The organism is Myceligenerans pegani (assembly GCF_014892515.1).
GTDB lineage: Bacteria > Actinomycetota > Actinomycetes > Actinomycetales > Cellulomonadaceae > Myceligenerans > Myceligenerans pegani.
In genome coordinates this window covers 1-41,384 of the sequence record NZ_JADBGR010000059.1, presented here as the reverse complement: position 1 = coordinate 41,384, position 41,384 = coordinate 1, and the positions used below count along the sequence as shown (strand labels likewise).

Below are 41,384 nucleotides of genomic sequence, written 5' to 3'. Positions count from 1 at the left end.
GTGTGCGTCGGTTGTTTGAGAACTCAACAGTGTGCTTGATAGTCAATGCCAATGTTTAAGGCTCTTCCCTTTTGTGGGAGGGGTTGTTTTGGATCGGATCGGGCAGTTTGTCTGTCTGGTCTGAGCTGGTATCAGTTAAGCTCTGTGAAGAGTGTTTTCTTTTGCGGAGAGTTTGATCCTGGCTCAGGACGAACGCTGGCGGCGTGCTTAACACATGCAAGTCGAACGATGAAGCCCAGCTTGCTGGGTGGATTAGTGGCGAACGGGTGAGTAACACGTGAGTAACCTGCCCCTCTACTTCGGGATAAGCCTTGGAAACGGGGTCTAATACCGGATATTCAGTCTCTGCCGCATGGTGGGGGTTGGAAAGATTTTTTGGTGGGGGATGGGCTCGCGGCCTATCAGCTTGTTGGTGGGGTGATGGCCTACCAAGGCGTCGACGGGTAGCCGGCCTGAGAGGGCGACCGGCCACACTGGGACTGAGACACGGCCCAGACTCCTACGGGAGGCAGCAGTGGGGAATATTGCACAATGGGCGCAAGCCTGATGCAGCGACGCCGCGTGAGGGATGACGGCCTTCGGGTTGTAAACCTCTTTCGACACGGAACAAGGCTTCTCGTTTTCGGGGGGTTGAGGGTACGTGTAGAAGAAGCGCCGGCTAACTACGTGCCAGCAGCCGCGGTAATACGTAGGGCGCAAGCGTTGTCCGGAATTATTGGGCGTAAAGAGCTCGTAGGCGGTCTGTCGCGTCTGGTGTGAAAACCCGAGGCTCAACCTCGGGCTGGCATCGGGTACGGGCAGGCTGGAGTGCGGTAGGGGAGACTGGAATTCCTGGTGTAGCGGTGGAATGCGCAGATATCAGGAGGAACACCGATGGCGAAGGCAGGTCTCTGGGCCGTTACTGACGCTGAGGAGCGAAAGCATGGGGAGCGAACAGGATTAGATACCCTGGTAGTCCATGCCGTAAACGTTGGGCACTAGGTGTGGGGCAGGTTCCACCTGTTCTGTGCCGTAGCTAACGCATTAAGTGCCCCGCCTGGGGAGTACGGCCGCAAGGCTAAAACTCAAAGGAATTGACGGGGGCCCGCACAAGCGGCGGAGCATGCGGATTAATTCGATGCAACGCGAAGAACCTTACCAAGGCTTGACATGCACCGGATCGCTGCAGAGATGTGGTTTCCGTAAGGTCGGTGTACAGGTGGTGCATGGTTGTCGTCAGCTCGTGTCGTGAGATGTTGGGTTAAGTCCCGCAACGAGCGCAACCCTTGTCTCATGTTGCCAGCGGGTGATGCCGGGGACTCATGGGAGACTGCCGGGGTCAACTCGGAGGAAGGTGGGGATGACGTCAAATCATCATGCCCCTTATGTCTTGGGCTTCACGCATGCTACAATGGCCGGTACAGAGGGTTGCGATATCGTGAGGTGGAGCGAATCCCTAAAAGCCGGTCTCAGTTCGGATCGGGGTCTGCAACTCGACCCCGTGAAGTCGGAGTCGCTAGTAATCGCAGATCAGCAACGCTGCGGTGAATACGTTCCCGGGCCTTGTACACACCGCCCGTCAAGTCACGAAAGTTGGTAACACCCGAAGCCCACGGCCCAACCGTAAGGGGGGAGTGGTCGAAGGTGGGACTGGCGATTGGGACTAAGTCGTAACAAGGTAGCCGTACCGGAAGGTGCGGCTGGATCACCTCCTTTCTAAGGAGCACTTCGGCTCGTCGCCCCTGGGGTGGCGGGTCCAGAAGCCGCGCCATGACCGAACGTGTCGTGGGTGGTTGCTCGTGGGTGGAACATTGACGAAGGGCTCTGCCTCTTGTGTGGGGTTGCCTCTAGTACGCCGGGTGCCGGCCTCTCTCTTGCGGGGGGTGGTGGTGGCCGGGCTGGAACGGGTGACGCCTGGGGGTGGGGTCTGCCGAGCACACTGTTGGGTCCTGAGGCAACCGGCTCTCGGGATCGTCACGACCGGGTCGCGGGTTTTTTTGCTCGTGGTCGGGGTGGGGGTTCCTGGGTGGGGTGTTTCGTGGAGGGTTCGGGTCATCGCTGGAGCGATACCGCCAGGCCGGGATGGTGTGGTTGGTCGTTCGTGGGTGGTGGGTTCGTTCGTTGCTTGAGAACTGTATAGTGGACGCGAGCATCTCTGGACATGCCAGTGGCTCTGTTCTCATCCTTGGGGTTTTCATCCTTGGGGTGGGAGGGGGTGTGCTGGTGTGTTCTGTGTAGTGTTGTTGAAGTTTTTTAGGGCACAGGGTGGATGCCTTGGCATCAGGAGCCGACGAAGGACGTTGTAGCCTGCGATAAGCCTCGGGGAGCTGGCAGACGAGCTGTGATCCGAGGGTTTCCGAATGGGGGAACCTACCCGAAGTCATGTTCGGGTACCCGCACTTGAATTCATAGGGTGTGGGGGGGAACGCCGGGAAGTGAAACATCTCAGTACCGGCAGGAAGAGATATTCTGTGAGTAGTGGTGAGCGAAAGCGGATGAGGTTAAACCGTGCGCGTGTCAAGTTGTCAGGCGTTGCGTGTGCGGGGTAGTGGGAGCTTCTTCAGATCTCTGACAGGGTCTGGGCCAGTGAGAAAGTCGTGTGATAGCCGAACCGGGTTGAATACCGGACCGTAGAGGGTGGGAGTCCCGTAGGTGAAATCGTGCGGCCTGGTGGAGGTTGTCCCGAGTAGCACGGGGCCCGTGAAATCTCGTGTGAATCTGCCAAGACCACTTGGTAAGCCTAAATACTCCCTGATGACCGATAGCGGACCAGTACCGTGAGGGAAAGGTGAAAAGTACCCCGGGAGGGGAGTGAAATAGTACCTGAAACCGTGTGCCTACAATCCGTCAGAGCCTCGGCGTCTCCTTGTGGGGCGTGTGGGGGTGATGGCGTGCCTTTTGAAGAATGAGCCTGCGAGTTAGTGCTCGGTGGCGAGGTTAACCCGGGTGGGGTAGCCGTAGCGAAAGCGAGTCCGAACAGGGCGGTCCAGTCGCCGGGTCTAGACCCGAAGCGGGGTGATCTAGCCATGGGCAGGGTGAAGCGTCGGTAAGACGGTGTGGAGGCCCGAACCCACCAGGGTTGAAAACCTGGGGGATGACCTGTGGTTAGGGGTGAAAGGCCAATCAAACTCCGTGATAGCTGGTTCTCCCCGAAATGCATTTAGGTGCAGCGTCGCGTGTTGCTTGCTGGAGGTAGAGCTACTGGATGGCCGATGGGCCCGACAAGGTTACTGACGTCAGCCAAACTCCGAATGCCGGTAAGTTGAGCGTGGCAGTGAGACTGCGGGGGATAAGCTCCGTGGGTCGAGAGGGAAACAGCCCAGATCGCCGGCTAAGGCCCCTAAGCGTGTGCTCAGTGGGAAAGGATGTGGAGTTGCTCAGACAACCAGGAGGTTGGCTTAGAAGCAGCCATCCTTGAAAGAGTGCGTAATAGCTCACTGGTCAAGTGATTCCGCGCCGACAATGTAGCGGGGCTCAAGCACACCGCCGAAGCCGTGGCAACCACACGCATACATTACGGTCAACTTGTTGATTGTCAGTGGTGTGGTTGGGTAGGGGAGCGTCCTGCAGCCGTGGAAGTCCCGGAGTGATCCAGGGGTGGAGGCTGCGGGAGTGAGAATGCAGGCATGAGTAGCGAATGACGGGTGTGAATCCCGTCCACCGAATGACCAAGGGTTCCAGGGCCAGGTTTATCCGCCCTGGGTAAGTCGGGACCTAAGGCGAGGCCGACAGGCGTAGTCGATGGACAAGGAGTTGATATTCTCCTACCGGCGAAGAACCGCCCATACCGAGTCCGGTGAGACTAACCATCCCGAACCTTCCACCACAGTCTTCGGACTGTACCGGGGGGTGAGGCGTGGGACCTGATCCGGTAGTAGGTAAGCGTGTTAACAGGGGTGACGCAGGAAGGTAGCCGCACGTGGCGATGGTTGTCCACGTCCAAGGTCGTAGCCCGTTCCGTAGGCAAATCCGCGGGACATGAAGGGTGAGGGCTGATGGTGACCACTTATGTGGGAACGTGGTGATCCTCTGCTGCCAAGAAAAGCCTCGACGTGAGGTTCTAGCCGCCCGTACCCGAAACCGACTCAGGTGGTCAGGTAGAGAATACCAAGGTGATCGAGCGAATCGTGGTCAAGGAACTCGGCAAAATGCCCCCGTAACTTCGGGAGAAGGGGGGCCCAACCCGTGAACCCTACTTGCTGGGGGGAGCGGGGGTGGGCCGCAGAGACCAGGGAGAAGCGACTGTTTACTAAAAACACAGGTCCGTGCGAAGTCGCAAGACGATGTATACGGACTGACGCCTGCCCGGTGCTGGAAGGTTAAGAGGACGAGTCAAACCCTTGCGGGTTGAAGCTCAGAATTTAAGCCCCAGTAAACGGCGGTGGTAACTATAACCATCCTAAGGTAGCGAAATTCCTTGTCGGGTAAGTTCCGACCTGCACGAATGGCGTAACGACTTCTCCGCTGTCTCGACCGCGAACTCGGCGAAATTGCACTACGAGTAAAGATGCTCGTTACGCGCAGCAGGACGGAAAGACCCCGGGACCTTTACTACAGCTTGGTATTGGTGTTCGGTGCGGTTTGTGTAGGATAGGTGGGAGACTGTGAAGCCCGGCCGCCAGGTCGGGTGGAGTCATCGTTGAAATACCACTCTGATCGCTTCGGGCATCTAACCTCGGTCCGTGATCCGGATCAGGGACAGTGCCTGGTGGGTAGTTTAACTGGGGCGGTTGCCTCCTAAAATGTAACGGAGGCGCTCAAAGGTTCCCTCAGCCTGGTTGGCAATCAGGTGTCGAGTGCAAGTGCACAAGGGAGCTTGACTGTGAGACTGACAGGTCGAGCAGGGACGAAAGTCGGAACTAGTGATCCGGCCATGGCTTGTGGAAGCGTGGTCGCTCAACGGATAAAAGGTACCCCGGGGATAACAGGCTGATCTTGCCCAAGAGTCCATATCGACGGCATGGTTTGGCACCTCGATGTCGGCTCGTCGCATCCTGGGGCTGGAGTTGGTCCCAAGGGTTGGGCTGTTCGCCCATTAAAGCGGTACGCGAGCTGGGTTTAGAACGTCGTGAGACAGTTCGGTCCCTATCCGCTGCGCGCGTAGGAGTCTTGAGAAGGGCTGTCCCTAGTACGAGAGGACCGGGACGGACGAACCTCTGGTGTGCCAGTTGTTCCGCCAGGAGCACGGCTGGTTGGCTACGTTCGGAAGGGATAACCGCTGAAAGCATCTAAGCGGGAAGCCTGCTTCAAGATGAAGACTCCACCACCCTCGGGTGGGAAGGCGCCCGGAAGACTACCGGGTTGATAGGCCGGAGATGGAAGCCCAGTAATGGGTGGAGTTGACCGGTACTAATCCGCCAACAACCTCAACAACACACCCCACACCCACACACTGTGTGTGTGCCGGCTGTTCGCGTCCACTGTACGGTTCCCGAGAAACGACCAAACCACCCCCCACGGGTGCCGGCAGGCACAACGAAGAGGGGGGGCCTGTAGCCCTGGGTTGGTTGGTGAACTCGATAGTGTTACGGCGGTCATAGCGTAGGGGAAACGCCCGGCTCCATTCCGAACCCGGAAGCTCAGCCCTACAGCGCCGATGGTACTGCCCCCGCCAGGGGGTGGGAGAGTAGGACGCCGCCGGACCCCCTTTCACAGAAGCCCCCGAACCTGATGGTTCGGGGGCTTCTGCCATACCCCCGCACCCTGCCCAACAACTCCACCCCCCCACGCCCCCACCACAGCACCGGCCCGGACAGCATCACCCTCGCCGCGAGCAACCCCGCGCCCCATCGCCACTAGACTGACGCCATGTCCACCATCTCCCGAGACGAGGTCGCGCGCGTCGCGGGCCTGGCCCGGATCGACCTGCGTTCCGACGAGGTCGACCGTCTCGCGGGTGAGCTCGACGTCATCGTCGAGTCCATCGCCCGCGTGAGCCAGGTAGCCACCGCCGACGTCCCCGCGACGAGCCACCCCATCCCGCTCACGAACGTGTTCCGCGACGACGTCCCGCAGCAGCCGCTTCCGCAGCAGGACGTCCTGGCAGCGGCCCCGGAGCAGGAGGACGGCCGGTTCCTCGTCCCGCAGATCCTCGGCGAGGAGTGAGAGATGACCAGTGACATCACGCGCCTGAGCGCGTCCGAGCTCGCCGCGGCGATCGCCGACGGCACGGTTTCCAGCGTCGAGGCCACGCAGGCCCACCTGGACCGCATCGCCGCCGTCGACGGCGATTTGAACGCGTTCCTGCACGTCAGTGCCGATGAGGCGCTGGCGACCGCGGCCGAGGTCGACTCCCGCCGCGCTGCCGGCGACGAACTCGGGCCGCTCGCCGGCGTGCCGATCGCGGTGAAGGACGTCGTCGTCACCAAGGGCCTGCCGACCACCGCCGGCTCGAAGATCCTCGAGGGCTGGATCCCGCCCTACGACGCCACGCTCGTCGAGCGGATCAAGACCGCCGGCCTGCCGATCCTCGGCAAGACCAACATGGACGAGTTCGCGATGGGCTCCTCCACCGAGCACTCGGCCTACGGCAACACGAAGAACCCCTGGGACCTCGAGCGCATCCCCGGCGGCTCCGGAGGGGGGTCGGCCGCCGCGGTCGCCGCCTTCGAGGCGCCCCTGGCGATCGGGACGGACACGGGCGGCTCGATCCGCCAGCCCGGCGCGGTCACCGGAACGGTGGGCGCCAAGCCGACGTACGGCGGCGTCTCGCGTTACGGCCTCATCGCGATGGCGAGCAGCCTCGACCAGGCGGGCCCCGTGACCCGCACGGTCCTCGACGCGGCACTGCTCCACGAGCTCATCGGCGGGCACGACCCGCGGGACTCGACCTCGATCGCCGAGCCGCTGCCCGGCCTGGTCGAGGCCGCCCGTCGCGGCGCCACCGGGGACCTGAAGGGTCTGCGCGTCGGCGTCGTCAAGGAGCTCTCCGGTGAGGGCTACCAGGAGGGCGTCAGTGCCCGGTTCACGGAGTCGCTCGACACGCTGCGCTCGCTCGGCGCCGAGGCGGTCGAGGTCTCCTGCCCCCACTTCACCTATGCGCTCGACGCGTACTACCTGATCATGCCGGCGGAGGCGTCCAGCAACCTCGCCAAGTTCGACGGCATGCGCTTCGGTCTCCGGGTCCAGCCCGCCGAGGGCCCCGTCACCGCCGAGCGCGTCATGTCCGCCACGCGCGGTGCCGGCTTCGGCGACGAGGTCAAGCGCCGCGTCATCCTGGGCACCTACGCCCTGAGCGCCGGCTACTACGACGCTTACTACGGCAGCGCGCAGAAGGTCCGCACGCTCGTGCAGCGCGACTTCGCGGCCGCGTTCGAGCAGGCGGACGTCCTCGTGTCGCCGACCGCGCCGACCACGGCGTTCACGTTCGGCGAAAAGCTCGACGACCCGCTGGCCATGTACCTCAACGACGTCGCGACGATCCCGGCCAACCTTGCCGGCGTCCCCGGCGTGTCCGTGCCGAACGGCCTGTCCGACGACGGCCTTCCGGTCGGCTTCCAGATCCTCGCCCCGGCGAAGGCCGACGACCGCATGTACCGCGTGGGTGCCGCCCTCGAGGCAGCCCTCGAGAAGACCTGGGGCGGGCCGCTGCTGGCCCGGGCCCCCGAGCTGAAGACCACGGAGCTGACCCGATGACCGCCGCACCGACCACCGAACTCGTGGCCTACGACGACGCCGTGCGCCGGTACGACCCGGTGCTCGGCATCGAGGTGCACGTCGAGCTCGGCACACGGACCAAGATGTTCTGCGCGGCCGAGGTCGAGTTCGGCGGCGAACCCAACACGCAGACCACGCCCGTGTCGCTCGGGCTGCCGGGCGCGCTGCCCGTGGTCAACGGCACCGCCGTCGAGTACGCGATCCGCATCGGCCTCGCGCTGAACTGCCAGATCGCGGAGTCCTGCCGGTTCGCGCGGAAGAACTACTTCTACCCGGACGTCCCGAAGAACTTCCAGACCTCGCAGTACGACGAGCCCATCGCCTACGACGGCTGGATCGACATCGAGCTCAAGGACGGCGAGATCTTCCGCGTCGAGATCGAGCGCGCCCACATGGAGGAGGACGCGGGCAAGAACACGCACGTCGGCGGCGCGACGGGCCGGATCCACGGCGCGGAGTACAGCCTCGTCGACTACAACCGCGCGGGCATCCCGCTGGTGGAGATCGTCACCAAGCCCATCGAGGGCGCCGGTGAGCGGGCGCCGGAGGTGGCGCGGGCCTACGTGCAGACACTGCGCGACATCTTCCGTGCCCTCGGCGTGTCCGAGGCGCGCATGGAGCGCGGCAACGTGCGCGCGGACGTGAACGTCTCCCTGCGCACCAGCCCCGACGCCCCGCTGGGGACCCGCACGGAGACGAAGAACGTGAACTCCTTCCGCTCGGTGGAGCGGACGGTGCGGCACGAGATCTCACGCCAGGCCGCCGTGCTCGACGCGGGGCAGGCCGTCGTCCAGGAGACCCGGCACTGGCACGAGGACACCGGCATCACCACGTCGGGCCGCGTGAAGTCGGACGCGGAGGACTACCGCTACTTCCCCGAGCCGGACCTGGTCCCCGTCGCGCCGAGCCGCGAGTGGGTCGAGGAGATCCGGGCGAGCCTGCCGGAGATGCCGGCGGCGCGCCGCCGTCGCCTCCAGAAGGAGTGGGGGTACGCCGACGCCGAGATGCGCGACGTCGTCAACGCCGGTGCGGTCGACCTCATCGAGGCGACCGTCGCCGGGGGCACCTCGCCCGCCGGGGCCCGCAAGTGGTGGATGGGCGAGCTCGCGCGGCGGGCCAAGCAGGCCGACGTCGCGCTCGCGAGCATGGCGGTCACTCCCGCCCAGATCGCCGAGCTCGAGCAGCTCGTCGCGGCCGGCACGATCAACGACAAGCTGGCCCGCCAGGTGCTCGACGGCGTGCTCGCGGGCGAGGGCGACCCGGCCGCGGTCGTGCGGTCGCGCGGTCTCGAGGTCGTGTCCGACGACGGCGCGCTGCTGGCGGCCATCGACGAGGCGCTCGCCGCGCAGCCCGACGTCGTGGAGAAGGTCCGGGGCGGCAACCAGGGGCCCGTCGGCGCGATCATCGGCGCGGTGATGAAGGCGACCAAGGGCCAGGCGGACGCGAAGCGCGTGCGTGAACTGGTGCTGGAGCGGATCGGGCAGTGACCAGAGGGCCGGTGCTGCACGGCGAGCTGGTGCGCCTGCGGCCGATCGAACCGCGTGACGCGGATCGTCTCTGGGAGGCGGTCCAGGACCCGGAGGGCATGCGCCTGACCGGGACGACGGAGACGTTCACGCGGGAGCAGATCGACAAGTGGGCGGCGGTCGTCTCGGACCGTCCCGGCCGGTTCGACTGGGCGATCGTGCCCGCGGCCGTGCGTGACGGCGTCCCCGTCAGCGACGAGTTGATCGGCGAGATCGTGCTGAACGACATCGACCCGGAGCGGCGGTCCGCCAACCTCCGCCTGCAGATGCTGCCGAACTACCGCGGCCGCGGATACGGGCGCGAGGCGATCGAGGAGGTGCTCCGGTTCGCCTTCGTCGGCGGTCCGGAGCACCCCGGCCCCCGGCTGCACCGGGTCGGGCTCGACGTCCTGAGCATCAACCCGCGGGCGAAGGCCCTGTACGAATCGCTGGGCTTCCGCGAGGAGGGGCGGCTGCGCGACGTCTACCCGGACGGCGACGGCTGGTCGGACGCGTACGTGATGAGTGTCCTCGAGGACGAGTACGTGAGCGCGAACGACTGACCGCGATGTCGGTCGTCCGGTGCGGTCAGCGGAGCCAGGTCCGGCTTCCGGGGATCCCCGAGGCGGCCCAGGCGCGGCCGAGGCCCCACACGTCGCCGGCCCGCGCGACGGCGAGGGTGACGACGAGCGCCGCGTAGATCACGTGGGTGTCGACGATCGGATTGGTCGAGCCGGGCGCGAAGGTCCAGGCCGAGAGCCACAGCAGGGTCATGATGAGCGCGCCCGACGCCGCCGCGACGCGCAGCCCGATGCCGAGCAGCAGCGCGATGCCGGTGCCCGCCATCCCGGCGACGAACAGGACGTCGGAGACGGGGCTCGCGAGCCCGGCGAAGAAACCGCCGAGCGGGCCCTCGACGTGGCCCAGGTAGCCGGCGGTGGGCGAGTTGCCGGTGGTGAGCCACGCGGCATCGGCCGGGGTGGCGTAGCCGAGCCCGAACGACTTGTCGAGCGCGGGCCAGAGGAACACGAACCCGAGCAGGACGCGGCACACGGCGAGCATCCGGGCGGCGGGTGAGTCGGAGGTGGTCAGGGTGGTCGCGGGCGCTGCCTTCGTGGACGTCATGCGCTGCATCGTGGAGGGGCGCACAGTCGTTGCGGCAGCATGCAAATCGTTTATCTTACGAAGATCTTACGGGCGAGCTGTCCGTACTGTGACCCGGGTGTGTCAGCTGCCGGACAGCGGGACTATCGTGCCCGCATGAGTCGTCCGCTGCGATCCCGCACCTCCACGCACGGCCGGAACATGGCGGGAGCGCGCGCCCTGTGGCGCGCCACCGGCATGGGGTCGGAGGACTTCGGCAAGCCGATCATCGCGATCGCGAACTCGTACACCCAGTTCGTCCCGGGCCACGTGCATCTCAAGGACATGGGCGACCTCGTCGCGAGCGCCGTCCGTGAGGCCGGCGGCGTCGCCAAGGAGTTCAACACGATCGCCGTCGACGACGGCATCGCGATGGGGCACGGCGGGATGCTCTACTCGCTCCCGAGCCGCGACCTCATCGCCGACTCGGTGGAGTACATGGTCAACGCCCACACCGCCGACGCGCTGGTGTGCATCTCCAACTGCGACAAGATCACGCCGGGCATGCTCAACGCGGCGCTGCGGCTGAACATCCCGGCGATCTTCGTCTCGGGCGGGCCGATGGAGGCCGGCAAGGCGGTCGTGGCCGACGGCGTCGCCAGGACCCCCCTCAACCTCATCAACGCGATCAACTACTCCGCCGACGAGAACGTCGACGACAAGGCGCTCGGCATGGTCGAGGAGAACGCCTGTCCCACCTGCGGGTCGTGCTCGGGCATGTTCACCGCGAACTCGATGAACTGCCTCACCGAGGCGCTCGGCCTGTCGCTGCCGGGCAACGGCTCCACGCTCGCCACGCACGCCGCGCGCAAGGAGCTCTTCCTGAACGCGGGCCGCACCGTCGTGGATCTGGCGCGCCGCTTCTACGAGGACGAGGACGACACCGCCGCGCCGCGCGGGATCGCGACCAAGGACGCCTTCATGAACGCGATGGCACTCGACGTCGCGATGGGCGGCTCCACGAACACGGTGCTGCACATCCTCGCCGCGGCCCAGGAGGCCGAGGTCGACTTCACGCTCGCCGACATCGAGGAGCTCAGCCGCCGGGTGCCGTGCCTGAGCAAGGTGGCGCCGAACCACCCGGACTTCCACATGGAGGACGTGCACCGGGCGGGCGGCATCCCCGCACTGCTCGGCGAACTGGACCGCGCCGGGCTGCTGTCCCACGAGGTCACCACCGTGCACACCCCCACTATGCGCGAGTGGCTCGACGACTGGGACATCCGCGGCGGCAAGGCCACCGACGAGGCGCTCGAACTGTTCCACGCCGCCCCCGGCGGCGTGCGGACCACGCAGGCGTTCTCGACGTCGAACCGCTGGGAGTCGCTCGACACGGACGCCGCCGAGGGCTGCATCCGCGACATCGAGCACGCGTACACGGTCGAGGGCGGCCTCGCCGTGCTGCGTGGCAACCTCGCCGAGGACGGCGCCGTGTTCAAGACGGCGGGCGTCGACCCGGACGTGTTCCGGTTCCGCGGGCGGGCGCTCGTGTGCGAGTCGCAGGACGAGGCCGTCGAGAAGATCCTGTCCAAGCAGGTCGAGCCGGGGCACGTCGTCGTCGTGCGGTACGAGGGTCCGGCCGGCGGGCCGGGCATGCAGGAGATGCTGTACCCGACGTCCTTCATCAAGGGTCGCGGCCTGGGCAAGCAGGTCGCGCTCATCACCGACGGGCGCTTCTCGGGCGGGTCCAGCGGGATCTCCGTGGGGCACGTCTCCCCGGAGGCCGCCGCCGGCGGCACGATCGGGCTGGTCGAGGACGGGGACGAGATCTCGATCGACGTCGAGGCGCGGTCCATCGTGCTGCACGTGCCCGACGACGTCCTGGCGGAGCGGCGCCTGAAGATGGAGTCGTCCGAGCGGCCGTGGCAGCCCGCCTCGCGCGACCGGTACGTCTCGCCCGCACTGCGCGCGTATGCGGCGCTCGCCACGAGCGCGGACAAGGGCGCGGTGCGGGACCTGTCGAGGCTTCCCGCGCGCTGAGGGGTCCCGCGGCGAGCAGGGAGCGGCGTCGCGGGAGGCTCCCGCGACTTCCGAGGACCGTGGACGGTCCGACCGCGGATACCGCGAAATTGCGTTGCCCCTGAGTTGACGGGCGAGTAGGGTCTCGCGCTTGTGCGCGTCTACGCCCGGATCCTCGCCGCCGGCTTCCGCACCCAGAGCCGCTACCTCCCCGCCGCCTTCGCCGGACTGCTCGCCAACGCCACGTTCGGGCTGCTCAAGTCCGGGATCCTGCTGACCCTCGTCGACGACGGCGGGGGCGAGATCGCCGGCTACACCGCCGGGACGATGGCGGCCTACGTCTGGCTGAGCCAGGGCCTGCTCGGCTCGGTGAACATCTGGTCCCTGCCCGGCTCGGCGGAGCGCATCAAGTCCGGTGCCATCGCCGTGGACTTCCTGCGACCCGTGGACGTGCAGCTCGCCGGCATCGCCGACGACGTCGGCCGTGGCGTGTTCGCGCTGATCCCGCGCGGTCTCCCGAGCGTGGGCGTGGGCGTGCTCGTGGTGGGCATGGCCATGCCGGCCCAGGTGCTGCCGTACGTGCTCGGCGCGGTGAGCCTGCTGCTGGGGATCGCGCTCTCGCACTCCCTGGCCTACCTCCTGGGCACCGCCGGGTTCTGGCTCGTCGAGATCCGCGGGCTGCAGGTGCTCTACATGGGCGTGTCCGGCCTGCTGACCGGCCTCATGACCCCCGTCTGGCTGTTCCCGGACTGGCTGAAGGTGATCGCTCTCGCCACGCCGTTCCCCGCCGTGATGATGTACCCGATCGACGTGCTCAGCGGCCGGACCACCGGCGCCGACGCGCTGTGGCTGATCGCCGCGCAGGCGGGGTGGCTGGCTCTCGCCCTCGCGGCGGGCCAGGTGGCGACCCGGCTCGGGCGGCGGAAGCTGGAGGTGCAGGGTGGGTGACCTCCTGCGGCCCTATCGCGCCGTGCTCGCGTCGCGGATCCGCGCGCAACGCGCCTACCGCACGAGCTTCCGGGCCGACCTGTTCGGCACCGCGCTCGTCGGGCTGACGGAGATGGCCGAGGTGATCGTGCTCTTCTCGGCCGCGAACGGCACCCTGGGCGGCCTCGACCTGATGCAGGCGCTCCTCGTGTTCGGCCTCGCCGAACTCGCGTTCTCGAACGCCGACATGATGTTCGGGCACGTCGACAGCCTCGCGCAGCAGGTCCGGGCCGGGACCGTCGACGTCCTGTACCTGCGGCCGCAGCCGCTGCTCGCGCAGCTCGTGACCAGCGACATCAGCCTGCGGCGTCTGGGACGCACGGCGCTCGCCGTCGTCGTGCTGATCTGGGCGCTCGCCGCGAACGACATCGACTGGGGCCCGCGCGCCGTGGCGTTGCTGGCCCTGGCGCTCGTGTGCGGGTTCGCGATCTTCTGCGCCAACTTCGTCGCGGCGGGCGGACTGCAGTTCTTCCTGCTCAACGCGGAACAAGTGACCAACGCGTTCGTGTACGGCGGGCGGCACGCGTCCACGCAGCCCGCCACCGTGTGGGTGCGCGGCATCACGGTGATCTTCGGGTTCGTGTTCCCCATGGCGTTCTGCGCCTACCTGCCCGCGATGCTGCTGCTCGGCGAGCCCGGCGCGGACTGGCTGCCCGCGTGGCTCGGGTGGTTCGCACCCGTGGCGGCGCTGTGGGCGTGGATCCTCGCACTGCTCGCGTGGCGGGCGGGTGTACGGCACTACCAGGGAGGTGGAGGGTGAGCAGGACGACGCCGGAGACGGCGGGCCCGGGCACGGCCCGGCCACGGGCGACGGCCAGGGTGCCGGCGGACGGCCGGACGCCGTCGTCGGACACGATCGTGGAGGTGCGCGGACTGAGCCGCGACTTCCGGGTGCGGGACGGGCTGAAGGTGCGGCGGCTGACCGCCGTCGACGACATGAGCTGGAGCATCGCGGCGGGCGAGGCGGTCGGATACATCGGCGCCAACGGCGCCGGGAAGTCCACCACGATCAAGATGCTCGCCGGAATCCTCGTGCCGACCGCCGGCGAGGTGCTCACCTGCGGGCTGCGGCCGGTCAAGGACCGCAAGAAGCTCGCGCGGCGGATCGGGGTCGTCTTCGGGCAGCGGTCGCAACTGTGGTGGGACCTGCCCGTGCGGGAGTCCTTCGGCATCCTCGCGGCGATCCACTCCCTGTCCCGCGCGCAGGAGCGGACCCGCACGGACGAGCTCGTCGAGACCCTCGACATGGGCGACTACCTCGGTACACCCGTGCGGCAGCTGTCACTCGGGCAGCGGATGCGCGCCGAGGTCGCGGCCGCGCTGCTGCACCGGCCGGAGCTCCTCGTCCTCGACGAGCCGACGATCGGGCTCGACGTGCTGTCCAAGCAGCGGCTGCGCGAGTTCCTGGTCCGCGAACGGGCGGAGCACGGCACGACCCTGCTGCTCACCACGCACGACATGGGCGACGTCGAGCGGCTGTGCGACCGGATCCTCGTCGTCGACCACGGGCGGCTCGCCTACGACGGGAGCCTCGACGGGCTCGGGCGGACCGTCGGGGCGGAGCGCGTGCTGATCGTGGACCTCGCCGAACCGCGCGCCGAACTGGCCGTGCCCGATGCGCGCCACCTGCGCAGCGAGGGCGGCGGCCTGCGGCAGCACCTCGCGTTCGACCCCGCCACGACGACCGCCGCCCGCGTGCTCGCCGCCGTCTCCGAGCAGGCCGACGTGCTGGACCTGACGATCGCCGAGCCGGCCATCGAGGACGTGGTGCGCCGGATCTACGAACGCGCGACCACCAGCTCCTCGTAACCCGGCACGACCACCCGCCGCGCGGCACGACGCCGGACCACGCGGAGCGGGACGGCGCCCTCCGCGGGCCACAGCACCCGCAGCAGCGCGGAGATCTCCGCACGGGCGAGCGCCGCGCCGAGGCAGAGATGGCGGCCCGCGCCGAACCAGAGCTGGCGGGTCTCCCGGACGTACTCCCGGTCCGCGCGGAACGGACCCGCCGCCGCGTTCGCCGACCAGACCAGCAGCATGATCCGTTCCCCCGCGCGGAGGCGGGCGCCGCCGATCTCGACGTCGCGGGAGACGCCGCGCCCGATGACCGAGGCGGGGCTCGTCACGCGCAGCCCCTCGCGGACCACCGGTTCCCACGGGTCGGTGTCCGACGGCGGTCGCCCCGTGGGTGCGGACGTGCGGTCGTTCTGGTGGTCGTGGTCGTTCAGTCCGGCGAGCAGGCGGTGCTGTTCGCCGGTGTCGATCAGGAGCGCCGTCGTGCGCATCATGGCGCTCGCGGACGTCTCCGTCCCGGCGACCATGAGCAGGCTGGCCAGGCCGGTGGTCTCCTCGAGGTCCAGCCCGAGCTCCCGGGCGCGCCCGAGGAGCCGGTCGGGCGGCGCGGTGCGGAAGGCGCGCGGGACGCCGGCGGTCAGCTCGTCGGTGATGAGCTTCGCCTCGGCGATCGCGGCGGGGGAGAGCGTGGTGGACGCGGCCGTGCCCAGGGCGAGCCTCGCGAGCCGCTCGCCGGTGCGGAAGGCGGCGAGCGCCCCGGCGTCGTCGGGCCACGCGGGGTCCTTGTTGGTGCCGGTGCCGGGGCCGGTGCGGTTTCCGGCGTCGTCGGGCGCCGGGATGCCCAGGAGCTCGATCATCATGCGGCCCACGAGCACGCGTGCGGTGTGGGCGACGTCGACGGGCTCGCCGGTGGACAGCCGCGCGCGGACGTCGCTCAGGACCGGTCCCCACGTCTCCGCCACCAGGGCGGCGGCTGACCTCTCGGTGAACAGGTCGCGGGCGCGCGTGCGCAGGTCGTGGTGGCCGGGACCGTCGAACAGATCGCGTACCCACTCGCCGAGGATCTGTGCCCAGAGGTCGCCGACGCCGCCCTCACCCACCATCGTGAAGGAGCGGTGGTCCTTGAGGACGACGCGCGCGACGACGGGGTCACCGGTCACCCAGCCGATACCGGGGACCCTGCGGATCGCGGGTCCGGGCAGACGTGCGAGGCCTTGTCCGGCGAGCAGCAGCCCGGCCATCGCCGGACGGGCTCGCCAGAGCAGTCCCAGCTCGTGCCGGGTGGTGGGCAGCGGAGTCATGAGGAGAGTGTGCCGTGCCGCCGTTCCTTCGTGACGAAATCCTGGCGGACGCGTGCGGCGGACTTTTGCGGGGGGTGTCCGTCAGGGTCGCTACCGTGTGCCAGGTGCCGATCGAAATCAGGGCCGCCGTCGAGCCGTCGACCGCGGTCGTACCGGAGCCGACGCAGCCTGTCGCCAGGATTGCGGGGGTCGCCGTCCATCTGCCTGCCGGGACGCGGGACGTCGCCGAGGTCGAGAGGGATCTGCACCGCCGGAACCCGAAGGTGGTGCCGCGGGTTCCCATGGTCTCCCGGCTGACGGGGGCACGGACGGTGCACGTCGCGGGCGAGGACGAGCAGGCGTCGGATCTGGCGGTGGTGGCCGCGCGGACGGTGCTCGGCGGGGCGGGGCTGACGCCGTCGGACGTCGACCTGCTGATCTTCGCGTCGGCGTCGCAGGACATGGTCGAGCCCGCCACCGCGCACATCGTGGCCGCGAAGCTGGGCGCGTCGTGCCCGGTGATGGACGTGAAGAACGCCTGCAACTCGGTGCTGAACGGTATCGAGGTGGCCGAGGCGCTGATCGGCACGGGGCGGTACCAGCGGGTGCTGATCGCGTGCGGCGAGATGCCGAGCCGGGCCGTGCGCTGGGACGTGCCCGACCGGGCGACGTACGCGCTGTCGGCGCCGGGGTACACGATGTCGGACGCGGGTGCGGCGGTGCTTGTCGAGGCGGTGCGGGGCGCCGGAGGATTCGGCGGGGCGGGCCTCGGCGGGGCGGACCTGGACGGCCCGGACTTGGGCGGGCCGGGTCTCGACGCGGAGCTCGCGGACCTGGCGGGGGCGGCGCCGTCGGGCATCCTGGCCTCGGCCTTCACGGCGGCGTCGCGTCACTGGGACGTCGGGATGCTGCCGGGCGGCGGGACGTTCAATCCACGTGATCCCGAGCGCAGCTACTTCGAGATCGACGGGTCGCGGCTGCGGGAGGCGTTCGACGAGCTCGGTCCCGAGGTCGTCGTCGAAGCCATGGCGAAGGCGGACGTGACGTGGGACGACGTCGCGTTCGTGGCGGTGCACCAGGTGGCTGTCGCCTATCTGGACGACGTGTTCGGGAGTCTGGGGGTGCCCCGGGAACGCACGATCGTGACCATCTCCGACCACGGCAACGTGGCGTCGGCGAGCCTGCCGCTCCAGCTCAGCCTGGCGGAGCGGAGCGGACGACTCCGGCGTGGGGACGTGGCGCTGCTGGTGGGCCTCGCCGGCGGGATCAGCATGGGGGCGATGGTGATGCGGTGGTGAGCGGGGATCGGGGCCGTGTCGGGTCGGGAGGGCGGTCCGGGGATGCGGGGGCGGCGCCGGAGGACGTCCGGGTGGTGCGGCTCGCCGTCGTCGTCCCGGCGTTGAACGAGGCGCACGAGCACGGGATCGTGCGCACGCTCGAGGCGCTGCACGCGCAGGAGGACGACGACTTCAACCTGGTCGTCGTGGACAACGGGTCCACGGACGGGACCGCGGAACTGGCGGGCGAGACGATCGCGCGGCTCGGGCGGGGGCGGCGGTGGCGGGTGGTGCACGAACCGCAGAAGGGAACGGGTGCCGCGGCCGACACGGGCATGCGCGTGGCGATCGCCGGCGGGGCGGAGCTGCTGGCCCGTACCGACGCCGACTGCCTGCCGCCGCCCGGATGGACGCGGGCCGTCCGGGACGCGTTCCGCACGGGGGACGAGCTGATCGCGGGGCGGCTCGTGCCGCGGACGGACGACCGGCCGGTGTCGCGTGTGCAGCAGTCCGTGCTGGCGGGCGTCGTGTGGCTGGCCGCCGCGTTCGGCAAGGTGCGGCCCGGGAACCGCGGCGAGGGATACCTGGGGCCCTACGTGATGGCACCCGGCTGCAACATGGCGATCACGGCGGAGCTGTACGAGCGGGCGGGCGGGTTCCCGCGTACCCGGATCGAGGACGTGCACGAGGACCGGGCTCTGGTCAACGCGGTCCGGCGGCTGACGACCGCGTACGGGGAGCACCGGGAGGTGTGGGTGCGGGCCTCCACGCGGCGCGTGCACGCCTGGGGCGTGGTGCGGACGCTGGGCTGGTACGCGGACCATCGGTACCGGCCCGAGGTGGTGGACATCCGGTGACGGGCGGGCGGCGCGGTGAGGGTCGTGCGACGGAGGCTCGCCCGGCCGAGGCTCGATGGGAGGAGCGCGTCCAGCGCGCCGCACATCCCGTCGCCTATCCCGCGGTGAGGGCGCTGCGGTCCCGGCCTGTCGTGCGGATACCGCGGGTCGGGCTGGTGGTGAACGACGCTGCGATCGCGCGCGAGGTGCTTCTCGACGTCGGCCGCTTCTCGAAGGTGGGCCCCGGGGCTCCGTCGGACCTCTGGACCCCGATCCTGGGGCCGTCCGTGCTGCTGAACATGGAGGGCGCGGAGCACGCCGCGCTGCGCCGGGCGCTCGGGCCGATCTTCTCGCCGCGCGCGGTGCGGGAACTGGTCGAAGGGCGAGGACGGGAGCGGGCCGGGCGGGACCCAGATGCCACGAGTCCGCTCGCCGCCATGGTGGCGCGCCTCGACGCGGGTGAGACCGTGGACCTCGCCCGGGTCGTCGCCGCCCAGGCAGGGTCCGTGATCTGCGGGCTCGTGGGGCTGCCACCCACGGACGCGGCGGTGCGGACGTCGATCGCGGCGGCGCAGGTGGTGACCGGGATGGTGCGCCTGCATCGGCGCCGGCTCACGACGTCGCAGGTGGCGTACGCGCGGCGGGTGCTGGGGGAACTGACGGCACCGGCACGTGACGCGTATCGCGCGGGCGACGAGTCGACCGTGCCCGGGCGGATGCGCGGGCTCGGCCTGTCGGAGCGCGAGGCGATGGGCGCGGTCGGGGCGTTCGTGCTCACCGGGACGGAGACGGTGCAGTCGTTCGTGCCGCGGCTGCTCGCGATCGCCTACGACACGGGGTGGACGGGGAGGCTGCTCGGCGTCGAGGAGGCGGGCTCTCGGAGCGAGGTCTCCGGGGACGACCTGCGCCGCCGTGTCGTCGAGGAGGCTCTGCGCGTGACCGTGCCCACGCCCGCGATGCTGCGGTCCGTGCGGGCCGACGCCGTCGTCGGCGGAGAGCGGGTCAGTGCCGGGGACCGGGTCGTCATCGCGACCGTGAACTGCTGCCGGGCCGCTGGCGCGTTCGATCCGGACCGGCCGGTCGACCCCGACGTGCGGCACCTGTGGTTCGGTGCCGGCCCGCACTTCTGCCTGGGGATGCCGCTGGCGATGGCGCAGGTGGAGGCTGTGCTGGACGCGCTCACGCCGCTCGCCGCGACCGGCCGTCGCGTCGTCGTGGGACGACGCCGGCCTGCGCGCGGCGTGCTCGTGCCGGGCTACCGGGGGCTGGAGCTCACGCTCGACGGAGGGCACGGCCGGGGGCGGGCGGTGGAGCACGGCCAGGGGCGGATCGTCGGGTTGTGACGGTCCGTGCGGTGGCGGGGCGTCCGACGGGTCCGACCTTGTCGGACAGGGCGAATCCTCCGGGCCTGCCGGACAGGGTGGACGTGCTCACACGCGTCCGGGTCAGAACGGTGGCGTTTCCGGATGGCGTCCACGTGGCCGGCCGGCCTTCGCCTCGCCGGGCCCGCTCCCCGTGGTCGTGGGTGGTGCGGCGAGCGTCATGCCGTGTGCGAGGGCGTAGCGGATGGTGGGGTCGGTGATACCGGGCTCGACGACGGCGGGTGTGCCGCTGGGTGGCGTCCATCGGGTGGTCCCGGTGTCGGCGTCACGGGTGACCTGCCAGTTCGCATGCGTTTTCAGATTGTGGTGTTTGCGACATAGAGGATGGAGATTCGTGGCGCGGGTCTGGCCGGGTTCGCCGGGCTGGTACCGATGGTCGTGGTCGAAAGGCCGGATGTGGTCCAGGTCGAGGGCGGCCCGGCCGCCGGTGGTGGCGGGTCGGTGGCAGCCGGGGAACCGGCAGGTGTGGTCACGGGCCGTGACGGCGGCGCGCAGGATGCTGCCGGGGGTGTAGGTGCGGGCCGAGTAGTCGGTCAGGACGCCGGTGACCGGGTCGGTCAGCAGACGTCGCCAGGTGGCGTCCGCGGCGATGCGTGCGGCCGAGTCGGCCGGTATCGGACCGATGCCCTCCAGGATTCCGGGTGTCGTGTCCTCGGGATCCAGCAGCATGGTGGCGGGCACGGTGACGTTTACCGTGGTGGACACGTCCACCACGCGGAGCCGCGTGTGGCTGCCGGACTCCGCAGCGCTCGCGTCCTGGTTGCCGGTGTTGTTGCTGGTGGGCGCGCTGCCGGTAGCGCCGTGTGCGGGGCCGGTCAGGACGATACCGTGCGGGTCGTCGGGGATCGGGATCAGGTCGGTGTCCAGCACCGGCTCGACCAGCCGCGGCGGCTCTCCTACCACCTCATCACCACGACCGAGCTCACCACCACGGCCGGTGGTGGCGCCGTGACCGGCGGAACCGGCGTTGTGGTGGTCGGCGTTGTGGTGGTCGATGCCGCGGTTGCCGTCGCCGGCCTCGTCAATGCCGGTGCCGGTGCCGGTGCCGGTGGTGTTGGTGCTGTCGGGGCAGGGCAGGACGAGGTCGCCGGTGATCAGCGCGGCGAGCGCGGCGGCACGCAGGGCGCCCAGGGGGCGGGTCTCGCCGGAGGTGTCCTTGAGGGCTTTGGCCGCGGCCTGGACGGTGTTGAACGTACGAGCCGCGTCCACCACGGGCAGGTCGGCGATCAGGCGGCCCATGCCCGGGCCGGCCTGTTCGGCCCACACGTTGCACCGCTCGATGATCTCCCGTCGGCGCGCCTTCCTGCCGTGCAGATCGGCGGCGCGGGCGTTCATCTGTTCGCTGACCCACCGCCACGTGCGCGTGCGTGCACCGGGCAGCAGATCATCGATGGCCTCGCCGCGTTCCTCGGGGGTCAGGTCGGTGCCGGCGCGCAGGAACGTGTCCGCCTTGCGCGTATCGATCCGCCCGGCGGCCAGCGACTCACCCAACCGCGGATACATCGCGGTTCCCTCGCCGCGCATGGCGATCTGCCAGCCTTCGGGCGTGGTGACGTGCAGCTCGGCCGCGATCTCACCGGCGGCCGAGTCCCGTCCCAACGGGCCGTCGGTGCGAGCCATCAGCTCCGCCGCCACCCGCGCCTGAGCGGCACGCACCCAGGAGGCCACTCGCTCCCAGCCGGCGATCACGCTGCGCAACTCGTCATCGGCGAGACTCTCCAAGCTCTCCGACGCACGCCCGGACGCATCGTCCACGCCGATACGGTCCGCGTCGGCACGATCCGCAGAGGCGCCGTCCACGGCGCCACGCTCCCTGCGGGCGCCGAACGGCGGTTCCAAGCCGGCCAGGTCCCTCAGGACACCCGCCAGCGCCACCCCCGGGGACAGGCGATCCACGTCCTCCAGCAGCAGCCTTGAGACATCGACGACGACGTCTCTGCCACCAGCCTCCGACGACACGCCACCACCGGTGCCACGGTCCGTGCCTCCAGCGGCGCCCACACCACCGTGCGGGCAGCCCGCCGTGCCCGCGACCTCCGACCTGGAGGCTTCCACATCCCGGTCGGCATACGGGTCGGTCGCCAGAATCGCGGCCAGTTCCCGTTCCGTGTGATCCGGCGCCGGCACGGGCCGCCCGAACTCGTCCACCACGTCCGCGTCGTCCGACCCGCAGTCATCGAACCCGCGGCCGAACTCCTCGGCGCACCGATAGTCGATCGCGCCGGTCGGGCCGACCCACTCCACCTCGCCGGGCGGTATGCCCACGGAGGGAGCGCGCCCGGCGCCGTCGTCGAACATCGAACCGGCCATCGGTCGCACCCCCTTCCGTTTGGTCGCTCGTCGTTGTGTTCGATCCTATGTTCAGTACGTCACTATCGCTATCAGAAACGAGAATCTGTGGATAACTTGCCGCATCGACCGTGACAGTGATCCCATGGGCTCGAGACGACGACACGTGGCCGTCCGAAGGAGACGCTAGATGCACACACCGACACGCAACCGCCTCGCAGAGAACCGGAGCAGGGGTGACGTGTCATCGATGCTCGGTTACGTTCGGCTCTCGTGAGTACGGGGAAGACGTTCGTCGACGAACTGCTGACATCGGTGGCCGACGGCGGGATCGATCGCGACGAGGTCGCGCTGCGCTGGTTCGGTGACGCCTTTCCAGGAGCGCGTGGCGCCCGTCGCGGATGTCGCGTCCGCGAGGAGGTCACGTTCGCGGCACTCGCGGACCGCGTCGAGGGCACCGCCACCGGCCTCCGGGCAGCCGGCATGCGGGTCGGTGAGCGCGTGCTGTTCAGCATCCGGCCGCGTCCCGAGGGCGTCGTTCTCTGCCTCGCGGTGATTCATGCGGGCGGCTCGATCGTGTTCGTCGACCCGGGGTCGACGCCCGAGCTCTTCGAGGCGCGCCTCGCGGCCGCCCGACCACGCTGGGCGGCGACCGAGGCTCTGCTGTACGTGGCGTCGTCGGGTCCGCTCGCCCGTCTCGCGAGGGCCCGCGGGCTGCTCCTGCCGGACTACGCCCGTCTCCCCGTCCGGCACCTGTACTCGGGAACCTGGCTTCCCGGTGTCCCGCGCGGGGCCCGGCGAGTGGCGAGGCTGGCGCTCGGCCGGCAACCGGCGGCGGACGGCGCTGTGGCAGGCGATGGTTCGCCGGACGGGCGTCCGGCGGACGAGCGGGTCGAGGAGAAGAACGCCCCGGGGGAGCGTGAGGCGCTTGTGGTGTTCACGTCGGGCACCACGTCGGACCCACGGGCCGTCGTGCACACCACCTCGTCCCTCGGCGGGATGCTCGCGTTGTTCGCTCAGGTCGGGGACCCGCGACCCGGGCAGCGTGCGCACACCGACCAGATGTTCCTCGGTCTGCCCGCGCTCCTGGCGGGCGGTACCTGGGAGATCCCGGCGCGGACACCCGCTGCCGACCCGGCCGCGTTCGCCAGGGGAGTGGCGGGTGCGGACACGTCGTTCGCGGTCCCCGCGGACGTCACGGCACTCCTCGACGTGATCGAGAAGGGTCACCGCGGTGCGCGCACGGTCCGCCGAGCTGGTCGTGCAGCACGCTCGGACGGGTGGGCACGGCGTGCGTGCGACGACCAGGCGGGAATCGCGGCCGAATCCGGCGGCGCGGGCCGGGCGCCGACGGGGCCGCGGGTGATGGCTGTCGGGGCTGCACCGGTGACTCCCGCGCTGATGGAGCGGGCGGTCCGCGTGCTGCCCGAGACGCACTGGATCTGTGTGTACGGGGCCACGGAGATGCTTCCCGTCGCCGTCGTCGACGGTGCCGACAAGGCCGCCGCCGTCCGGTCGTCGCGCGAGTCGTCGGCTGTGTCGCCGTCGGCCGCCGTGTCGTCGGCCGTCGTCTCGCCCGTGCCCGCACCACCCGCCGGTGATCTTGTCGGTACCCCGCTCGACGGCGTCACGGCCCGCATCGACGCCCCGGACGACGACGGCGTCGGCGAACTCGTGATCTCGGGCCCGTCCCTCATGGCCGGCTACCTCGCCGACCTCGACGCCGGCCGGCCCGCCGCCGTCGAGCATCGAACGGGTGACCTCGCGCGGGTCGACGACCTCGGCCGGCTCATGCTCGTCGGCCGTACCCGCGACATGATCATCCGCGGCACGGTGAACATCTATCCGGGCCTGTTCGAACCGCGTGTCCGGGCATTGCCGGGCGTCGGCGACGCGCTGATGGTCGGTGTCCCGATGGACGACGGCGATGAGCGGGTGGTTCTCGTCCTCGTGGCGGATCGTGATCACGTCAGGTCCGGCGACGCTCGCGGGCGGGACGTGCCGTCGTCGCCGGCCGACGCGACGCGCACCGACGCGACGCGCACCGACGCGACGCGCATCGACGCGACGCGCACCGACATGACACGCACCGCCGTGACGCTCACCGAGAACACCGCCCTCGCCCGTGCGGTCGGGCCCCGCCTGCTCGGGGTCCTGGACCACGGGGCCCTGCCCGACCTGGTGGTCGAGGCGCCGTTCGTGCCACTGGCGGGCCGGTCCCGCAAGCCGGACCGGTCAGCCCTCGCCGCCGCGGCCGCGTCGCTCGTGCGGGAGTCCGCACGGACCTGAGGGGCGAGAAGTCCGCTCGCAGACGTCCGCCCGCAGAAGTCCGCCCGCAGAAGTCCGCTCGCAGAAGTCCGCTCGGAAGCCGGGGTCCGTACACATTCGACCGGTACGGTTCGGTCTGTCGGATCTGCGGTCGGGGCCATGCGGCCGGGTGGGCGTCGAAGAACGTACGGCCAGGGCCACACGGCCGAACACACGGCCGAACACACGGCCGAACACACGGCCAGGAACCGTCGTGGAACCGGTGGAAGGGATCTCCCGGCCGAGGACCATGCGGCCGGAGAAGGCGAGGGAATGCATGCGGGTGGCGGTGACCGGGGCGTCCGGTTTCGTCGGAGGCGCCGTCGTACGGGACCTTGCCGCGCACGGGCACGAGGTGCTCGCGTGCTCGCGGCGAGTCCCCGCGGAACTGCCCGGCGCCGCTCGCCACCTGTCCTGGGACGTGCGCGACGGCCCCCTCGACGGGCGCGCGCATCCGGGCGACGTCGATGCCGTCGTGCACTGCGCCGCGGCCGTGGGCGACGGCGGCTCCCGGGCCGCGGCCTGGGTGGTGAACGTCGAGGGCACGCGTGCCGTGCGCACGACATTCGCCAAGGCGCGGTTCGTGCACGTCTCGTCGGGGAGCGTGTACGACCCGGCGACGCCGAGTGTCCGTGTGCGCGAGGACGAGGGCCCGACGGCGGACCGGGGCCGCCGACCCTTCCGCTACCTCAACTCCTACGGCGCCACCAAGGCCGCGGCCGAGCACTGGCTCGCCCTCGACGCGGCCGAGCCCGACCACGGCCCCGTCGTCGTCCTGCGCCCGCACGCCGTGTACGGGCCGGGGGACACGACGCTGCTGCCGCGGCTCGAGGCGGCGCTGGTCGCGGGCCGCTGGCTGCCGCTGCCCGGCGGGGGAACGACACTGCACCACCTCACGCACGTCGCCACGCTCGCCGCGGCCGTCCGCGCGGCCCTCGCGGCGGACCTGTCGCCTGAGATCGCCGCAGGCACGCCGCTGGTCGCCAACGTCGCCGACGCCGAACCGGTCGTGCTGCGCGAGATCCTGGAACTGCTCATGCTCGCGCGCGGCAGGCACGTGCGCGTCGTCCCCGTGCCCGAGCGCGCGGCACGGCGGGCCGCGGTGGTCGCCGAGCGGCTCGCGAAGCTGGCCGGCACGGAGCCGAGACTGTCCCGGTACGCGCTGAGCCACCTCGCGATGGAGCGCACCTACGACCTCACGGTGCTGCGCGACCGACTCGGCGTCGACCCGCCCGCCACCTCGATCCTCGGCGCGGGATTCTGGTGACCGGCGGGCGCTCGTGATGCGCGACGACTCCGGGGACCGGTCTCGGTAGTCGGCGGCGCCAGCGCGTATCCGGAATGCCCTACCCTGTCCGGGTGAACCGGGCCGATCACCCGCAGGCAGCCGCGGCCGTCGCCGTCGAGACGCTCGGCCTGCGGAAGACCTACGCCGGCGTCCGCGGCCGGACGATCGCCGTCGACGGCCTCGACCTCCTGGTGCCCGCCCGTGGCGTGCACGCGCTGCTCGGCCCCGCCAAGGCGGGGAAGTCGACCGTGCTGCGTCTCCTCCTCGGACTGGCCCGCGCGGACGCGGGGGCCGCGCGGCTGCTGGGCGTCGCGATGCCGGACGTCGGGCGCGAGCTGGCCGGGCGCGTCGGCGCCCTCGTCGGCGATCCGGGATTCCTCGACCGGCTGACCGGACGCCGCAACCTCCTGATGCACCCCGCCGCGACGGGCCGGGAACAGGTCGATCTCGCCCTCCGGCAGACCGGGCTCGCCGACGCCGCGGCGGACGCCGTCGGTTCGTACTCGCTCGGTGACCGACGACGGCTCGCGCTCGCCGCGGCCCTCCTGTCAGGCCCGGACCTGCTGATCGTCGACGACCCGACCCGCGGCCTCGACCCCACCGGCGCCCGTGAGGTCCGCACGCTCCTGCGCAGGATCGCGGGCCGCGGCACGACGGTCCTCATGACCACCGACGAACTCGTCGAGGCCCAGCAACTCGCCGACACGGTCACCGTCCTGGCCGGCGGTCGGGTGGTCGGCGACGGACCCGCGGCCGACGTGATCGGGGACCTCGCGACCGCCGTCCGACTGCGGGTGGACGACGGCGATCGCGCCGTCGCCGAGCTGAAGGCCGCCGGGTTCCACGTACGCCGTGACGGCGACGCGGTGGTGGTCGACGGCGTCGCCGAGCCGGCCGGTGTGACCCGGGCTCTCGCCCGCAAGAAGCTGTACGTCACGGAGATGAGTACACGCCGGGAGTCCCTGGAGTCGCTCGTGCGGCGGCTCGCTCCGGAGCCCGAGCCGACGCCCGCCGCTCCGTCGCGTGCGGAACGGCGGGCCGCGCGCCAGGAGGCGAGGCGGAGGGCTGCGCGGCCTTCGTGGCGCCAGAGGCGCCGCGAGGCGTTCGAGGCCAGGGTCGCGGAGAAGCAGGCCGCCTACGCCGCCCGGGTCGCCGCCCGTGAACGTGCCGCGGCCGAGAAGGAGGCCACGCGCGACGGCCGCCGGAAGCCCGCACAGGGCGGCCCCGGCAAGCGGGACGGAACCCCGGAACCGTCGCCCGGCAGCCGCAGCAACGACGACACCGAGGAGACCGCGTAGATGCGCCTGGTGGCCAAGGAACTGCAGCGGTTCGCCGTCCGCCCGGCCGCTCGGTGGGTGGCGGCGGGCATGCTGGTGTACGTCGTCACGGTGGTCGTCCTGGCTGCGTTCACGAGCGACGGCGGCGGCCTCGCCCGCACCGTCACCGACGGCGAGCTCGCCGGATACGCCCTCGTCCCCGTCCTGTTCGCGTGCGTGGCAGGGGCCCTCCTGGCGGCGGGACCGAACGGGGGAACCCGGGCGCTCCTCACGGTCGAGCCCCGCCGCGACCGCGTGTACCGCCTGCGGGCCGTGGCCGCCGCACTCGCCGTGCTCCCCGGCGTCGCGGCCGCCTACCTGCTCCTCGCGTCCGGTCTGTGGGGCGTCGCCCTCGTCGCCGGTCCCGCGGACGATCCGGGGACGACGACGGACGCCGCCGGGCTGCTCCCCGCGCTGGCGTGGTCCGGGGCGCGAGTCCTGGTGCTCGCGGGGTGCGCGGCGGTCGCCGGGGCCGCCGTCGGCGCGGCTGTCGGGCGCTGGTGGGCGGCGGTGTCGGTGGTGCCCGTGGCGCTGCTCGGCCTCGAGGTGATCCTCGCAGGGCTGGCCGCCGAGCGGTGGTCGCCGCTGGCGCACGCCCGCGCGTGGGTCGCGGGGCCGGCGGCGAGCGACGCGGGCACATCGGTCGGGCCCTGGTGGCTGAGCGGCCTGTTCCTCCTCGGCGCCGTGGCGGTCGTGACGACGGTCGGCCTGCTCGCGTTCCGGCGCCGGGAACTCCGCTGACCTGGACCCCCAGCCGCGGGCATCTCGGATCGTGGGATCTTCGGCCCGGCAGGTGACACGGACGTCATTTCGGCGTAACGTGCGTCACGTGCAGACGATTCTTGTAGTACTTCTTCCCGAGCGCGCGGACTGACGCCACTCGCAGGCATCGTCAGCGCGCTCGCCCCTCGCCTGTCGTCCACGGACGACCGAAGGGTTTCTTGTTGTCCGAACACATCCGCAGGCACCCCGACGCAGGGTGCGACGGCAGGAGACCGACATGACCGCCACACCGACACCGGCCCAGCTCGCGGCGCGCGCCGAGGCGCGTGAGCAGGTACGCGCGGACCTTCGCGCCAAGGCTGTCACCACCGAGGAGGTGACCGGGGCGGAATCGATCGTCCGGTCCCTCGAGGAGGTCGGTGCGGACACGGTCTTCGGCATCCCGGGCGGGGCCATCCTTCCGGCCTACGACCCGCTCATGGACAGCAAGCGGCTCCGGCACATCCTCGTGCGGCACGAGCAGGGCGGCGGTCACGCCGCGTCGGGCTACGCCCACGCGACGGGCAAGGTCGGGGTGACGATGGCGACGTCGGGCCCCGGCGCGACGAACCTCGTCACGCCGCTGGCCGACGCGCACATGGACTCGATCCCGCTGGTCGCGATCACCGGACAGGTGGCCGCGGGGGCGATCGGGACCGACGCGTTCCAGGAGGCGGACATCGTGGGGATCACGATGCCCATCACCAAGCACTCCTTCCTCGTCACGGACCCGGCCGACATCCCGCGGACCGTCGCCGAGGCGTTCCACATCGCCGCGACGGGCCGGCCCGGCCCGGTGCTGGTCGACATCGCCAAGTCCGCCATGCAGGCGCGGACCACCTTCTCCTGGCCGCAGGATCTCCAGCTGCCCGGCTACCACCCGGTGACCAAGCCGCACGCCAAGCAGATCCGTGAGGCGGCGAAGCTGCTGGCCACCGCCCGGCGTCCCGTGCTGTACGTGGGCGGCGGCGTGATCCGTGCCGGCGCCTCGGAGTTGCTGCGCAAGCTCGTGGACCTGTCGGGCGCGCCCGTCGTGACGACGCTCATGGCGCGCGGGGCCGTGCCCGACTCGCACCCGCAGAACCTCGGCATGCCGGGCATGCACGGCACCGTGCCGGCCGTCGCGGCGCTGCAGAAGGCGGACCTGATCTTCGCGCTCGGCGCCCGGTTCGACGACCGCGTCACGGGCAAGCTGTCCTCGTTCGCCCCGCGCGCCGCCGTCATCCACGCGGACATCGATCCCGCGGAGATCGGCAAGAACCGTGCTGTCGACGTGCCGATCGTCGGCGATCTGCGCGAGGTGATCGGGGACCTCCTGCCGGAGCTCGCCAAGGAGCACGAGTCCGTCGGCAGGCCCGATCTCGAGGGCTGGTGGCGCCAGGTCGACGGGTGGCGCGAGACGTACCCGCTCGGCTTCACCGACACCGCCGACGGCCATCTCGCCCCGCAGCACGTCATCCAGCGGCTCGGCGAGCTGGCCGGTCCCGACGCCATCTACGCGGGCGGCGTGGGCCAGCACCAGATGTGGGCGGCGCAGTTCATCAGGTACGAGAAGCCGCGCACGTGGATCAACTCCGGCGGCCTCGGCACGATGGGCTACTCCGTGCCGGCCGCGATGGGCGCGAAGGTGGGGCAGCCCGACGCCGAGGTGTGGGCCATCGACGGCGACGGCTGCTTCCAGATGACCAACCAGGAACTGGCGACCTGCACGATCAACGACATCCCGATCAAGGTGGCGGTGATCAACAACTCGTCGCTCGGCATGGTGCGGCAGTGGCAGACGCTCTTCTACAACGAGCGCTACTCGAACACCGACCTGCACACGGGTCACGGCACGGCCCGCGTGCCCGACTTCGTCAAGCTGGCGGAGGCGTACGGCTGCGAGGGCATCCGCGTCGAGAGCCCGTCCGAGGTCGACGACGCGATCAAGCGGGCCCAGCAGATCGACGACCGGCCCGTGGTCGTGGACTTCACCGTCTCGCGCGACGCGATGGTGTGGCCCATGGTCGCCGCCGGCGTGAGCAACGACGACATCCAGTACGCGCGCGGCATCTCGCCGTCGTGGGAACGCGAAGACTGAACGAGGACGAGGAAGAGAAGAACATGAGCCGTCACACCCTTTCCGTCCTGGTGGAGAACAAGCCCGGCGTCCTGACGCGCGTCGCCGGGCTGTTCGCCCGGCGCGCGTTCAACATCCACTCCCTCGCCGTGGGACCCACGGAGCACGAGGAGATCTCCCGCATCACCGTCGTGGTGGACGTGGAGGAGCACCCCCTCGAGCAGGTGACGAAGCAGCTCAACAAGCTCGTGCACGTCATCAAGATCGTGGAGCTCGACCCGGAGTCGTCCGTCCAGCGCGAGCTGCTGCTCGTCAAGGTGCGGGCCGACGCCGCCGCGCGCTCCGGCGTGCTCGAGGTGGTCGAGCTGTTCCGGGCGCACGTCGTCGACGTGACGCCCGACGCCGTGGTGATCGAGGCGACCGGAACCGGCGCCAAGCTGAACGCCCTGCTCGCGGCGCTGGAACCGTACGGGGTCCGCGAGATCGTCAAGTCCGGGACCCTCGCCATCGGCCGGGGCCCCCGATCCATCACCGACCGCGCGCTGGAGCGCGTGGTGCGGTCCGCCTGAGACCCTGCCGCTCCGGGCGGAGCGGCGGGCTTACGCTGCGAAGAACTCACTGTAACGACGACACCGATCCCCATCGATCAAGGAGCAAGAACCGTGGCTGAGCTGTTCTACGACGACGACGCCGACCTGTCGGTCATCCAGCAGAAGAAGGTGGCGGTGATCGGCTACGGCAGTCAGGGTCACGCGCACTCGCTGAACCTGCGTGACTCCGGTGTGGACGTCACCGTGGGCCTGCGCGAGGGCTCCGCCTCCCGCGCCAAGGCCGAGGACCAGGGCCTGAAGGTGGCGAGCGTGGCCGACGCCGTGCGCGACGCCGACGTGGTCGTCATCCTGGCCCCGGACCAGGTGCAGCGCCTCGTGTACGCCGACGAGATCGCCCCCAACCTCAAGGAAGGCGCGGCCCTCGTGTTCGGCCACGGCTTCAACATCCGGTTCGGCTACATCAAGCCCGAGGCCGACCACGACGTGTTCATGGTCGCGCCGAAGGGCCCGGGGCACCTGGTGCGCCGCGAGTACGCCGACGGCCGGGGCGTCCCCGTGCTGGTCGCCGTCGAGCAGGACGCGTCCGGGAAGGCGTGGGAGACCGCGCTCTCGTACGCGAAGGCGATCGGCGGCCTGCGTGCCGCTGGTATCAAGACGACCTTCACCGAGGAGACCGAGACCGACCTGTTCGGCGAGCAGTCCGTGCTCTGCGGTGGCGCGTCGCAGCTGGTGCAGTACGGCTTCGAGACGCTGACCGAGGCCGGCTACCAGCCGGAGATCGCCTACTTCGAGGTGCTGCACGAGCTCAAGCTGATCGTCGACCTCATGGTCGAGGGCGGCCTCGCGAAGCAGCGCTGGAGCATCTCCGACACGGCCGAGTACGGCGACTACGTCTCCGGCCCGCGCGTCATCGACCCGCACGTGAAGGAGAACATGAAGGCGGTGCTCGCCGACATCCAGAACGGGAAGTTCGCCGAGCGGTTCATCGCCGACCAGGACGCCGGCGCGCCGGAGTTCAAGGAGCTCCGCGCCAAGGGCGAGCAGCACCCGATCGAGGAGACCGGCCGCGAGCTGCGCAAGATGTTCGCGTGGATCAAGCCGTCCGACACGGACTACGTGGAGGGCTCGGCGGCCCGCTGAGTCCCTCTGCGCGCGCCCCGCTCGATCCTCGGTGAAGGATCAGGCGGGGCGCGCCCCGCGCCGTTCGAAGGCCAGCGGGATCGCCACCGCCACCAGGGTGAGGGCCGCGCCCACGTAGGTGCGGACGCCGGGCGCGTCCGCACCGGGGACGACGACGTCGAGCACCAGCGCGCCCACGATCTGCCCCGCGATCATGCTCAGGCTGAGCAGCAGCACGCCCACGCGGTGCACCACCGCGGCGCCGATCGCGATGAACCCGATGCCGATCGCGCCGCCCGTGTACAACAGCGGGTTGCCGGGCAGCGCGCCGTCGGGCACGCCGTCGAACAGCATCGACACCCCGAGCGCCAGGACGAGCGCGGCCGTGCCCACGAGGAAGTTGACGAAGGTGGCGGCCAGGACGTCGTCGGCGGCGGCGCGCACCCGCCCGTTCACGGCCTGCTGCCACGCCGACCCGGCACCCGCGAGCAGGGGCAGGACCGCGAGCGCGAGCGCCGCCGGCGCGCCGACGCCGCCGGACATGGCGATCGCCACCGCCACGACCGTCAGCAGCGGTCCGACGGCGCGGGGCAGCGTCACGAAGCGCACGCCTCCAGGGCCGATGCCGAGCCGGTCGACGACGAGCGATCCGACCGACTGCCCGGTCACGAACGCCACGATGAACAGCGCGACGCCGAGCGTGCCGACGGCGAGGCCCTGCGACGCCACGAAGAACCCACCGGCGGCCCCGCCGAGGCACTGCCAGGGCCGCAGGACGGGGCGTGAGCCGGTTCCGGGCCCGTCCGCCGGCCTGCGCAGCGCCCGGGAGATCCGCCCCATGCCCGCGCGCCCGCGGCGCGAGACGAGCAGGGCGGCGCTCAGGAGTACCAGGCCGGAGCCGAACGAGATCACCGCGGCGAGGTACCCGCTGCCGACGTGATCGGCGAGCGTGCCGTTGATCCTGCTCTGCGTGGCGAGACCCGCGCCGGCGAGGACGGCCAGGACGACGGGCGCCACGAGCGAGAAGCCGGAGGGCCGGGCGGCGGAGCGGGACACGACTCCGAGGGTATGTTCCGCCGCGGGCTCGCGGCCTGCCCGAGCGGGTCGGGTGAGTCACACGTAGCGTGGGTCACAATTTCCCCCCGATACGGCAGGATGGGCGGCGTGAGCGACGAGACGCGTGAACCCGAGCAGAACGACGAGGCGGCCACGGCGCCCCCCGAGAGCGACCCCGAGGAGTTCGAGCCCGAGGAGGACTTCGACCCCGAGGAGTTCGAGCCGGAAGACGTCGACCCCGAGAACCTCCACGGGGAGGAGCTCGTCCCCGACGACGCGGACGACGTCGATCCCGAGGACATCGATCCCGACGAGGTCGAGCCCGACGACTTCGACCCGGCGACGTTCGACCCCGAGGACTTCGCGGACGCCGAGCCGGGAGACGAGGATGTCGCCGTCGCGGTCCAGTCCTTCTGGGAGGCGGTGCGGCCGTACGCCGGGATGGCCAGGACGGGCGTGGTGACGGGGGTGCTGGCGTCGGAGACGGTGCCGCCGCCGGCGTGGTCGTTCGGCGACCAGCCGGAGATCGCCGACGAGCTGCTGGACCTGGTCCTGGACGGCACCAAGACGGCGACGTCGTCGCTCGCGTGGGAGTACGAGGACGCCGGCGAGCCGGTGCCGCAGACCGGCGAGCTGTCCATCCTGCTCGACGGCGAGCGGCAGCCCCGGGCGCTGATCCGCACCACGAGCGTGGAGACGGTCCCGTTCGACGAGGTGGACGACGACGTGGCGGACGCCGAGGGCGAGGGCGACAGGACGCTGGACCACTGGCGGGCGGAGCACGAGAAGTACTTCCGCCGCAACATGCCCGCGGGACGCGAGTTCGACCCCGGGATGCCGGTCGTCGTCGAGCGGTTCGAGCTCTTGTACCCCAGGCGCTGACGGCGTCCCAGAGCATGAGACCCCTGTCTCATTTTTGCCCGGATCCGCGCTAGGCTCCGTGCATGGCGCAGAACGTGACGGACCAGCAGATCGACCTGGCCGTGGTGGCGGGTGACGGCATCGGTACCGAGGTCGTGGAGCAGGGGCTGAGAACTCTCGAGGCGGCGCTCGCGCCGAGCGGCACGAAGGTCGTGACCACGGAGTTCGATCTGGGTGCCCGCCGCTGGCACGCCACGGGCGAGACCCTCACCGACGAGGACCTGGAGCGGATCCGGCAGCACGACGCGATCCTGCTCGGTGCGATCGGCGACCCGACCGTCCCGTCCGGCGTGCTGGAGCGCGGCCTGCTGCTCAAGCTGCGCTTCACGCTCGACCACTACGTCAACCTGCGCCCGTCCAAGCTCTTCGAGGGCGTGACCAGCCCGCTGGCCGATCCGGGCGAGGTCGACTTCGTGGTGGTCCGCGAGGGCACCGAGGGCCCGTACACGGGGAACGGCGGCGCGCTGCGGGTCGGCACGCCGGCCGAGATCGCCACCGAGGTGAGCGTCAACACCGCGTTCGGCGTCGAGCGCGTGGTGCGCGACGCGTTCGCCCGCGCCGCGAAGCGTGAGCGCAAGCACCTCACGCTCGTGCACAAGCACAACGTGCTCGTGCACGCCGGCCACCTCTGGCGCCGCACCGTCGAGGCGGTGAACGCCGAGTTCCCCGAGGTCACCACGGACTACCTGCACGTGGACGCCGCCACGATCTTCCTCACGACGAACCCGAGCCGCTTCGACGTGATCGTCACGGACAACCTGTTCGGCGACATCCTGACCGACCAGGCGGCGGCCATCACGGGCGGGATCGGGCTGGCGGCGTCGGCGAACATCAACCCGGACCGCACCGCGCCGAGCATGTTCGAGCCGGTGCACGGCTCCGCCCCCGACATCGCGGGCACCGGCAAGGCCGACCCGACCGCGACGATCCTGTCGGTCGGGCTGCTGCTGGACCACCTGGGCCGCGCCGACGAGTCCGCCGCGGTGCAGGCTGCCGTAGCCGCCGACCTCGCGGACCGGGCGACGACGTCCTCCGTACGCACCACGGCGCAGATCGGCGCCGACATCGCGGCCCGGGTCGCGGGGTAGCACAACCCCACGGCCGGGCTCGCCGCCCGGCCGTAGGGAGCGTCTCCACAGGACAGGTCCCCTTTACCGGCTGGGCATGGAACACTGACTTCATCCGGTGAAAGGCTTCTGATCATGACCACTACGTCCCATCACATCCTCCCGGCCGACCTCGAAGACCTCGTGGCCCGGTACGACGTGCGGCGCACCGACGCGCCCACGCCGGAGGACGAGCGCACATCCCTGCTCGCCAAGCCCAAGTTCGGCACGGTCTTCACCGACCACATGGCCCGCGTCTCCTGGCGTGCGGCCGACGGCTGGTCCGGCCGCCGCATCGAGCCGTACGGCCCGCTGCAGCTCGACCCGGCGACGGCCGTGCTGCACTACGCCCAGGAGATCTTCGAGGGCATGAAGGCGTACAAGCACGCCGACGGCTCGATCTGGACCTTCCGGCCCGAGCAGAACGCGCGCCGGTACGCCCGCAGCGCGCACCGCCTCGCCCTGCCGGAGCTCAGCGAGGCGGACTTCCTCTCCTCGATCGCCGCGCTCGTGCGGACCGACGTCGAATGGGTCCCCGAGGGCGAGGACTCCTCCCTCTACCTGCGGCCCTTCATGTTCGCGAGCGAGTCGTTCCTCGGCGTCCGGCCGGCGGTCGAGGTGGAGCACCTCGTCATCGCGTCGCCGGTGGGCCCGTACTTCGCCGGCGGCGTGAAGCCGGTGTCGATCTACCTGTCGGAGAAGTACCACCGCGCCGGCCCGCCCGGGGGCACGGGCGACGCGAAGTTCGGCGGCAACTACGCCGCGAGCCTGCTCCCGCAGATGGAGGCCCAGCAGCGCGGGTTCGACCAGGTCTGCTTCCTCGACGGCGCCGAGAGCACCTACCTCGAGGAACTCGGCGGCATGAACGTCTTCCTCGTGATGGCCGACGGCACGCTCCACACCCCGGAGCTGGGTTCCATCCTCGAGGGCATCACCCGCAAGTCGATCATCCAGCTCGCGCGCGACCGCGGGTACGAGGTGGTCGAGCGCCGCATCCCCGCGCGGGAGCTCGTGGACGGCATCGGGTCGGGCCAGGTGCGCGAGTTCTTCGCGTGCGGCACGGCGGCGGTGGTCACGCCGATCGGGCGGCTGGCGTCGTCGGAGTTCGACGTCGAGGCCAACGGCGGAGAGCCCGGCGAACTGACGATGGCGCTGCGGGCCGAACTCACGGACATCCAGTACGGGCGCGCCGAGGACCGGCACGGCTGGATGACGCGCCTGGCCTGAATCGCCCGACAGGCCCGCGTCGCGGGCGGCCGGCACCTCGGAGATCCCCATCACCCGCGCGGTGGTGGGGATCGTCCGTGTCCGGCCCGGCGGTCGCGGCCACGGTCGGCCGCACCGGCCCGGAGCCCGCCGGCGTCACGCCCGTTGGTGCACGTCCACCCCCTGCAGCTCGAGCACGACGTCGCGCACCGCCGCCGCGGGAACCAGCCCGTCGTCGTCGGACACCTGCCGCGCGACGACCGTCGGCACCTCCGGATCCGAGCACAGCACCAGGGGTGTGTCCGCGGCCGAGTCCGGCAGGCGCCCGTGGGAGCCGCGCACCCACGTCGCGTCCAGCGGCGTCGTGCTCATCGCGTAGCGCAGGCCGAGCTTCTTGCGCACGAGGTTCAGTCCCGCGCGCGCCTTCGAGAACCGGTCCGCCGGGTCGAAGAACAGCTCGGCCGGGTCGTAGCCCGGCTTGCGGTGGATGTCCACGCCGCGGGCGAACTCCGGCGCCCGGTCGTTCCGCAGCCAGTAGTAGTACGTGAACCAGGAATCGGGCTCGGCCACCACCACGAGCTCCCCGGAGCGCTCGTGGTCCAGGCCGTACGCCGCCTGTGCCTCCCGGTCCAGCACCTCGTCCACGCCGGGCTCCGCCCGCAGCATCGCCGCCACCCGCGGCACGTCCGTCGGGTCCGCCACGTACACGTGCGCCACTTGGTGGTCGGCGACGGCGAACGCCCGAGAGGTCCACGGGTCCAGCAGCTCTCGCCCCTGCTGGGTGTACACCTCGAGCAGGCCCTCGCGCCGCAGCAGCCGGTTCAGGTGGACGGGCCGTGACACCGGCCCGATCCCGTACTCCGACACGACCACCACCGTCACGCCGTCGGCCTCCGCCTGGTCGAGGAGCGGCGTCAGCGCGACGTCGAGGTCGGCCGCCGCCCGGTCGGCCTCCGAGGCCCGGGGGCCGAACCGCTGCAGGTCGTAGTCCAGGTGGGGCACGTACGCCATGGTCAGATCGGCGGCGCGGGTGGTCAGGAGGTGCCGGGTGGCCGACACGATCCACCGCGTGGAGTCGATCGACGCCGTCGGGCCCCAGTACCGGAACAGCGGGAAGTCGCCGAACGCCTCCGTCAGTTCGTCGTGCAGGGCCGGCGGGCGGACGTACGCGTCCGGGGACTTGCGGCCGTCCGCGTGGTACACCGGCCGGGGCGTCACCGTGACCTGCGTGGTCATCCCCATCGCGTACCACCAGCACACGTTCACGGCGTGGTAGCGGGGGTCGGCCCGCCGGGCCGTCTCCCACAGCTTCTCGCCGGCGACCAGCCGGTTGTGCTGCCGCCAGAGGTACACCTCGCCCAGGTCGCGGAAGTACCAGCCGTTCCCCACGATCCCGTGGTCGCGCGGCGCCAGCCCGGTCAGTATCGTCGACTGCACGCTGCACGTCACGGCCGGCAGCACCGTGGCCAGCCGCGACGACCAGCCCGCGCGCGCCAGCCGGCCCAGCCGCGGCATGTGTGCCAGGGCGCCCTCGGTCAGCCCGACGACGTCGAGCAGCAGTACCTGTCTCATGCGACGCCCTCCCGTTCCCGCGCGTCCATCAGGTTCTCGGTCGCCCACCGCAGCTCCGCCGCGATGCCCGCCACGAGGCCGTCGTCGTCCCCGCCGAGGCCCGCGACGCCGGCGGGCAGCACCGACCACGTGTACGTCTCCACGTCCAGGTGCGCCTCGTCGCCGTGCGGCGTCGTGCGCACCGCCGCGACCGCCTCGCGCAGCACCCCCGTGGTCGAGGCCAGCGGCGGCTCCGGCCGCGCGTGCAGCGGCACGTGGAAGTGCACGCGCCACGGCCCCTCGCCCGGCAGGCCGGGGCGTCCGCGCGCGGAGCCCAGCGCCTCGTCCAGGTCGTCGGCCGCCAGCGCGGTGCCCGACGGCGTGCGCTCCCGCACCTGGTGCAGGTACCGCGGCTCGGCGAACCGTCCGACGGCGGCCCGCGACGCCTCCTGTCCCGGGGCGTCCACCTGCAGTGCGGCCGAGGCCTGCACCTTCACCACCCGCAACCCGGCGTCGGTGATCTGCCGGACGGCGCCGGCCGGGTCGGCGAAGGACACGGCCAGATGGCAGGTGTCCAGACAGACGCCGACGTGCTCCGGGTCGATCCGCCGCTCCGCCGGGAGGGTCGCGTCCGTCCGCGCGGCGAGCCAGCGGACGACGTCGTCCACGGTGTCCAGGACGCAGCCGGGCTCCGGCTCCACCGCGATCCGGACGACGCTCCCGGTCCGGTCGGCCAGGTCGCGCAGGTCGCGGGACAGGGTGGCCAGCGCCCGGGCCGACTCCTCGTCGTCGGCCGGGGTCCACGGCGCGCGCCACGCGAGCGGCAGGGTGGAGATCGACCCGGCCGCGCCGTCGGGCAGGAGCGCGGCCAGCACGCGCGCGCAGGCCTGCGTGTACTGCAGGCGGGCGCGCTCGGCCCAGGTCGGACGGTAGACGGAACGGCCCACCACCTCGCTGTGGAAACCGCCGTACGGGAACGCGTTGAGCGTCCGGACCTCGAGGCCCCGGTCCGCGAGCGCCTCACGCAGCCGGCCGACGTCGTCGGCGGAACGGTCGAGCGCGTGCGCGACGCGGGCCGGCAGCCACAGCCCGACGCCGAGCACGTCGAGGCCCGCGGCCTCCCGGACCGGTCCGGCGTACGCGCCGAGCTGGGCGACGACGCCGTCCAGGTCCTCGGCGGGATGGACGTTGGTGCAGTAGGAGAGATGCATGCCCGCCTCCCTATGCCCGGACGCCGCGCAGGACCGACGAGCCCTCGAACTCGACGCCGGGCGCCGGTGGTTCGCCCGCGACGAACCCGGGGACAGGGTCCAGCACCAGGTTTCCGGACTGGCCGTAGAACTCCGCCGGGTTGCGCCAGAGCACCTGGTCGACGTCGTCGTCCGAGAACCCGGCGGCGAGCATCTCCCGGCCGGTCCGGGCCGTCTTGAGCGGGTCGGAGCGGCCCCAGTCCGCCGCGGAGTTCACGATCATCCGGGTGGTGCCGTACTCGCGCAGCAGTGCCACGGTGCGGCGTTCGTCCATCTTCGTGTCGGGGTAGACGGAGAAACCGGCCCACATGCCGGCGTCGTGCACGAGGGCGACGGTGGTCTCGTTGAGGTGGTCGACGAGCACCCGCTCGGGCGGGAGCCCGGACTCGCGGACGACGTCGAGCGTGCGGCGCGTGCCCGCGAGCTTGTCCCGGTGGGGAGTGTGCACGAGGACGGGCAGGTCGGCGTCGCGGGCCAGCTCGAGCTGGGCGGCGAACGCCTCGTCCTCGGCGGGTGTCATGGAGTCGAAGCCGACCTCGCCGACGGCGACCACGCCGTCCTTCAGCAGGTAGCGCGGGATCTCGGTGAGGACCTCGCGGCAGCGGGGGTCGTTCGCCTCCTTGGGGTTGAGCGCGATCGCGGCGTGGTGCCGGATGCCGAACTGGGCGGCGCGGAATCTCTCCCAGCCGACGAGGGAGTCGAAGTAGTCGGTGAACGAGGCGGCCGACGTGCGGGGCTGGCCCAGCCAGAAGGCCGGCTCGACGACGGCGCGGACCCCCGCGGCGTACATCGCCTCGTAGTCGTCGGTGGTGCGGCTGGTCATGTGGATGTGCGGGTCCAGGATGCGCATGCTCACTCCTTCGTGATTCTCAGCAGCCGGGTGAGGTCGGGCGGGATGTCCCGTCCCGCGGCCCGGCGTTCCGCGGCCAGGTCGCGGGCCATGCGGGCGAGTTCGGCGTCGGCGCGTTCGTCCAGGTGCGCGACGGCGTCCAGCGGTACGCCCAGGAACACGAGCTTCAGCACGGCGTGGCGCCAGGTGTGTGCGTCGAGGTGCCGGGCGCCGAACGGGCCGACGGCCGCGGCGACGAGGCTGGTGTCGTTCGCGCGGAGGGCGTCCTCGGCGAGGGGGATTCCGGCGGTGGCCAGCGGTTCCGGAAGAGACGACGCAGGGGTGGCCGACGTGCCGGGGACGTCCGGTTCGAGCGGGGTGCGCGGGGACCTTGAGGGCGCGGTGCGTTCGCGTGGCACGGCATGTCCGGTGAGAGCGGTCGGCGCTGATCCGCGGACGACGAGTGCGTCGAGGGCGCGGAGGACGCCGCGGCGTTCGGCGGTGTCGCCCTGGTGGTAGAGCGTGGTGAGCCGGGTGGCGAGCTCCGTAGCGGCGATCTCGGGCGAGTGGGTGCCGGGGCGGGGGACGTCATGGTGGGGCGTCCTCGTGTCGACGGTCGCGAGCGCGACGACGAGTGCGGCGCGGGCGGCGTCGTCGACGGTGCCGTGAACGACGCCGGCCGGGTCGGTGGCGGGGTGGAGCGGCCCGCGCCCGGCGCGGCGTCCGGCGAGTGCGAAGGCGCGGGGGAGAGCGGACGGGTCGGCGGCGACGGCGGCGCGGGCGGTGTCGAACCATCCTGGGTTGCGGAGGAGCGGGCGGAGGGCGGCAGGGTCCAGGGCGAGATCGCCCGCGCTCCGAGGGACGCCGGTCATGCGGTGACCTCCTTCCAGGCCCTGGTCAGGGCCTCGATGGACGCGGCGACGAGGTCGGGTGCGGCGTGGGAGTGGCGGGGCAGCTCGACGGCGGCCACGCCGCGGTAGCCGATGTCGGCCAGGGTGGCGAGGGTGGCCGCCAGGTCGAGGTCGCCCTCACCGAACGGGCGGTGCTCGTGGTGGGTGCGGGGCATGTCGTCGAGCTGCACGTTCCGCAGGACCGGCGCGGCGGCGCGCAGGGCGCCGTCGACGCCGCCGGGCTCCACGACGAGGCAGTGCCCGACGTCGACCGTCAGGCCGAGCACGGGCGGGTCACCCAGGTCGCGGAGCACCCGCAGCCCGTCGTCCACCGTCTCGACGAGCATCCCGGGCTCGGGTTCGAGCGCCAGCGACACGTCCCGCGCGGCCGCGTGCTCGACCAGCGCCGGCAGGCGGCCGAGCAGTCGGGCGCGGCCCTCGGCGTGCCGGTCGTCCGCGGGCAGGACGCCGGAGAAGAACGACACGCACTGCGCGCCGAGCTCGGCGGCCACGTCGATGGCGCGGGTCAGGTAGCGCATCCGGCGGTCGGCGTCCCGGTCGACCAGGGTGGGCCGGTGCTTGTGCACCGGGTCGAGCAGGTAGCGCGTGCCGGTCTCGACGACGACGGCGGCGCCGGCTCCGTGCCGCATCGACGCCAGCCGCGCGCCGACCGCGGCCACGGCGCCGGGCGGCGCCGACAGCGGGTCCAGGTGCGGGAACCCCAGCGTGAGCGCGACGGCGTCGTACCCGGCGTCGTCGAGCAGGCCGAGGGCGGCGGGCAGCGGGTGGTCGGCCAGCCCGTTGGTGCCGTAGCCGAGCAGGAACGGCGGCCTCATGTGATGCTCACCTGCCGGCGGCCGCGGGCCCGGGCGCGGGCGCGGAGTGCCTGGCCGGCGGCGGCCACGCCGCCCAGGATCAGAGCGGTCACCGGACTGCCGGACCGGGCGGCCCAGGTCGCCTGGAGGGGAATCATCGCGTGCAGGCCCGAGCGGGTGGCGGCGCGGGCGGCGCTCGCGGACGGTTCGGCGGCGGCGCGGAGCTGGCCGGGCAGGCAGGTGGCGGCGTAGGCGAGGGCGGCGGCCGCGG

General features: G+C 71.0%; 30 protein-coding genes, 3 rRNA genes and 1 pseudogene. 24 read left to right on the top strand and 10 right to left on the bottom strand.

Annotated elements, in window-relative coordinates:
* The first annotated feature begins 160 nt into the window (after nt 1–160).
* The 7 genes from IIE03_RS06275 to IIE03_RS06245 all read left to right on the top strand — a co-directional run bounded on the left by IIE03_RS06275 (nt 161) and on the right by IIE03_RS06245 (nt 9,703).
* A 16S ribosomal RNA gene (locus tag IIE03_RS06275) occupies nt 161–1,695 on the top strand.
* A 526-nt stretch (nt 1,696–2,221) separates the two neighbouring features.
* Nucleotides 2,222–5,352, top strand: a 23S ribosomal RNA gene (locus IIE03_RS06270).
* A 153-nt stretch (nt 5,353–5,505) separates the two neighbouring features.
* A 5S ribosomal RNA gene (rrf, locus tag IIE03_RS06265) occupies nt 5,506–5,622 on the top strand.
* The 16S, 23S and 5S rRNA genes sit together here, the layout of an rRNA operon.
* A 165-nt stretch (nt 5,623–5,787) precedes the next feature.
* A complete protein-coding gene (gene gatC / locus IIE03_RS06260) occupies nt 5,788–6,084 on the top strand; it encodes an Asp-tRNA(Asn)/Glu-tRNA(Gln) amidotransferase subunit GatC (protein ID WP_192861885.1) in 297 nt (98 codons plus the stop codon).
* A 3-nt stretch (nt 6,085–6,087) separates the two neighbouring features.
* A complete protein-coding gene (gatA, locus tag IIE03_RS06255) occupies nt 6,088–7,614 on the top strand; it encodes an Asp-tRNA(Asn)/Glu-tRNA(Gln) amidotransferase subunit GatA (protein ID WP_192861884.1) in 1,527 nt (508 codons plus the stop codon).
* Entirely contained in the window at nt 7,611–9,122 is a 1,512-nt protein-coding gene (gatB, locus tag IIE03_RS06250) for an Asp-tRNA(Asn)/Glu-tRNA(Gln) amidotransferase subunit GatB (protein ID WP_192861883.1), read from the top strand. Before gatA ends, gatB begins: the two co-directional genes overlap by 4 nt.
* Nucleotides 9,119–9,703 (top strand): GNAT family N-acetyltransferase, encoded by a 585-nt coding sequence (locus tag IIE03_RS06245; protein ID WP_192861882.1) that lies wholly within the window; start codon nt 9,119–9,121, stop codon nt 9,701–9,703. Before gatB ends, IIE03_RS06245 begins: the two co-directional genes overlap by 4 nt.
* Nucleotides 9,704–9,728: 25 nt before the next feature.
* Here the strand turns inward: IIE03_RS06245 and IIE03_RS06240 are convergent, their stop codons facing one another.
* Nucleotides 9,729–10,265, bottom strand: coding sequence for a DoxX family protein (locus IIE03_RS06240; RefSeq protein WP_225997357.1), 537 nt, complete (start codon nt 10,263–10,265; stop codon nt 9,729–9,731).
* A 135-nt stretch (nt 10,266–10,400) separates the two neighbouring features.
* Between IIE03_RS06240 and ilvD the strand changes: the two genes are divergently transcribed.
* The 4 genes from ilvD to IIE03_RS06220 all read left to right on the top strand — a co-directional run bounded on the left by ilvD (nt 10,401) and on the right by IIE03_RS06220 (nt 15,038).
* Nucleotides 10,401–12,263, top strand: coding sequence for a dihydroxy-acid dehydratase (gene ilvD / locus IIE03_RS06235; RefSeq protein WP_192861880.1), 1,863 nt, complete (start codon nt 10,401–10,403; stop codon nt 12,261–12,263).
* Nucleotides 12,264–12,395: 132 nt separating this feature from the next.
* On the top strand, nt 12,396–13,190 hold the full coding sequence (locus IIE03_RS06230) for an ABC transporter permease (protein WP_192861879.1): 795 nt from the start codon (nt 12,396–12,398) through the stop codon (nt 13,188–13,190).
* The gene (locus tag IIE03_RS06225; protein ID WP_192861878.1) at nt 13,183–13,989 is read left to right on the top strand and encodes an ABC transporter permease; all 807 of its coding nucleotides are present in this window, start codon (nt 13,183–13,185) and stop codon (nt 13,987–13,989) included. Before IIE03_RS06230 ends, IIE03_RS06225 begins: the two co-directional genes overlap by 8 nt.
* A 59-nt stretch (nt 13,990–14,048) precedes the next feature.
* A complete protein-coding gene (locus tag IIE03_RS06220) occupies nt 14,049–15,038 on the top strand; it encodes an ABC transporter ATP-binding protein (protein WP_408632830.1) in 990 nt (329 codons plus the stop codon).
* Here the strand turns inward: IIE03_RS06220 and IIE03_RS06215 are convergent.
* Complete coding sequence (locus IIE03_RS06215; protein ID WP_225997356.1) at nt 15,008–16,324, bottom strand: cytochrome P450; 1,317 nt, start codon at nt 16,322–16,324, stop codon at nt 15,008–15,010. The genes IIE03_RS06220 and IIE03_RS06215 overlap by 31 nt on opposite strands.
* Before the next feature lie 104 nt (nt 16,325–16,428).
* Here IIE03_RS06215 and IIE03_RS06210 point away from each other — a divergent pair, with 104 nt between their 5' ends.
* From IIE03_RS06210 to IIE03_RS06200, 3 genes are all read left to right on the top strand, one after another.
* On the top strand, nt 16,429–17,601 hold the full coding sequence (locus IIE03_RS06210) for a 3-oxoacyl-ACP synthase III family protein (RefSeq protein ID WP_318842834.1): 1,173 nt from the start codon (nt 16,429–16,431) through the stop codon (nt 17,599–17,601).
* On the top strand, nt 17,598–18,437 hold the full coding sequence (locus IIE03_RS06205) for a glycosyltransferase (RefSeq protein WP_318842833.1): 840 nt from the start codon (nt 17,598–17,600) through the stop codon (nt 18,435–18,437). The genes IIE03_RS06210 and IIE03_RS06205 overlap by 4 nt, the downstream gene beginning before the upstream one ends.
* Nucleotides 18,438–18,592: 155 nt before the next feature.
* Nucleotides 18,593–19,759, top strand: a complete 1,167-nt coding sequence (locus tag IIE03_RS06200) for a cytochrome P450 (protein WP_318842832.1) — start codon at nt 18,593–18,595, stop codon at nt 19,757–19,759.
* A gap of 102 nt (nt 19,760–19,861) precedes the next feature.
* Here the strand turns inward: IIE03_RS06200 and IIE03_RS06195 are convergent, their stop codons facing one another.
* Entirely contained in the window at nt 19,862–22,108 is a 2,247-nt protein-coding gene (locus IIE03_RS06195; RefSeq protein ID WP_192861876.1) for an HNH endonuclease signature motif containing protein, read from the bottom strand.
* 252 nt (nt 22,109–22,360) lie between these two features.
* Between IIE03_RS06195 and IIE03_RS06190 the strand changes: the two genes are divergently transcribed.
* The 7 genes from IIE03_RS06190 (at nt 22,361) to ilvC (ending at nt 31,510) form a co-directional block, all read left to right on the top strand.
* Nucleotides 22,361–24,376 carry an AMP-binding protein gene (locus IIE03_RS06190; protein WP_192861875.1) on the top strand — a complete coding sequence of 672 codons (2,016 nt, stop codon included), beginning with the start codon at nt 22,361–22,363 and terminating at the stop codon, nt 24,374–24,376.
* 232 nt (nt 24,377–24,608) lie between these two features.
* Complete coding sequence (locus IIE03_RS06185; RefSeq protein ID WP_318842831.1) at nt 24,609–25,661, top strand: NAD-dependent epimerase/dehydratase family protein; 1,053 nt, start codon at nt 24,609–24,611, stop codon at nt 25,659–25,661.
* A 92-nt stretch (nt 25,662–25,753) separates the two neighbouring features.
* Nucleotides 25,754–26,980 (top strand): ATP-binding cassette domain-containing protein, encoded by a 1,227-nt coding sequence (locus tag IIE03_RS06180; RefSeq protein WP_192861874.1) that lies wholly within the window; start codon nt 25,754–25,756, stop codon nt 26,978–26,980.
* Complete coding sequence (locus IIE03_RS06175; RefSeq protein ID WP_192861873.1) at nt 26,981–27,739, top strand: hypothetical protein; 759 nt, start codon at nt 26,981–26,983, stop codon at nt 27,737–27,739. It begins immediately after the preceding gene.
* Nucleotides 27,740–27,998: 259 nt separating this feature from the next.
* Nucleotides 27,999–29,840 (top strand): acetolactate synthase large subunit, encoded by a 1,842-nt coding sequence (locus IIE03_RS06170; protein ID WP_192861872.1) that lies wholly within the window; start codon nt 27,999–28,001, stop codon nt 29,838–29,840.
* Nucleotides 29,841–29,863: 23 nt separating this feature from the next.
* A complete protein-coding gene (ilvN, locus tag IIE03_RS06165; RefSeq protein ID WP_192861871.1) occupies nt 29,864–30,388 on the top strand; it encodes an acetolactate synthase small subunit in 525 nt (174 codons plus the stop codon).
* 93 nt (nt 30,389–30,481) lie between these two features.
* On the top strand, nt 30,482–31,510 hold the full coding sequence (ilvC, locus tag IIE03_RS06160) for a ketol-acid reductoisomerase (RefSeq protein WP_192861870.1): 1,029 nt from the start codon (nt 30,482–30,484) through the stop codon (nt 31,508–31,510).
* Between the two features lie 39 nt (nt 31,511–31,549).
* Here the strand turns inward: ilvC and IIE03_RS06155 are convergent, their stop codons facing one another.
* Complete coding sequence (locus IIE03_RS06155; protein WP_192861869.1) at nt 31,550–32,545, bottom strand: DMT family transporter; 996 nt, start codon at nt 32,543–32,545, stop codon at nt 31,550–31,552.
* A gap of 108 nt (nt 32,546–32,653) precedes the next feature.
* Between IIE03_RS06155 and IIE03_RS26645 the strand changes: the two genes are divergently transcribed.
* From IIE03_RS26645 to IIE03_RS06140, 3 genes are all read left to right on the top strand, one after another.
* Nucleotides 32,654–33,427 (top strand): ASCH domain-containing protein, encoded by a 774-nt coding sequence (locus IIE03_RS26645; RefSeq protein ID WP_318842830.1) that lies wholly within the window; start codon nt 32,654–32,656, stop codon nt 33,425–33,427.
* Between the two features lie 62 nt (nt 33,428–33,489).
* Nucleotides 33,490–34,554 carry a 3-isopropylmalate dehydrogenase gene (locus IIE03_RS06145; RefSeq protein WP_192861868.1) on the top strand — a complete coding sequence of 355 codons (1,065 nt, stop codon included), beginning with the start codon at nt 33,490–33,492 and terminating at the stop codon, nt 34,552–34,554.
* A 114-nt stretch (nt 34,555–34,668) separates the two neighbouring features.
* The gene (locus IIE03_RS06140; protein ID WP_192861867.1) at nt 34,669–35,799 is read left to right on the top strand and encodes a branched-chain amino acid aminotransferase; all 1,131 of its coding nucleotides are present in this window, start codon (nt 34,669–34,671) and stop codon (nt 35,797–35,799) included.
* Between the two features lie 135 nt (nt 35,800–35,934).
* On the opposite strand, the gene IIE03_RS06135 is transcribed toward IIE03_RS06140, so the two are convergent.
* From IIE03_RS06135 to IIE03_RS06110, 6 genes and pseudogenes are all read right to left on the bottom strand, one after another.
* Entirely contained in the window at nt 35,935–37,350 is a 1,416-nt protein-coding gene (locus IIE03_RS06135) for an alkaline phosphatase family protein (protein WP_192861866.1), read from the bottom strand.
* Complete coding sequence (gene eboE, locus IIE03_RS06130; protein ID WP_192861865.1) at nt 37,347–38,540, bottom strand: metabolite traffic protein EboE; 1,194 nt, start codon at nt 38,538–38,540, stop codon at nt 37,347–37,349. The genes IIE03_RS06135 and eboE overlap by 4 nt, the downstream gene beginning before the upstream one ends.
* Before the next feature lie 10 nt (nt 38,541–38,550).
* Nucleotides 38,551–39,429 carry a TatD family hydrolase gene (locus IIE03_RS06125; protein WP_192861864.1) on the bottom strand — a complete coding sequence of 293 codons (879 nt, stop codon included), beginning with the start codon at nt 39,427–39,429 and terminating at the stop codon, nt 38,551–38,553.
* A 2-nt stretch (nt 39,430–39,431) separates the two neighbouring features.
* A complete protein-coding gene (locus IIE03_RS06120) occupies nt 39,432–40,280 on the bottom strand; it encodes an EboA domain-containing protein (RefSeq protein ID WP_192861863.1) in 849 nt (282 codons plus the stop codon).
* The gene (locus IIE03_RS06115; RefSeq protein ID WP_192861862.1) at nt 40,277–41,134 is read right to left on the bottom strand and encodes a sugar phosphate isomerase/epimerase family protein; all 858 of its coding nucleotides are present in this window, start codon (nt 41,132–41,134) and stop codon (nt 40,277–40,279) included. Before IIE03_RS06115 ends, IIE03_RS06120 begins: the two co-directional genes overlap by 4 nt.
* Nucleotides 41,131–41,384: pseudogene (locus IIE03_RS06110) on the bottom strand (SCO3242 family prenyltransferase); the annotation flags it as partial. The pseudogene IIE03_RS06110 and the gene IIE03_RS06115, both read right to left, overlap by 4 nt.

Excerpts from the sequence above, each read along its gene's own strand:
- gatC (WP_192861885.1), top strand. The coding sequence starts at position 5,788 with ATGTCCACCATCTCCCGAGACGAGGTCGCGCGCGTCGCGGGCCTGGCC.
- gatA (WP_192861884.1), top strand. The coding sequence starts at position 6,088 with ATGACCAGTGACATCACGCGCCTGAGCGCGTCCGAGCTCGCCGCGGCG.
- gatB (WP_192861883.1), top strand. The coding sequence starts at position 7,611 with ATGACCGCCGCACCGACCACCGAACTCGTGGCCTACGACGACGCCGTG.
- IIE03_RS06240 (WP_225997357.1), bottom strand. The coding sequence starts at position 10,265 with ATGACGTCCACGAAGGCAGCGCCCGCGACCACCCTGACCACCTCCGAC.
- ilvD (WP_192861880.1), top strand. The coding sequence starts at position 10,401 with ATGAGTCGTCCGCTGCGATCCCGCACCTCCACGCACGGCCGGAACATG.
- IIE03_RS06215 (WP_225997356.1), bottom strand. The coding sequence starts at position 16,324 with ATGACTCCGCTGCCCACCACCCGGCACGAGCTGGGACTGCTCTGGCGA.
- IIE03_RS06195 (WP_192861876.1), bottom strand. The coding sequence starts at position 22,108 with ATGGCCGGTTCGATGTTCGACGACGGCGCCGGGCGCGCTCCCTCCGTG.
- IIE03_RS06175 (WP_192861873.1), top strand. The coding sequence starts at position 26,981 with ATGCGCCTGGTGGCCAAGGAACTGCAGCGGTTCGCCGTCCGCCCGGCC.
- IIE03_RS06170 (WP_192861872.1), top strand. The coding sequence starts at position 27,999 with ATGACCGCCACACCGACACCGGCCCAGCTCGCGGCGCGCGCCGAGGCG.
- ilvN (WP_192861871.1), top strand. The coding sequence starts at position 29,864 with ATGAGCCGTCACACCCTTTCCGTCCTGGTGGAGAACAAGCCCGGCGTC.
- IIE03_RS06145 (WP_192861868.1), top strand. The coding sequence starts at position 33,490 with ATGGCGCAGAACGTGACGGACCAGCAGATCGACCTGGCCGTGGTGGCG.
- IIE03_RS06140 (WP_192861867.1), top strand. The coding sequence starts at position 34,669 with ATGACCACTACGTCCCATCACATCCTCCCGGCCGACCTCGAAGACCTC.
- IIE03_RS06135 (WP_192861866.1), bottom strand. The coding sequence starts at position 37,350 with ATGAGACAGGTACTGCTGCTCGACGTCGTCGGGCTGACCGAGGGCGCC.
- eboE (WP_192861865.1), bottom strand. The coding sequence starts at position 38,540 with ATGCATCTCTCCTACTGCACCAACGTCCATCCCGCCGAGGACCTGGAC.
- IIE03_RS06125 (WP_192861864.1), bottom strand. The coding sequence starts at position 39,429 with ATGCGCATCCTGGACCCGCACATCCACATGACCAGCCGCACCACCGAC.
- IIE03_RS06120 (WP_192861863.1), bottom strand. The coding sequence starts at position 40,280 with ATGACCGGCGTCCCTCGGAGCGCGGGCGATCTCGCCCTGGACCCTGCC.
- IIE03_RS06115 (WP_192861862.1), bottom strand. The coding sequence starts at position 41,134 with ATGAGGCCGCCGTTCCTGCTCGGCTACGGCACCAACGGGCTGGCCGAC.